Annotated in this window: 48 protein-coding genes, 2 pseudogenes, 1 CRISPR repeat array and 1 riboswitch (1 of these 52 running past the window's edge); of the genes and pseudogenes, 17 read left to right on the plus strand and 33 right to left on the minus strand. The window is 48.3% G+C overall.

Going from position 1 to position 57,671, the window contains the following annotated elements:
• Positions 1 to 53: 53 nt before the first annotated feature.
• Positions 54 to 380: a CRISPR direct-repeat array (repeat unit 37 nt; unit sequence CTTTCCAACCACTAAATCCCGACCACGGGACTGAAAC).
• A 256-nt stretch (positions 381 to 636) separates the two neighbouring features.
• The 5 genes and pseudogenes from AWQ22_RS15085 to AWQ22_RS15100 all read right to left on the minus strand — a co-directional run.
• The gene (locus tag AWQ22_RS15085; RefSeq protein ID WP_030008170.1) at positions 637 to 978 is read right to left on the minus strand and encodes a DUF86 domain-containing protein; all 342 of its coding nucleotides are present in this window, start codon (positions 976 to 978) and stop codon (positions 637 to 639) included.
• Positions 971 to 1,291 (minus strand): nucleotidyltransferase family protein, encoded by a 321-nt coding sequence (locus AWQ22_RS15090; protein ID WP_065711831.1) that lies wholly within the window; start codon positions 1,289 to 1,291, stop codon positions 971 to 973. Before AWQ22_RS15090 ends, AWQ22_RS15085 begins: the two co-directional genes overlap by 8 nt.
• Positions 1,292 to 1,564: 273 nt before the next feature.
• Positions 1,565 to 1,753: pseudogene (locus tag AWQ22_RS16850) on the minus strand (Fic family protein); the annotation flags it as partial.
• A gap of 964 nt (positions 1,754 to 2,717) precedes the next feature.
• Positions 2,718 to 3,427 (minus strand): IS1 family transposase gene (locus tag AWQ22_RS16595; protein WP_397428282.1). Its coding sequence is split into 2 segments (ribosomal slippage): positions 2,718 to 3,142 and positions 3,142 to 3,427, totalling 711 coding nucleotides; the frame shifts between segments, so codons are not numbered across the junction.
• Between the two features lie 106 nt (positions 3,428 to 3,533).
• Positions 3,534 to 3,821, minus strand: a pseudogene (locus tag AWQ22_RS15100) (IS4 family transposase); the annotation flags it as partial.
• A 197-nt stretch (positions 3,822 to 4,018) separates the two neighbouring features.
• On the opposite strand from AWQ22_RS15100, the gene AWQ22_RS15105 reads away from it, so the two are divergent.
• Positions 4,019 to 5,635: an alpha/beta hydrolase gene (locus AWQ22_RS15105; RefSeq protein ID WP_257784306.1), complete on the plus strand. Its 1,617-nt coding sequence runs from the start codon at positions 4,019 to 4,021 to the stop codon at positions 5,633 to 5,635.
• On the opposite strand, the gene AWQ22_RS15110 is transcribed toward AWQ22_RS15105, so the two are convergent.
• Entirely contained in the window at positions 5,632 to 7,248 is a 1,617-nt protein-coding gene (locus AWQ22_RS15110; protein WP_065711834.1) for a sodium:proton antiporter, read from the minus strand. The genes AWQ22_RS15105 and AWQ22_RS15110 overlap by 4 nt on opposite strands.
• A gap of 99 nt (positions 7,249 to 7,347) precedes the next feature.
• Positions 7,348 to 7,427: riboswitch (Fluoride riboswitch) on the minus strand.
• 361 nt (positions 7,428 to 7,788) lie between these two features.
• Between AWQ22_RS15110 and AWQ22_RS15115 the strand changes: the two genes are divergently transcribed.
• Positions 7,789 to 9,069 carry an NAD(P)/FAD-dependent oxidoreductase gene (locus AWQ22_RS15115; protein WP_065711835.1) on the plus strand — a complete coding sequence of 427 codons (1,281 nt, stop codon included), beginning with the start codon at positions 7,789 to 7,791 and terminating at the stop codon, positions 9,067 to 9,069.
• Between the two features lie 315 nt (positions 9,070 to 9,384).
• Here AWQ22_RS15115 and petC read toward each other — a convergent pair whose 3' ends face one another.
• Entirely contained in the window at positions 9,385 to 9,918 is a 534-nt protein-coding gene (gene petC, locus AWQ22_RS15120) for a cytochrome b6-f complex iron-sulfur subunit (RefSeq protein ID WP_065711836.1), read from the minus strand.
• 54 nt (positions 9,919 to 9,972) lie between these two features.
• Positions 9,973 to 10,170, minus strand: a complete 198-nt coding sequence (locus AWQ22_RS15125) for a DUF2892 domain-containing protein (RefSeq protein WP_065711837.1) — start codon at positions 10,168 to 10,170, stop codon at positions 9,973 to 9,975.
• 514 nt (positions 10,171 to 10,684) lie between these two features.
• Here AWQ22_RS15125 and AWQ22_RS15130 point away from each other — a divergent pair.
• The 6 genes from AWQ22_RS15130 (at position 10,685) to AWQ22_RS15155 (ending at position 17,333) form a co-directional block, all read left to right on the plus strand.
• The gene (locus AWQ22_RS15130; protein ID WP_065711838.1) at positions 10,685 to 11,707 is read left to right on the plus strand and encodes an iron ABC transporter permease; all 1,023 of its coding nucleotides are present in this window, start codon (positions 10,685 to 10,687) and stop codon (positions 11,705 to 11,707) included.
• Complete coding sequence (locus tag AWQ22_RS15135) at positions 11,704 to 12,540, plus strand: ABC transporter ATP-binding protein (RefSeq protein ID WP_084449061.1); 837 nt, start codon at positions 11,704 to 11,706, stop codon at positions 12,538 to 12,540. Before AWQ22_RS15130 ends, AWQ22_RS15135 begins: the two co-directional genes overlap by 4 nt.
• Positions 12,541 to 12,639: 99 nt before the next feature.
• Positions 12,640 to 15,288, plus strand: coding sequence for a TonB-dependent hemoglobin/transferrin/lactoferrin family receptor (locus tag AWQ22_RS15140; protein WP_232321578.1), 2,649 nt, complete (start codon positions 12,640 to 12,642; stop codon positions 15,286 to 15,288).
• Positions 15,289 to 15,401: 113 nt separating this feature from the next.
• Complete coding sequence (locus tag AWQ22_RS15145) at positions 15,402 to 15,779, plus strand: VOC family protein (protein ID WP_084449062.1); 378 nt, start codon at positions 15,402 to 15,404, stop codon at positions 15,777 to 15,779.
• A gap of 59 nt (positions 15,780 to 15,838) precedes the next feature.
• Positions 15,839 to 16,732 carry an ABC transporter substrate-binding protein gene (locus AWQ22_RS15150; protein ID WP_062436973.1) on the plus strand — a complete coding sequence of 298 codons (894 nt, stop codon included), beginning with the start codon at positions 15,839 to 15,841 and terminating at the stop codon, positions 16,730 to 16,732.
• A gap of 64 nt (positions 16,733 to 16,796) precedes the next feature.
• Positions 16,797 to 17,333 carry a hypothetical protein gene (locus tag AWQ22_RS15155; RefSeq protein ID WP_065711839.1) on the plus strand — a complete coding sequence of 179 codons (537 nt, stop codon included), beginning with the start codon at positions 16,797 to 16,799 and terminating at the stop codon, positions 17,331 to 17,333.
• A gap of 62 nt (positions 17,334 to 17,395) precedes the next feature.
• Here AWQ22_RS15155 and AWQ22_RS15160 read toward each other — a convergent pair whose 3' ends face one another.
• Positions 17,396 to 17,722, minus strand: a complete 327-nt coding sequence (locus tag AWQ22_RS15160; RefSeq protein WP_157094663.1) for a type II toxin-antitoxin system PemK/MazF family toxin — start codon at positions 17,720 to 17,722, stop codon at positions 17,396 to 17,398.
• 11 nt (positions 17,723 to 17,733) lie between these two features.
• Entirely contained in the window at positions 17,734 to 17,976 is a 243-nt protein-coding gene (locus tag AWQ22_RS15165; protein ID WP_030008115.1) for an AbrB/MazE/SpoVT family DNA-binding domain-containing protein, read from the minus strand.
• Positions 17,977 to 18,140: 164 nt separating this feature from the next.
• Between AWQ22_RS15165 and AWQ22_RS16465 the strand changes: the two genes are divergently transcribed.
• Positions 18,141 to 18,311: a hypothetical protein gene (locus AWQ22_RS16465; protein ID WP_198166563.1), complete on the plus strand. Its 171-nt coding sequence runs from the start codon at positions 18,141 to 18,143 to the stop codon at positions 18,309 to 18,311.
• A 42-nt stretch (positions 18,312 to 18,353) separates the two neighbouring features.
• On the opposite strand, the gene AWQ22_RS15170 is transcribed toward AWQ22_RS16465, so the two are convergent.
• The 19 genes from AWQ22_RS15170 to AWQ22_RS15255 all read right to left on the minus strand — a co-directional run bounded on the left by AWQ22_RS15170 (position 18,354) and on the right by AWQ22_RS15255 (position 43,495).
• Positions 18,354 to 18,842 (minus strand): hypothetical protein, encoded by a 489-nt coding sequence (locus AWQ22_RS15170; protein WP_065711841.1) that lies wholly within the window; start codon positions 18,840 to 18,842, stop codon positions 18,354 to 18,356.
• Between the two features lie 263 nt (positions 18,843 to 19,105).
• The gene (locus AWQ22_RS15175) at positions 19,106 to 19,921 is read right to left on the minus strand and encodes an ABC transporter ATP-binding protein (RefSeq protein WP_065711842.1); all 816 of its coding nucleotides are present in this window, start codon (positions 19,919 to 19,921) and stop codon (positions 19,106 to 19,108) included.
• A 3-nt stretch (positions 19,922 to 19,924) separates the two neighbouring features.
• Complete coding sequence (locus AWQ22_RS15180; protein WP_065711843.1) at positions 19,925 to 20,962, minus strand: iron ABC transporter permease; 1,038 nt, start codon at positions 20,960 to 20,962, stop codon at positions 19,925 to 19,927.
• Positions 20,959 to 21,933 carry an iron ABC transporter permease gene (locus AWQ22_RS15185; RefSeq protein ID WP_065712018.1) on the minus strand — a complete coding sequence of 325 codons (975 nt, stop codon included), beginning with the start codon at positions 21,931 to 21,933 and terminating at the stop codon, positions 20,959 to 20,961. The genes AWQ22_RS15180 and AWQ22_RS15185 overlap by 4 nt, the downstream gene beginning before the upstream one ends.
• A gap of 117 nt (positions 21,934 to 22,050) precedes the next feature.
• Entirely contained in the window at positions 22,051 to 22,956 is a 906-nt protein-coding gene (locus tag AWQ22_RS15190) for an MORN repeat-containing protein (protein ID WP_065711844.1), read from the minus strand.
• A 65-nt stretch (positions 22,957 to 23,021) separates the two neighbouring features.
• Positions 23,022 to 24,482, minus strand: a complete 1,461-nt coding sequence (locus tag AWQ22_RS15195) for an energy transducer TonB (RefSeq protein ID WP_232321579.1) — start codon at positions 24,480 to 24,482, stop codon at positions 23,022 to 23,024.
• 399 nt (positions 24,483 to 24,881) lie between these two features.
• Positions 24,882 to 25,796 carry an iron-siderophore ABC transporter substrate-binding protein gene (locus AWQ22_RS15200; RefSeq protein WP_181445701.1) on the minus strand — a complete coding sequence of 305 codons (915 nt, stop codon included), beginning with the start codon at positions 25,794 to 25,796 and terminating at the stop codon, positions 24,882 to 24,884.
• A 96-nt stretch (positions 25,797 to 25,892) separates the two neighbouring features.
• Positions 25,893 to 28,412 carry a TonB-dependent receptor domain-containing protein gene (locus AWQ22_RS15205; RefSeq protein ID WP_065711847.1) on the minus strand — a complete coding sequence of 840 codons (2,520 nt, stop codon included), beginning with the start codon at positions 28,410 to 28,412 and terminating at the stop codon, positions 25,893 to 25,895.
• Between the two features lie 156 nt (positions 28,413 to 28,568).
• Positions 28,569 to 29,549: an AraC family transcriptional regulator gene (locus AWQ22_RS15210; protein WP_065711848.1), complete on the minus strand. Its 981-nt coding sequence runs from the start codon at positions 29,547 to 29,549 to the stop codon at positions 28,569 to 28,571.
• Between the two features lie 178 nt (positions 29,550 to 29,727).
• Positions 29,728 to 30,774 carry an iron-siderophore ABC transporter substrate-binding protein gene (locus AWQ22_RS15215; protein ID WP_065711849.1) on the minus strand — a complete coding sequence of 349 codons (1,047 nt, stop codon included), beginning with the start codon at positions 30,772 to 30,774 and terminating at the stop codon, positions 29,728 to 29,730.
• A gap of 49 nt (positions 30,775 to 30,823) precedes the next feature.
• Positions 30,824 to 33,331 (minus strand): TonB-dependent receptor, encoded by a 2,508-nt coding sequence (locus tag AWQ22_RS15220; protein WP_065711850.1) that lies wholly within the window; start codon positions 33,329 to 33,331, stop codon positions 30,824 to 30,826.
• Between the two features lie 189 nt (positions 33,332 to 33,520).
• Positions 33,521 to 34,609, minus strand: a complete 1,089-nt coding sequence (locus AWQ22_RS15225) for an AraC family transcriptional regulator (RefSeq protein WP_065711851.1) — start codon at positions 34,607 to 34,609, stop codon at positions 33,521 to 33,523.
• A gap of 210 nt (positions 34,610 to 34,819) precedes the next feature.
• The gene (locus AWQ22_RS15230) at positions 34,820 to 36,595 is read right to left on the minus strand and encodes an ABC transporter ATP-binding protein (protein ID WP_065711852.1); all 1,776 of its coding nucleotides are present in this window, start codon (positions 36,593 to 36,595) and stop codon (positions 34,820 to 34,822) included.
• A 27-nt stretch (positions 36,596 to 36,622) separates the two neighbouring features.
• Positions 36,623 to 37,021 (minus strand): DUF1636 family protein, encoded by a 399-nt coding sequence (locus AWQ22_RS15235; protein ID WP_065711853.1) that lies wholly within the window; start codon positions 37,019 to 37,021, stop codon positions 36,623 to 36,625.
• Positions 37,018 to 38,043 carry an ABC transporter substrate-binding protein gene (locus AWQ22_RS15240; protein WP_084449064.1) on the minus strand — a complete coding sequence of 342 codons (1,026 nt, stop codon included), beginning with the start codon at positions 38,041 to 38,043 and terminating at the stop codon, positions 37,018 to 37,020. The genes AWQ22_RS15235 and AWQ22_RS15240 overlap by 4 nt, the downstream gene beginning before the upstream one ends.
• 24 nt (positions 38,044 to 38,067) lie before the next feature.
• A complete protein-coding gene (locus AWQ22_RS15245; protein WP_065711854.1) occupies positions 38,068 to 40,545 on the minus strand; it encodes a TonB-dependent siderophore receptor in 2,478 nt (825 codons plus the stop codon).
• Between the two features lie 231 nt (positions 40,546 to 40,776).
• Positions 40,777 to 41,730 (minus strand): AraC family transcriptional regulator, encoded by a 954-nt coding sequence (locus tag AWQ22_RS15250; RefSeq protein WP_065711855.1) that lies wholly within the window; start codon positions 41,728 to 41,730, stop codon positions 40,777 to 40,779.
• 167 nt (positions 41,731 to 41,897) lie between these two features.
• Positions 41,898 to 42,032 (minus strand): hypothetical protein, encoded by a 135-nt coding sequence (locus AWQ22_RS17450; protein WP_397428296.1) that lies wholly within the window; start codon positions 42,030 to 42,032, stop codon positions 41,898 to 41,900.
• Between the two features lie 110 nt (positions 42,033 to 42,142).
• On the minus strand, positions 42,143 to 43,495 hold the full coding sequence (locus AWQ22_RS15255) for a cytochrome P450 (RefSeq protein ID WP_065711856.1): 1,353 nt from the start codon (positions 43,493 to 43,495) through the stop codon (positions 42,143 to 42,145).
• A 249-nt stretch (positions 43,496 to 43,744) separates the two neighbouring features.
• On the opposite strand from AWQ22_RS15255, the gene AWQ22_RS15260 reads away from it, so the two are divergent.
• A complete protein-coding gene (locus tag AWQ22_RS15260) occupies positions 43,745 to 45,343 on the plus strand; it encodes a hypothetical protein (protein ID WP_065711857.1) in 1,599 nt (532 codons plus the stop codon).
• Positions 45,344 to 45,491: 148 nt separating this feature from the next.
• Here the strand turns inward: AWQ22_RS15260 and AWQ22_RS15265 are convergent, their stop codons facing one another.
• The 3 genes from AWQ22_RS15265 to AWQ22_RS15275 form a co-directional block, all read right to left on the minus strand.
• Positions 45,492 to 47,222 (minus strand): ABC transporter ATP-binding protein, encoded by a 1,731-nt coding sequence (locus AWQ22_RS15265; RefSeq protein WP_065711858.1) that lies wholly within the window; start codon positions 47,220 to 47,222, stop codon positions 45,492 to 45,494.
• A gap of 145 nt (positions 47,223 to 47,367) precedes the next feature.
• A complete protein-coding gene (locus AWQ22_RS15270; protein WP_084449082.1) occupies positions 47,368 to 48,108 on the minus strand; it encodes an SH3 domain-containing protein in 741 nt (246 codons plus the stop codon).
• A 250-nt stretch (positions 48,109 to 48,358) separates the two neighbouring features.
• Positions 48,359 to 48,634 (minus strand): hypothetical protein, encoded by a 276-nt coding sequence (locus AWQ22_RS15275; protein ID WP_030008123.1) that lies wholly within the window; start codon positions 48,632 to 48,634, stop codon positions 48,359 to 48,361.
• A gap of 376 nt (positions 48,635 to 49,010) precedes the next feature.
• Between AWQ22_RS15275 and AWQ22_RS15280 the strand changes: the two genes are divergently transcribed.
• The gene (locus tag AWQ22_RS15280; protein WP_065711860.1) at positions 49,011 to 49,772 is read left to right on the plus strand and encodes a hypothetical protein; all 762 of its coding nucleotides are present in this window, start codon (positions 49,011 to 49,013) and stop codon (positions 49,770 to 49,772) included.
• A gap of 3 nt (positions 49,773 to 49,775) precedes the next feature.
• Here AWQ22_RS15280 and AWQ22_RS15285 read toward each other — a convergent pair whose 3' ends face one another.
• Complete coding sequence (locus tag AWQ22_RS15285) at positions 49,776 to 50,684, minus strand: zinc ribbon domain-containing protein (protein WP_065711861.1); 909 nt, start codon at positions 50,682 to 50,684, stop codon at positions 49,776 to 49,778.
• 546 nt (positions 50,685 to 51,230) lie between these two features.
• Between AWQ22_RS15285 and AWQ22_RS15290 the strand changes: the two genes are divergently transcribed.
• The 6 genes from AWQ22_RS15290 to AWQ22_RS15315 form a co-directional block, all read left to right on the plus strand.
• The gene (locus AWQ22_RS15290) at positions 51,231 to 53,057 is read left to right on the plus strand and encodes a hypothetical protein (protein WP_065711862.1); all 1,827 of its coding nucleotides are present in this window, start codon (positions 51,231 to 51,233) and stop codon (positions 53,055 to 53,057) included.
• Between the two features lie 237 nt (positions 53,058 to 53,294).
• Positions 53,295 to 54,299, plus strand: coding sequence for an extracellular solute-binding protein (locus AWQ22_RS15295; RefSeq protein ID WP_232321580.1), 1,005 nt, complete (start codon positions 53,295 to 53,297; stop codon positions 54,297 to 54,299).
• On the plus strand, positions 54,299 to 55,891 hold the full coding sequence (locus tag AWQ22_RS15300; protein WP_065711864.1) for an iron ABC transporter permease: 1,593 nt from the start codon (positions 54,299 to 54,301) through the stop codon (positions 55,889 to 55,891). The genes AWQ22_RS15295 and AWQ22_RS15300 overlap by 1 nt, the downstream gene beginning before the upstream one ends.
• Entirely contained in the window at positions 55,888 to 56,544 is a 657-nt protein-coding gene (locus AWQ22_RS15305) for an ABC transporter ATP-binding protein (protein WP_065711865.1), read from the plus strand. The genes AWQ22_RS15300 and AWQ22_RS15305 overlap by 4 nt, the downstream gene beginning before the upstream one ends.
• Positions 56,531 to 57,583, plus strand: a complete 1,053-nt coding sequence (locus tag AWQ22_RS15310; RefSeq protein ID WP_065711866.1) for a two-component regulator propeller domain-containing protein — start codon at positions 56,531 to 56,533, stop codon at positions 57,581 to 57,583. The genes AWQ22_RS15305 and AWQ22_RS15310 overlap by 14 nt, the downstream gene beginning before the upstream one ends.
• 2 nt (positions 57,584 to 57,585) lie before the next feature.
• On the plus strand, positions 57,586 to 57,671 hold the start of the coding sequence (locus AWQ22_RS15315; RefSeq protein ID WP_065711867.1) for a hypothetical protein. It continues 2,272 nt past the right edge of the window; the window shows 86 of its 2,358 coding nt (coding positions 1–86); it begins with the start codon at positions 57,586 to 57,588; its stop codon lies beyond the right edge, outside the window.

Consider the following 57,671-nt stretch of genomic DNA (forward strand, 5'->3'; position numbering starts at 1 on the left):
ACACGACGACTGAAACGACAATTTAACCCGCCAAGGAACCAGGAATTCTAACACTTTCCAACCACTAAATCCCGACCACGGGACTGAAACTGTTCATTGAAGCGCGGATTTATCTTCACCCTTCTGCTTTCCAACCACTAAATCCCGACCACGGGACTGAAACAAGTACAGGGGAAAGGGATCGAATATCTCGAAGCTTTCCAACCACTAAATCCCGACCACGGGACTGAAACCCTAGAGCTAGAACGGGCTAAATTTGGCTGCAATGACTTTCCAACCACTAAATCCCGACCACGGGACTGAAACCTCGATGATCGTTTCATCTTCGTCCCCTACCGCAAAGCTTTCCAACCACTAAATCCCGACCACGGGACTGAAACATATTTCTTAAAACTTGTTTCGTTTCTTTACCTTATTCTTTCTGGCCTCTACTATCTTTTGGAGTTACTGGGTTTACCGTGACTACATGGAACTCATTAAGGCATATAACGCCAATGAGTCTGAGGCTGAATTCCGCCATCGAATTAACGTAGGCTTTGATGGTACTTGGACATTGATGTCGATGATGACTATGGTTTACTGCATCGGGAAGTTGGAGGACAAAGGTTAAACTGTTTTCTGTTTTGCCTTGGTTAGTTATGCTTCTTTATCCCAGAGTTCCTGGATGCACTTTTGTAGTGGTTCCAGTTCATGCTGGATAGTGTGCCAAAGAATGTCTTCGTCCAAGTAAAAGTATGTGTGGGCAATAATGTTTCTCAGGCCAATGATGTTTCGCCATGGAATATGTGGATACTGATTTCGGATTTGTTCTGGGATTTTCTTGCTGGCTTCTCCAATGATTTGTAGGTTAAGGGTCACTGCATCAAAGATAAGTGAGTGCTTTAAGAATGCTTCTTTTTCCAGACCCTCACTATATTCCTGGATTTTGTCAATGCTTGTTAGAATATCATTGAGGTAAAGCTTAAGGCTCCTAGACATATTTAGCCTCATTCAATACTTGTTCACGAATGATTTCTTTTAAAGACTTTTTGGTTGCTAAGTCAACCGGTTTATTAAATAATTCTTCCAGGAAAAACTTTAAGTCCATGTACAAGCTAAGGGTTGTTTCATTTTGAAATTCAACAACAAAGTCTAAGTCACTGGTCGCTGTGGCTTGATTATGAGCAGTTGACCCAAATAATGCCAGAGTTTTAATACTAAACTCTTCAAAGAGATTGGGATAGTTCCTCAGCGTTTCAAGAACTTGTTCTGATGTTATTACTGAAGAACAGGCTGTCTGTTGTTTAGTCATAGTTAGAGTATGGGTAGTAGCGGATAAAATACAATTACGATTCATGAATGTTAAATTGTAATGCTCCTGGGAACTCAACTTTCCAACCACTAAATCCCGACTACGGGACTGAAACGTCCCACTGTTAGCGATCCATCCTTACAATTGGGTACACTTTTCAACCACTCGCATCTTGCACCAGGGGCAAAGAGATACGCTGCGTCTAGCGCCAGGAGTTCGATTGATGCTTGTAATTTCGTTGGAGGTGATGCTATTCCTGGCATAGCGACAAACTTACCCATCTACCTTTTTGTACTTTCGCTGGGGATGACGGGGATTATCCGGATATTTCATCACCACTAGCCCAGCCTGGATCGCGGGATAGAGATAGTTTTTGCGGAAGGTGGGTTTACGGGTGAGAGAAAAAGATTCCATTAGAGCATTAGTGCTCCAAAATTGGTCATCCATAATGGCAAGGAGTTGTTTTACTTGATCGGCTTGATCATTTACTTAATCGCCTGGGTTATTTTTTGTTGTTGATAGTGGACTGGAGAATGTCAGGTTTTGGCGCAGGGTTGTATTAATGATATCCAGCATAAAGCAAATGAATGGGGTGCTATTTGATCAGGCTTTCGCTGGGGAGGAGGTAAGAGGCGAATGGTCGAGTGCCCCGATCTGCTGAGAGATAATACTGATCTGGTTAATGATTTGGGGGGTAATGGTGAAGGGCGGCTGATAGGACATTAGATGGCCTCGCTGGTGAACGACCCGATGCCCATGGCAAGGATATAGAATACGGGCCTCCTATTTCAATAGGAATTACGACTGAAACGAACAAAATATCTGTTTTGATTACTCACTTTTTTCAAAGTTGTATGGGCGATCGCCAACACATTCAAAAATTTCTGCCATTTTCCGACCCAAGGAAATCAGTTTCTGGTGCCAGCGATTTTGCCTCCGCCAGAAAAAACCTCCAGAGGTGCGTCAGGTGTGGGGAAATTTCCTTGGTTTGACTAGAGGATAAACGGCAGAGCGTGCTTCTGATTCCGTGGCTAGACAGTCAGAAGTTGATGGCGCTTTGCCCATGGCTAGGTGGCTCATTGCCTGTTGTTTGCTGATGATTCTCAAGAAACCGGGATTATTCAACAACTATTGCGAATAGAACCTGCATTGACCTATCCAGATGTTAGCAAAATACCACCCAACCCCCAGTGGATAACCAGCAATTAACCATCAGAGTAAACAGTAATACAAGTTTACTTTTCAGCCTAAGCATCAACAAGAGAAAATTCTCAGCAAAAATTCGCCCTCCCCGAACCAAGACCAGCCCAAGACAATCACAGCTTCTACAGACGAACCATTATGAAGTTGTGTAACAAATAAATCACTTCTATCCGTGCTGTTCAGGGCAATTTCTCTTCATCAGTAGGAGGAAAAAATGGTAGTACTAAAGGGGTAATGAGGAATTGTAGTGATGGATGAAATTCCACAATAGTCCAATGTGATTAAATACACACTTGGAGAAGGCTAGACTGCGTCTCACAAACCGTGACATCCTTTGCCTCACAGTACAATTAAAGCGCTCAATATAACTGGTTTTACCACTCTGTTTGCTAACCACCCGATGACGCTTTGAAGGGAATACGCCACGGTAGGCTTCCCACTCATCCGTGTAGAAGACTCCACATTGCCGATATACCCCAGGCAATGACGCCCACAGTGCTTTTGCACTCTCTCGACCACGGCAACCAACGTGCAGACCAATAATTTCCCGGGTTTGAACGTCAAGGGCCAGCCAGACCCACTGTTTATTGCCTTTGTGGTCAACAAAAGACCAGAGTTCGTCACACTGCACCTTTAAAGACCCCTTTTTTTGGGGACAACTTTGGCCCTTCTTGGTACTTGTGCTGCTTTCATATTGACGTAATTTTGCAGCCATTGTTCAGAAACTTGAACAGCTCTGGCGATGCCGGCCATCGAAATACGTTCGAAAAGCAGACGGTCAATCAGAGCGCGGGTTTCAGCATCAATGAGTTTATTGGTGGGATGTTCCACGAATTGACGACCGCATTGCTTGCAGAGAAAGCGCTGTTTACCGTTGTGGATGTGCCCATTTTTGACTGTATGTTGGGATTGACAGCTGGGACATTGAGGCATGGGTCGGAGTCAATGACTTCCGTTCTACCTTAACAAAACCGTCATTACCCTTTTAGTACCACCAACAAAGCATCAAGATATTGAAATCCGTTGCTCCAAAGGATCAGTTAGTGCGGTTGATGCTTAAAACTCAAGATTGCGGGATAGCTGCAATGTTCATCACCATCCTGGTGATTGTGTCCATGTTGACGTCAAAGGACTGAAAGAATCCCTGCATGCGTTTGTCGTTAAATTCTTCTGCTGCATTGCCTCCCCAAACGGTGGCAAGTTCAGCGAGATTGACGATTTTGGCCCGGAACAGTGCTATCAGGAAGAGGGCGATAAATGACAGTCTGGCTCCATGGCATCCGAGATGAGGTCGCAATTGGCGGCGAATTTCGCTAATCTGATTCATGAAGGGTTAATTAATTTGCGCTTATTTCGATCAAACCCTCTCTCTTAATTCTTTTCAAGCTTTTTGTCCCGTATTGAGATATCGATATTTATAATCGGTAGTTTATCTAAATAATCAACAGGGTGATAATTGTGGGAAAAAAGGCAAATAAAATTACATCTTGGATCTTTAGTCTAGGTTTGGGATTGATTCCCATTATGGCTTTGGGCGCGTCATCACAGGCTGCTGAAAAGATTTATTTTATCTACAGCCCACTGATGGAATCTTTAAAGATTGACTCCCTGAAAAGTTTTGCTGCAACGGGGAATGTTCCCCTCGACCTGAAATTTTACTTGGATATTGTGGGGGCAGATGCAGAAGAACGTCAATTACTGCAAACGGCTCTCACCCGAAAAATTGACATTGATCCGGTGCTATTGGCTCGCAGTTTAAAAACCGATGAAGGGGAAAGGTTATTAGAATCTTTTGGTCAAGTGGTCAATATTCGTGGAGGACGTAATGGCAAGTACGCGCTGCGGGGGGCAATTATTAAATCTGCCTTTGAGGAAAATGGCCTGACGTTATTAAATGTTCTGGATAATTTGGGGGTTGATGTTCAGGTTGATTTAGAACAATTATTTGGTTTTGCGGAAAATGTCTCCACGATTCTAGCGGGAACAGAACGGTTTATTGAGGAAGTTGAACAATTGGCTAAGCAGGAGGCAAAATTTGCGGCGGTGGCTGATTATGGGCAACGCTCTGATTTGAGAAAGCTGGGAATGTTCGCTGTGGAGATGGAGACGTGGCAGTTGGCTGATCAAAAACGCGATCGCCAATTTTATGCCCAGATCTATCGTCCTCAAAAACCTTTGGGGGAGAAAGTGCCTGTTATTTTGATTTCCCATGGATTAGCCTCTGCCCCCGAAAAGCATCGTAATTTGGCGCAACACTTGGCCAGTTATGGGTTTGTGGTGGTGGTACCGCAACATCCGGGGAGCGATTTGGCCTATCTGGAGGAATTTGCGGTGGGTTACCAGCGCCAGGTGTCTGATTTGCAGGAATTTGTGAATCGCCCCCTCGATATTAGTTTTACGTTGGACGAGTTGGAACGGCGCAATGACACTGAGTTTGGGGGACGGTTGGATTTAGAAAATGTGGGAATTTACGGTCACTCCTACGGCGGTTATACAGCTTTAGCGGTAGCTGGAGACTTTCCGACGCCAAATTTTGAGCAGTTGAATGAGGATTGTGCGGCGGAATGGGGCATTTTTAATAATGCGTTGTTGTTGCAATGTCGGGCGTTGCAGCTTTCTCCGGAGAATTATAATTTTCGGGATCAACGGATCCAGGCGGTGATTGCAGCAAATCCGGTTAATGCCAGTATTTTTGGGGAAGCGGCGTTAAGTCAAATCGAGATTCCCATTGCGGTGGTGGCAGGGAGCTATGATCCGGCGACGCCCTTTATTTTTGAGCAGGTGCGTTCGTTTCCGTGGATTCGCAGTGAGCAAAAATATTTAATCCTGGAGGAGGGTCAAGCCCATGTGGATATTTCTCGCCTCGATCTAGGGATTACGGGTTTGCTTGATCGCATTCCCCGTTTGAATCTACCGAGCCCCCAACTGTTGAATGATTATAGTGAGGCGATCGCCCTTGCATTTTTCCAGGTTTACACGGCCGAGGATGACCAGTACCGCACCTATTTAGATCCGGCCTATGGGCAGTACCTCAGCCAAAATGAAGAATTTAAAACGTTCATGATTACCCAAGATTCGTTGCCGGAGTTAGAAGCGGCGATCGCCGAATTCAAACAAGAAAATCAGATCGATATTAATTAGGCTTCAATAATCACCACAGGTAAAGGGCTTTTTTCTAAAATGGCCTGGGATACCGAACCGATCAGCAAGTTATTGGGCGGGTGATGGTTGCGTTTACCCATAATAATTTCGCTCACTTGATGGGTATGGGCAATGTCCATAATCGTTGCGGGGACTGGCCCTGGGGTTGCGATAAACTGATAGCGGATGTCTGCAAGGTTACGGCGGGTCTGTTGTCGCAGCCGTTGCAACTCAGCCGGGTTATCGGTGCGAATCACATGGAGAACAATCACCTCCGCATCGCTACGACGGGCCAATTCAGCGGTTTTGATTAAAATTTGCTGGGCCAGGGGCGATGTGTCTACGGCAGCCAGGAGGACAGTGCGGCGATTTACGGAAACTTTAGTCGGGTCAATGTCGCCCCGTTCGAGGAGTTTGGGGGCAAAGGTGGGAATTGCCCAGGCACCGAGGGGAGCTGTCACCAAAATAGAGAGGGCCGATAAAGCGAGGATAATTTCACCACCAGCAACGCCTTGGCTGAGGGGAATCGCCCCAATGGCCGCTTGCACCGTCGCTTTGGCAGAGTTACCAGGCAGCAAAAAAAGTCGCTCTCGCCCAGTCCAGTTACTCCCCAGGGTCGAGAGATACCAGCCGAGCGATCGCCCCCCTAACGTACCGACCGCCAACACCAAGAGACCCAGCCAGAACGTATCACCGAGGACATCCAATTGGATACTGGCCCCTAGCAAAACAAAGAGAATAATCTGGGCGATCGCCCACAAACTATCAAAACTTCCCCGCAGGCGACGGGCCAAAGGTGCATCTAACTCAATTAAGAAAAAACCCGTCCCCATCACCGCCAGATAACCAGAGAAAATCGGTAAATATTCCGCCCCAATGACCAACAGTAGCGCCACACCAGCGGCGATCAACCCATCTTGCACCGCATTATCTGTCCAATTTTGTCGCGCTAACAGGGAAACCAACAGGCGCGCCGTCACCCAACCGAGGACAACACCAAGGCTAATTTGAGTCACGATTTGCAGTGGCAGCAATTGCCAGGGACTCAAACTTAAACTCCCGATTAATGTCACCCCTGTCGCCGTGGTTTGGGTGAGAAAGGCCAGCAGCAGACTAAACACTAATAGCAACAGCACATCAGACAGGGCACTCCCCGTTAAAATTGCGTCGGGAATCCCTTTTTTGACGCCCCAACCGAGACTCTTTAGCCGCAGCATTCCTGGGACGATCACCGCCGGTGATTCGGCCCCCAGCACACATCCCAACAACAGCCCCGTCGCCCAATCAAATTGGAAAAGTTGCACCGCAATCAACATAATGGCGATCGCCTCACAGGTCGCAGGTAAAAAACCGAGGCGGAGGGCAACACTACCCTGTTGGGCTAATTTCTCCCGGTCGAGGCCCAGACCCGCTTTCATCAAGATCACCATCACCGCCATTGTCCGCAGATCAGCGGCGATCGCTAAAACTTCTGGGGCGATCGCATTCCCCACCTGGGGGCCGAGGACAATACCAACAAGCACCATTCCTACCAGGGCCGGAATCCTGAGCCGTTGGGCGATTTGCCCCCCAAAAAAACCGAGTAAAAGAATCCAAATAATACTCTCTAACATGGGATCACGTTGTCGTTAGGGTGGTTAATCAACGTGACTTGTAGCGAAAAAAATTAGTGCAGCCTAGATCAAAACAGCCCTACTGCTTCACCACAAGTCGGAAGCGTAGGAGCCATTAGCCGAGGTGCAATAAAAAAAAATCCTAGGCGGTTTCGGTGAGCTCCATCACCATCGCTAAATTTATATCACAAAAACTGACTGATTGACCCTAAGGAAGTCTGCTGCACCAAAATCCTCGAAAAACTTAGAGATTAATCTTATTGCAGTGGGTTACGGCATTGGTGAGATTAATTTTTAGGCGAACAAAATCCGCACCGTCCGTCCAGTCGTTTTTGTCTGTCCATTACTGTTTAACAAACTTAGAATTCCATTAACCAGACAGCGAGAGAGCCTACAATGTAAGTGGTAAGTAGCCCATTCTATACATACTGAACTCATTGGCTTGGCCCTGGGTATTGCCCCCCGCAAATTAAGCTTGGACAAACACCTAGTTTCTACCTGATTTGTCCTCGCCAAACTCACTGCATCCTCCTAAATTGCATGGCTCATATTGTTGTAATCGGTGCTGGTATTGGTGGTCTGCCGACGGCCTATGAACTGAGGCACCTGTTGACTACCGACCACACTGTTACCCTCATTGCTGATACACCCCACTTTACGTTTATTCCCTCTTTACCTTGGGTGGCCCTTGGTCTAAAAAGATTAGATCAGGTGCAATTACCCTTGCCAGCGTTGGCCCGTCGCCATGGTCTGCATTGGGTACAGGGGGCTGTGCAGCAGATTAATCCCCAGGAAAGGTATGTTTTGATTGGGTCAGACGCAAAACGAATTGACTATGACTATGTGGTGATTGCGCCGGGCGCAGCTTTAAATCTCGATGCTTTACCGGGTCTCGGCCCAGAGACAGGCTTTACCCAGTCAGTTTGTAATCCTCACCATGCGCTGCTTGCCCACCAAGCTTGGGAAAAATTTATCCAAAATCCAGGCCCATTGGTCGTGGGGGCAGCACCGGGGGCAAGTTGTTTTGGCCCGGCCTATGAGTTTGCGCTGTTGGCAGATTGGCAACTGCGACGGTTGGGTTTGCGGGAGCAGGTACCGATCACATTGGTCACCCCAGAACCCTATTTGGGTCATTTGGGGATTGGGGGCATGGCCCACTCGCAGGAATTGGTCGAGCAGGTTCTCCAGCAACAGGATATTGCGACCCGTGCCAATGCTGAGATTACCGCCATTAAACCGGATATGATTTGTTTGGCGGATGGGGAACAGCTACCCTTTGCCTACAGTATGGTTTTGCCGTCGTTCCAGGGGCCTACTTTTTTGCGGGACTGTCCGGCGATCGCCAATTCCCAGGGGTTTATTCCCGTCTTGCCCACCTATCAACATCCAGAGTTCGATTCCGTGTATGCGGCGGGGGTGATTGTTGAACTAACGCCCCATGAAGCCACGCCGATCCCCACGGGTCTACCGAAAACGGGACAAATGACGGAGGCGATGGGGATGGCCGCCGCCCACAATATTGCCCGACAGCTTAACTCCAATCTGGGTGCTCCGGTCACGGCGACCCTCGCCGCAATTTGCATGAGTGATTTTGGCGATCGCGGCATTATCTTCATCGCCGATCCGGTACAGCGAGAACCAGGCATGGTCAAACGTCGCCGCTGTGTCGCCCTCGAAGGACGGTGGGTGAGTTGGAGCAAAACCCTTTTTGAACTGTTTTTCCTGACGAAAATGCGTTGGGGTCTAACGATACCTTGGTTTGAGAAACTGGGCTTAAAGGCATTGGGATTGCAGCTTGTGCGTCCCCTTCCTCTAGACTAAGTGCAGTGAAAATTGTGTCTTTTTAATACTGGGAAAATCGAGATCTAGGATAATATTCTTAGAGGCTAAAATTTTCATTAATAGAGCCTTAAAAAAAAGACAAAATTAGTGTTTTAGATTCAGTTTTAATAATGCAGTTAGTGGATTATATTTACTTAATAAATGTGTGTTTAAATTCGTACTTGATTGCTTCACTGAAATTATTTTGAGAAATAAGAAGGGCACAGTTTTAGTTAAGATGCAAAATTTAACTTTTTGAGCATCTTTTAACTGTGCTGAATTGCACGCAGGAAAGTTTTTAAAAACCGAAAGTCATTAAACCCACCAGGGTTTTTTGCCAGTACGTGGATCAAGTTCTACCCAAGGGGCAATGCGGACATAATCTCCCTCTAAATAGATGTGGGTAAGCCGTAGGGGAAGCGGTGCTGGGCCGCGAACCACACGACCTTCGGCATCATAGCGGGAACCATGGCAGGGACATTGAAACTGATCGTCATTTTCATTCCACGGAAAGGTACAACCCAGGTGAGTGCAGTTATCGACAATACCCCAGGGATGAAGGGTACCGTCCTCTTGGATTGTGAGATAAGTGGGTTCCCCGGCTAACCCGGCGACTAGGGCTCTTGTGCCTGGTGCTTCGGCCAATAACTGGCTTGCTGGAATTAAATTACCATTAATATCTTTGGCAAGAATTGATCCATCTGCTCCCACTTCTTTAGGGGGACTAAAAAATTTTGCGACGGGATAAAGGGCGGGGCCAATGGTACTGGCAACCACTGCACCTGTGAGAAAGTTTAATAATTGCCGCCGGGAAAGGGAAGGGCTATCGATGGGCAAACTATTTTCCATGAATCATGCTCCTTGCTTCAATAAAATTTGCTGAATTGCTAAACAAAATAGAGGCTACTGACGGGTATTGATCTTGAGTAAACCGTAGAGCATACAAAAACCCAACACTGCACTTATCGTCAGCACTGCGGCAACGGCCACCAAAGCAGTGCCGAGGACAGAGCCACTGTAGATAAACAAGCCCAAGTAAGCCAGGACGCTTGCGAATAAAAGGCGAATGAGGCGATCGCCAGTGCCAACATTGTTAAACATTTTGTTGATCTCCGACCGAAAGGTTGAGCAATAGAGCCGATGGAGCCAAGTCTCTTGCGAACATATTGAGATTGTTTTTGGCTGACATCTGACCTATTTATCAATATAAAGCTAATTAGTTATGTAGTCAATATTTTTAGCTTGTTTTGGTTTGTCCACTTGCCCAAGCAGAATTCAGCGCAAAACGCCTTAAATCTTGTTCTGACCTGACTTGGGCAGCTAGTGATGTCGATCCAGCTTTAATTGAAAAAGATTTCTAGTAGTTTGCTTGACAGGACAAGAATGATCCACTAAAGTCTCTAAGTTAATGCCAATTAATTGCAACTTCAGGGAGATGTCATCAACCCCATGACATTAGTCAATCGCGGTTAATGGGCCATGGGGTTTTTATTTCAGTTAAGTCATCGACGGTTATTTTTCTAAGGTTTTAAAACGTCCTAGGCCCAGTCAATATTTCTGGGCTGTTTATCAGTGGACTTTAATTTTTGCTATTAAATTTCAACTATTTAGATCGATGCTTAGGTGTTTTCAGTTTTCAATTCAGGATTATTCTCAACAGCGGATTGCGTGGACATCTGTGCTACTTGCTGTCTTAGTGGTAATTACGAGTATTGTTGCCCTATGTCAGGGGGCCGTCTCCATGGGGCCAGATCAAGTTTGGCAAGCGTTGCGACATCAGGGAGACCCGATGTTTCAAACGATTATTTGGGACTTGCGGTTACCTCGTATTGTGGTGGCCTTGGTAGTGGGGGCTGCTTTGGGGTTATCCGGTGCGCTCCTCCAAGGGTTACTCCGCAATAGTCTCGCCGATCCGTTTATCCTCGGTATTTCAGCGGGGGCTGGTTTAGTGGCGATCGCCTTTATTACCCTCAATGTCTTGGCGATTTGGATTCCCCTGGGGGCTTGGCTGGGGGCTTTGGTCACCGCGGCGGTAGTCTATGGACTCGGCTATGTGGGCGGCGGCCTGTCGGTAGAACGTCTGGTACTGGCGGGGGTGGCGGTAAGTTCTCTGTTTGGAGCAGTGCAAACCACCCTCATTCTTTTGGCGGATGATAGTCGCATCCAGGCGGCCCTCAATTGGCTAATCGGTAGCCTCAATGGTCGTGGTTGGCAGGATTTGAGCCTAGTTGCGCCCTATCTGAGTGTGGCCTTAATTATCGGCTGTCTATTAGGGCGGTCTTTAAATTTGCTTAATCTCGGTGATGATGCGGCGGTGGGCCTGGGGGTTTCCCTAGGGCGATCGCGGTTACTGATTGGCGGCATTGCCAGCTTATTGGCGGCTAGTGCGGTCAGTATTTCCGGTCTCATTGGCTTTGTGGGTCTGGTGGTGCCCCATGGTGTACGGCTCTTAGTAGGAGCAGACTACCGCTGGATTTTGCCCCTCTCGGCCCTGGCTGGGGCATGGGTTCTAACCTTGGCGGATCTCCTATCTCGCTCTGGGGCGGTAGAGTTGCCTGTGGGGGCCGTAACGGCACTGTTGGGATCGCCTTTATTTATTGCCTTACTGTACCAAAGAGGAAAAGGAGCAAAGGCATGACCCTATCACCAGAATTGGCAGAGCAAGCTTCTGATATTCCTGTCGTTTCAATTCCCCTGGAGGCGAAACACTTAGCTGGGGGCTATGGCCAGCGGGCTGTGGTGCAGGATGTAAATTTAACGATCTACCAAGGGGAATGGTTGAGTTTAGTCGGGGGCAATGGTTCCGGCAAATCAACGTTATTGCGGCTCCTCAGTCGGATTCTAAAACCTCAAGGGGGCGTTGTGCGGCTCGATGGCAAGGCCATTCAGCGGCGATCACCCCAGGAAGTGGCCCGCAGTCTGGCGATTTTACCCCAACAATCTCGGGTTCCCGCAGGATTAACAGTGCGGCAATTGGTCGGCTTAGGGAGAGCGCCTCACCAGAACTGGTGGCAGTGGGAATACAGCGAGGCGGATCAAGCTCAGATCGACCAAGCCTTAGCCCAGACCCAACTGAGTCAGTTTGCTCACCGCCCTGTAATGCAACTGTCTGGCGGAGAACGTCAACGGGCTTTTCTCGCCCTGGCCCTAGCCCAAAAGCCAAAAATTCTCATCTTGGATGAACCCACGACGTTTCTGGACATTCATTATCAACTGGAGCTGTTGGAACTGCTCAAGCAGTTAAACCGCCAGCAAAATTTGACTATTGTCACCGTTCTCCATGAACTCAATTTAGCGACCCGTTACAGCGATCGCCTCGCCATGATTAAGGACGGTAAACTCTTTGCCCTAGGGACACCCGCTGCGGTGATGACCCCGAAAAATCTCCGGTTTGGCTTTGGGGTGGAAGCAGTGACGATACCGACCCCCGTGGGCTTACAAATCTGCGTTTTGGGGCCAACCTCGGTTTAATTACACCGCTAATTCCGCTCGAATTTTGTCTTTGTTTACATCAGATCGTGCTCTACCCATTGAAATTACATCTATTTATACTTATTAACTGATTTATCTATGAAGCGTTATCCTCTGCGTTATGGTCTAGCTTTATGTGGCTTGGTGCCGTTGATGTTTTGGATGTCCCCAGACAAGGCGATCGCCCAAACAAATCCTGAAACGAACCAGTTGGCCCAAGCCCAACCCGTGACTATCATCGGCATCCGCCTCGATACCCGGCCCAATCGTGTCAATATCATTCTCGAAACGGTGGCGGGACAACCCTTAACCTTGCCTGGTCAACCTTTCATTCAGCGGGGAATAGATCTGGTTGCAACCATCGAACCCGCTATCCTTGCCCTCCCCGATGGTCAAACTTGGCAATTTACCGCACCAACCGCCGATATTGCCGCCATTACAGTGGCACAGCAAGAGAGCGATCGCCTGGAAATTATTGTCCAGGGTCAAGGGGAATTACCCACAACCGCTGTCTCCCTCGAAACCATGGCTACCATTGCAACCAAGGACAACATGGCAGATTTGACGGAAATGCCCTTGGATCTAGATGCGATGCCCGTCGAAGAACTCGAAATTACGGTATTGGGCACGCGATCGCCGCGCCTGGTGAGTCGTACCCCCGGCTCGATTAGTGTCATTGATGCCGAAGAAATTGATGATAATCTCGTGCAAGATTTGCGAGATCTTGTCCGCTACGAACCCAATGTTTCTGTGGGAAATGACCGACGCTATGGCCTGCAAGATGTCAACATTCGCGGTCTAGGCGGCAATCGGGTGCTGATTCTCAATGACGGTATTCGCATCCCAACTCAATTTACCTTTGGCACTCCGGCCCTGGGGCGAGATTATGTGGATCTTGATAGCTTGCAACGGGTAGAAATTATTCGTGGCCCGGCCTCTGCTCTCTATGGCAGTGATGCCCTCGGTGGGGTAGTTAGTTTCCAAACCATTGATCCCAGCGATCTCCTCGCTTTAACCGATAAAAATAACTTTACGCGCATCTCCACCGGCTTTGAAACCACCGACAAAAGCCTCAATTATGGCGCAGTGACCGCCTTCCGGGCCGATTCCCTTGAAGCATTAATTGGCTATACCGGACGCAGTGGATTTGAGGCCCACCTCCCCGAAGGAAATGAATTTGTCGATGACCGCTATGGCGATCGCGATAATTTCCTTGGGAAGTTAAATTTCAAGCTCAGTGAAAATTCTACCCTGGCCTTCACCACCGAAATTTTCCGCAGTACCAATGAATTCCAAGTCGCCCCGATTACTGCGGCCCTGCTCCAAGGCCCCCGGGGGTTCCAAGGTCAAAACGAAACCCTAGAAGCCGATTCCTACCGCGAACGATACAGCCTTGCCTATCTCTACGACAACCCCGACGGAGAGGGTTTCATTGATAATGCCAAGGCGCAAGTTTATTACCAAAATGCTGGTGTTGATGAATTGCGCACCCAGGACTTTTTAAATTTTGCCGGGACAGAACGACGTTTCCGTAATCTCAGCAATACCTTTACCGACGAACTGTTTGGCGGTGAAGTACAGCTCCAAAGTAATTTCCGTTGGGGCAATATTGATAACCGTTTGACCTATGGCTTCGATTTATCAAAGACAAATAATGAGCGAACCAGAGACGGCCTAGAAACTCGCTTTGATAGTGCTGGCAATGTCACCCTCACGACCAACCAAGTAGGTAGCGATAATTTCCCGGTAAAAGATTTCCCAGATTCGGAAACCACCCGCTTTGGCGTCTATCTGCAAAATGAAATGGCCCTTTCGGATACCTTTACTCTCTTGCCTGGTCTGCGCTATGACACCTATCGCCTCGATACTACTATTGACGAGCTTTACCAACGCAACAGTCTCGATGCCGAAGCTGCTGACTTTAGTGATTCTGCCCTTTCCCCTAACCTAGGGTTTGTTTGGCAAACTTCCCCAGAAATTGCCCTAGTTGGTCGTTACGCCCGGGGCTTCCGATCACCTTTGTACAGTGAAATCAATGCCGGTTTTACAAATTTAACCAGTCCTTTCTTCCGCTATAAAACCCTATCAAATCCGAATCTCAAACCGGAAACCAGCGACACCTTTGAATTAGGAATTCGTGGTGATTTTCCCCGGGGGAATTTTAGTGTGACGGGTTTCTATAGCTATTACGAAAATTTTATTGAAACCTTTGCCAATGCAGGTACAACACTCATCAACGGCAATTTGGTGAATTTGTTCCAATCCCAAAATGTCGGTGCTGCCCGCACCTACGGTGTCGAACTGGCCGGGGAATATCGCTTTAGCGAGCAACCCCATGGGTTTAGTCTGATCGGTAGTTTGGGCCTCACGGTGGGGGATGACCTAGAAGATGATGAACCCCTTGAAAGCGTAGAACCCCTCAAAGCGGTATTGGGACTACGTTATCGAGCAAAGGAAGATCGGTGGGGTACAGATCTCATTGCCACTTTGGTCGGTGAGCCTCGACTCCGGGGCGATCGCCCGGCGGGTTCCTACAGTCCAGAGGGCTATGCCGTGGTGGATCTGTTGGGCTATTACAACATCAATTCAAACCTCAAGCTGAATGCGGGGATTTTTAATCTATTTAACAACCAATATTTCCTCTATTCCGACGTCCGGCCCCTCTTGAATTCGCCAGAACCCGTTGATATTGCCCGCTATGCCCAACCGGGAATTAGTCTGCGGGCTGGGTTGACGTGGCAATTCTAAGCTTGGTTTCACCCTAATTTTCCAGGGATCAATCGCTATGTTTTTGCTGTATCGCTCGCTCTTCGTTTCGCTGTTTTTACTCAATTTTGTTGTTTACCTATTGGAGACAATCCATGTCTGAAATGATTACTGCTCAATTTCGTCACGTCATGTTGATGGTTGAAGATGTGGCCGCTGCTATTGACTTTTTCCATCGGGGGTTAGGGCTACCGATCAAGGCCCAAAGTCCCACCTGGGGGGAAGTGGAAGCCAATGGCACCACTATTGCTTTTCACAGTGTTGCGGAACCGCCAAAAACGGGCGGCACTCCCATTCTCAGTTTTTGTGTAGAGGATGTGTACGGGGCGATCGCCCAACTCGAAGCCCTCGGTGGCAGCCTCGAAGGTCGTGTGCGGGAACCTTCCTTTGGCAAAGTGGCCGCAGTGCGCAGTCCCCAGGGGCAGTTAATTAGTCTCCTGCAACCGGTTGCTGTCTCTACCGTTTCAAAATAACTCCTTTCTTTCGCCGCCTCACACCCCACGTTTTTTTTAGTTCTCCTAATTGAATTACGATGCAAATGCCCTATTTTAAACGTTGCCTAAGCCTGTCCTTGTTGCTGTTAATGGTCGGTTGCAGCCAAAGTCCGTCGAATGTTGCGGATATCGCCCCAACTGCCCCGGAGATTAGCAATGCAGCAACCACCGAACCGGAAACGATCACCAAAATTGTCGCCCTCACTTCCCTGTCAGCGGATATTATTGCCCGTCTCGATGCAGAAAAATTAGTGGGAATTCCGGGAAGCCGTTTATTGGCAAACAACCCCACCTTTGCGGGACTGCCCACGGTCAGCGAAGGGCAAACGCCCCCCAGCCTCGAAAAAATTGTTGCCTTGAAACCAGATTTAGTCGTTGGTGCAACGGGATTCCATGATCAAGTGTTAGCAAGATTGGAGGAGTTGGGCATTCAAACCCTCGCCACTGCTGTCCCCGATTGGCGATCGCTTGAAGCATTAACCCAAACCCTCGCCGAGAAAACCCAAACTGACCCGACGCCCCTACTCCAAAGCTACGCTCAATGCGTGCCCCAAGGTGCTTCTCCAGACGATCCGACTCTGGTTTTAGTCAGTAATCAGCCGATGCTTGCTCCTAATAAGGAGAGTTGGGCCGGAGATCTTTTGCAACGGTTCCAGTTAAATAATCTCGTCGCTGATCTCCAGGGCGATAGTCCCCAGCAGGGTTACGTCACCCTTTCCCCCGAAAAAGTCTTGGCCGCTAACCCTGAAATGTTAATCATGGTGGATGTGGGGGACGATTCGATCAATCAGCTCAAATCGGCTCCTTTTTGGCAGGACTTAGCAGCCGTGAAAAATGATCGCATTTATACTTTTGATTATTATGGCTTGGTAAATCCGGGGGGCCTTGAGGCAATTCAAAGCACCTGCGAAAAGCTCCAAAGTATCACCTAGGCACTGCCCCCACTCGGCCTTGTTCGTCTTGTAAAAATTCCACAATTTTGGACAAATTTATCCCATGACTGCTTTAAATGTCACAGATCTCAACGCCCTTTCTTTCCCGGAGGCGATCGCCTTTACCCAAACCTGGCTCGAACAGGTTGAATCCCAAAAATTAACGGATGCGAAAATTCTGGCGCAGATGCAGGCGTTATTGAGTTACCGGGATGGGGTGCGGGGCTTTTTTGTGAGTTATTTAACGGGCAATAGCCCCCTTGCGGATCAACCGCCAGCGATTTTTCTGGACGGGTTCACCCAGGTGGCTGAACACATCTACGAGATTTTGGTGAAAAATGTGGCGATGTCTACGGCCATGGCGATCGCCCACCGACGCAACGGTGACTTTAACCAGCAGCAGGGTTCGGAACGGGTCAAAATACGCTCTCTAAATCTCCTCAAACAACTGGAACAGCGCAATGTCATTTTTAAAAATGAGCGATTACGCCTGCTGCAAACCCTCGAAGCTGGCTCAGGAGATTACCAAGATTTTTTACAACGTTGGCAATATGACCCAGAGCAATGTGATGCGATTCGGCGATCGCTGCAACTCATTTAGGGGATTACAGCTAGCGAGGTCAGGTGAATTTTGATTGAAAACTTTGGTAGAACAGGACAGACCTAAATCAAAAGAGGCTCTAACCTCGCGAGTACGTCATTAAGAGTGTCAAGGGGAAGTTGTTCCACAATTTTTGCTTTCCTGGCTCGACAGTCCACCGCCCGGATTTGATCGACCAGGATGACGCCTTGGGTTTTGATATTAGGCGGAAGTTTCACCTCAAACACCCAGCCTTTTTCTTTACTCGTGATTGGACAGATTAGGGTCAGATTAGAAATACGGTTATATTCCTCAGGAGAAATCACGATCGCCGGACGATAACCTGATTGTTCACTACCTGTGCGGGGATTCAGTTCGAGAAAAATAATATCCCCCCGCTTAGGAACCATACCGTTAATTTTTACCAAGACTCTTCTCCTTGGGCTTCCCCCCAATCCACTTCAGAATGCTGTGCTTCAGGTTTTGCATCCTTGAGTAATTCCGCAAGGCTATATTTTGGTCGAGCAAGGCTCAAAATAATTTGGTTGTTTTCCATTGATATCGTCACCTGTTCCCCTTCCTGCCAACCGCATTGCTGGAGCATGGATTGAGGCAAACGAATACCAAAAGAGTTGCCCCATTTCGTGATTTTTTGGGTGATCATGTGGGGGATCTCCAAATACAGTGTTTATACATTGAGTATACAACACGATCATTATCAAAGTCGTTAGTGCTAAAGCTGACCTGTTTTCTATAGAGGCGATCGCCCACCGACGCAACGGTGACTATAACCAGCAGCAGGGTTCGGAACGGGTCAAAACACGCTCTTTGAATCTTCTCAAGCAACTGGAACAGCGCAATGTCATTTTTAGAAATGAGCGATTACGCCTGCTGCAAACCCTCGAAGCTGGCTCAGGAGATTACCAAGATTTTTTACAACGTTGGCAATATGATCCAGAGCAGTGCGAAGCGATTCGGCGATCGCTACAATCAATTTAGAAGATTTTATAATTGGTGATCATTTTGAGAATCTGCATTTTTTTAACTATGATGAGAAAACAGATTATGTTTCAAATTCCCATTAATTGATTCATGTTTTACTTTTTCCCATTCTTCTTTTAAAAGTTTTTGAGAAACAATTATTAATTCCTCCATTATTTTTTGTCGCTCATCAATTTTAGAATCATGTGTTAGTTTAGTTATTTTTTCGATCAGATTTACAATTTCACGATCATTTTTTCCGTCTGGGTTAAGTCTCAATTGAATCAAATATTTTAATTGATCAAGCTCACTTAATATTTCTACTTTTTTAGCTGTATCGTCAATTGGAGTCATACACCAAGTATGAGTATAGCCTAGAAATAATCCTATTTCCTTCCTAAGTAACTCAATCCATTTAATCCGCTGATTTGTGACAGTATTGATAAACGTCGTTTTTTTATTATTATAGTAGTTGTAGATTAAATTTCCAACACCAAGAAGAAATGTCAACAAAATCCAAACAGAATACCAAGTATCTTTGTCTATCATTATTTATTTAACGCTTACTTTATTTTTTTACATGAAGCAAGAAGCCTATATATAAATCAACTCCATAATCTTTCGTAAAAAAATATTAGCGTATACTTTTAAATCTTAGTTGACAAAGATCACTTTTCTTTACACTAAGTATAAAAGGATGAATCATCACGTTACCTTTCATTTTTCAGACTTTGCTCCTAATATCTGCACCGAATGACTTCAACAGCAGATTAAAGACTCACAATCTTAATCTCCTCACCAGTGGCGATCGCCTAATATTTCTGATGATCTTTGACGAGTTGGCGATCGCCTTGGGAAATGGGAATACACATCGGCGTGTGGGTGATCGGGTCGGGGATAATTTCCGCTTGCAACCGAAACACATCCGCCACCATCGTTTGGGTCATTACCTCGCTGGGGTGGCCCTGGCTGTAGAGTTTGCCGTTTTTAATCGTGACGAGGTGATCTGCATAGCGACAGGCCAGATTTAGCTCATGGAGCACCATCACAATGGTTTTACCCTCCGTGCGGTTGAGGTGAAACAGCAGATCTAAAACTTCAATTTGATGAGCCAAATCTAAGAAAGTTGTCGGTTCATCCAGTAATAAAATGTCAGTGTTTTGCGCCAAGGCGATCGCAATCCAAGCCCGCTGCCGTTGGCCACCAGACAGAGTATCCAGATCCCGGTCTGCAAATTCTTGCATTCCCGTAATTTGCAACGCTTTTTCGACGTAATATTCATCTTCCTTTGACCACTGCTGCCACCAAGTTTGGTGGGGATAGCGGCCCTGGGCAACAAGATCCCGCACCGTTAGCCCTTCCGGGGCCGTGGGATTTTGGGGGAGAATGCCCAGCCGTTTGGCGATCGCCTGATTAGAATACTTTTGAATTGCCTTACCATCGAGGTAAATATTGCCCTGTTTTGGGGGAAGTAGTCGCGCTAAACCCCGCAACAGCGTTGATTTGCCTGAGCCATTCGCCCCTACTAAAATCGTAATTTTTTCAGCAGGAATCGCCAGATTAAACTGCTCGACAATTGTCTTCTTGCCGTAATTTAAGGTGAGTTGCTTCGCGCTCAGTTGGCTCATGGTTTAACGTTGTTTGATCAATAAATAGAGAAAATAGGGGGCACCAAGGATCGCGGTAATAATGCCACAGGGCAATTCCAAGGGCGCAAATAAAACGCGACCAATCAAGTCCGCCACCACCACCAAGCAGCCGCCCATCAAAGCCGCAGTCGGCAATAATCCTTGGTGAACATTGCCGACCCACTGGCGCGCAATGTGGGGTGCAACTAAGCCGACAAACCCAATGGCCCCCGCCGTTGCCACCGATGCCCCGGCCAAGGCCGTACTGACCAAGATTAATAATCCCCGTCGCACCTCGATGGAAACCCCTAAACCTTGGGCGAGGTCATCACCGAGATGAAAGCCGTTTAATTCTTTACTCATGAACCAAGCCACACTACTGCCGATCACGATCCACGGCACGAGGGCGATCGCCTGCTCCCAACTGCGCCCATAGACACTGCCCGCCAGCCACACCAACGCCTGGGAAACTTGATTGATGTTGCCGAAGGTGACGAGTAAATTGGTCAGGGCCGCCGCAATCAAATTGAAACCAATGCCCACCAAAATGAGTCGCAAGGGTGAACTGCCTCCCTGCCAAGCGATCAGATAAATCAACACCGTCACCGCCAGGGCACCACCAAAGGCCGCGAGGGGTAATACCGCCACAGACACGCCCGGAAAGATCACAATTAAACTCACCGCTGCCAAGGCTGCACCGCTATTGATGCCGATAATGCCCGGTTCCGCTAAGGGATTGCGGGTTAAGCTCTGGATAATTGTCCCGGCGATCGCCAAGCCCACTCCCACCAGCCAGGCCACTAAAATTCGGGGCAAACGCAGGGTCAACAAGACAAAGCTGGCATCACTATCGCCGTTAAAACCCAGTAATGTTTGGAGAATTTCAAGGGGCGGAATAAAAAATTCCCCCACGCCCAAGCTGATGATCATCGCCGCGAGGGTACTTAGGAATAAAAAGGCGATCGCCAAGGGCACCCGTCGGTCTAACTGCAACGAAACGGGCAAAAAATGAGGCCGCACAGTAAGGGGCGTTTTATTCATCGTTTCACCTTGGCACGAATCAGGTAAATAAAGAATGGCGCACCAAGGAGGGGCATCACCAAACCAACGGGCAATTCCTGGGGTTGAATGAGCAACCGCGCCAGAATATCCGCCCACAGCAGCAAAATTCCGCCCATTGCCGCTGCATAGGGCAAGATCCAGCGGTATTCCGTCCCCACCAAAAATCGGGTCATGTGCGGCACAATCAGTCCCACAAAGCCAATCGGCCCGGCGATCGCCACACTCCCCCCAGCCAACAGCAGCACACAAACCGCCGCCAAAACCTTAATCACGAGGGTATTTTGTCCCAATCCCTGGGCCATATCCTGCCCCAAACTGAGCAGGGTGATTTGTTTACCAAGGCTCAAAGAAAGCAATAAACCCACCACTAAATAGGGCAAAACCTGGAGAAGCAAATCAAGATCTCGACCGGCCACCGAACCCGCTAACCAAAAACGAATTTGATCTAGGGTTTGTTGACTGACGATTAAAATGCCGCTGGTCATGGACGCGAGAAAAGCGGTAAAAGAAGCTCCCACCAAGGTCAAATTGAGCGGCGAAGCCCCACCCCGACCCAGGGACGCAAAGCCATAGACTAAAACCGCCGTTAAACCCGCACCTAATAAAGCAAAACCCGCATAAAGATTCATAGAAGCCCCCCCACCGATTAACGTCGCTAACACCACCGCAAAGGCCGCCCCCGCATTTACCCCCAAAATCGCCGGAGAAGCTAAAGGATTTCCGGTAATCCCCTGCATCAGGCTCCCCGCAACGGCCAGAGCCGAACCGACCACCAAGGCAATGAGCGATCGCGGTAAACGGACTGTCCGAATCACAAGCTGTTCCGTTGACCCATCAAATTGAAAAATTGACCCATAAATTTCTGCCACAGAAATATCAGCCGCCCCAAAATTCAGACTAGCTAAAAAACTCACCAGAAGTAGGGCAAAGCTGATCAATAAACCTCCCATGAGACGTATTGATCGGGGTAAAAATAAAGCGGAAAAAAAATTGGTTTGGGTCACAACAATTGAAAAATCAACCGAAACGGCATAGGGCAAGCTTAAAAAAAATCAGAAATAGGAATATTATTCAACTAATTCCCCTTCATCCCAGGTGCCTTCGATGCGGGTGCCATCGCTGAAAATATAAACCCCGGCCCCCTGGTAAAGATCATTTTGAAAATTGCCTTCGTAGCGATCACCATCGGCATATTCACAGACCCCTTGGCCGTTGAGCAGATTATCGGCAAACTCCCCTTCACAGCGATCGCCATTTTGGTAAGTAAAAGTGCCTTGGCCCACAAAGTTACCACCCACAAATTCGCCAGCATATTCATTGCCATTGGCGAGGGTATAAACCCCTTGGCCGGTAATTGCGCCGAGGGCCACTGCTCCGGTGTACTGGCTGCCATCGCTAAAGGTAAATGTTCCTTCCCCATCTGGGAGATCGTTTTTTAGCTCGCCTTCATAGCGATCGCCATTGCTATATTCACAGGAACCCGGCCCCGTAAGATTTCCCTCTACAACTGTACCCGTACAGCGATCGCCATTTTGGTAGGTGAAAGTCCCCTCACCGCTGGGTACCCCGGCAACAAATTCGCCAGTATAGCTGCCGCCATCGGTAGTGGTAAAAGTGCCTTGGCCATGGGGTTGTCCTGCTGCAAATTCGCCTTCGTAGCGATCGCCATTGGCATATTCTCGGATACCTTCGCCTTGGATCTGTCCACCTTGGAATTCCCCTTCATAGCGGCCATCCGTCGCAAAAGTGTAGATTCCTTCCCCTTCTTTTTGCCCCGCGACAAATTCGCCTTCATAGCGATCGCCATTGCCATATTCACAAGTAACCTGGCCCTGAAGTTGACCTTCCACCAGTTCCCCTTCGCATTGGCCACCATTCGGTAAAGAGATAGTCACTGCATTGGCGATCGCCCCTGTAGAGAGAGTGCCTAAAGCTGCTAAACCCAAAGAAAAAAATGTCTTGTAAATGACCATAATCTAATTGCAATCTTCAAATATTCAAATAAAGTAATGACTCAAAACATACGAACCAATCAGACCTAACCACCCGTTTCCGATGTGGGTACCGCCTGTTGCTGTTGTTGCTGTTGACGCTGCCGTTCTAGTTCGACTTGGCGTTGACGTTCAGCTTCCGCCTGTCTCTGACGCTCAAGCTCAGCCTGGCGTTGTCTTTCCTGTTCAGCTTGTCTTTGACGCTGCCGTTCTAGTTCGACTTGGCGTTGACGTTCAGCTTCCGCCTGTCTCTGCCTTTCCGCTTCTGCTTGTTGCTGTCGTTCGGCCTCGGCCTGTCTTTGTTGCTCGGCTTCCGCCTGGCGTTGCTGTTCTTGGGCTTGATTTTCCTGTTGTTCTTGTTGTTGGCGCGCTAATTCCGCCTGGCGTTGACGTTCGGCCTCGGCTTGTCGCTGCCATTCCAGTTCAGCTTGGCGTTGCTCCTCTGCTTCCGTTTGGCGCTGTTTAGCCTCCCGTTCAAAGTCAGTGCCCGGTTGCGCAAAGTTAATCGCTAAACGTACCCGCCGCTGTTCACCACTGGGACAACGAATGCCCCGGGCAGCGGAGAGGGCCGCCTGATCAAGGGCTGAGTAATTACTAGAGCGCAGGATTCTTGCTTGGGCCACACTGCCATTTGTACTTGTAATCACCTCAACCACAGGTCTTGCCTCAATTCCCCTAGAGGCAAGGGAAGCAGGAAACTGCGGTTGGCTGGGGGCAGAACAACCGGCTCCAGATGCGACAGGGGCCGCAGGGGGATTATTGCTTGGGCGAGTTGGGGCAGACCGTTGGGCTGCTGTTTGATTGCCGGGCCTACCGCTACTGTTTGTGTTGGGATTACCTTGGCGATTTTCGTTCTGCAGGCTGCCACGGAGACCTGCATTATTGGCTGCACTAAGGGGGGCGGAGGAAACACCAGGACTTGTTGGCTTAGAACGGTTCGCTCCGGTTGCCGTGCTCCCAGGCTTTGTGGTGGCATTGCGCTCGGCTCCTGATGCGGCGGCCTGTAGTTGACCCCGCAATGGGTTTGAATTTTCAGGCGATAGGGGAGCAGGGGCATCCTCGGACACCGGAGGTTCCGGTTCGGACGCAGATTCCTGGGATTCTGGCTCAGAGGTCGTTTCCTGAACCTGGGGTTCTGGCGGTGCTTCCTGGGGGCGAACTGTAGGAGCCGCAGCCGTTACCGTTGGCTGGGGGATTGGCACAGGGCTATTGGTCACTGCACTTGGAGCAGGCACACTCGGAGTTGCCGCAGATGTTGGCAGAGTGTCCAGGGGTTCTGGAGGTGTTTCTTCCGTGACTTCCGGCTCTTCAACAGGCGGCGTTTCAGTGACGATAAATTCTAAGGGCGGTTGTTCCGTAGAGACCGTTTCTACCGGGGGTAACCAGCGCAACCCTAACAAAGCCCCTGCGTGGAGGACAACAGAGCCTGTCAACCCGCAGGCCAACCATTTTTTCAGGACTTCTTGTTCATTTTGCCGCTCTTGCTGACAAAGGTCAGACATACTCATGGGGCTTTCCTTACCATCAGTTGCAAAGTTACTGTAAAGCAACCTACAGCTTATCAGTAATAAGAATTTATTTCAATAAAAATTCTTCAACAAAATAAAGTTATTCAAGGATGCTTTAGAAAAATAAAGCTAAAATCAATTGTTAATGGGTTTATTGGTAAATTTCTGGCAAAAATACGGCAATTCTTACAAATTATGTCTTACGTACTAGATTTTTGGATAACTTTAAGTGATTCCATACCTGGAGACTTTCCAAAAAGTTTCCTAACCTGCTACAACTGCAAGACATTACCAGACAAAATAATGCCTCCCTTTCTCAAAGAGAAACATTCTAGAGAGCAAAAGCATAATTTCTGATACTGCTTAAGTCTCCTTCCGTGGGTCAAGGTTTGGTACGAGTTAGTTTTCAAGAAATTCCAAAGATAATAAGTCATCAATGACTGCCTGGGCAGCAAGGGGGCCACTAACAAGCCAATGACCGCCTACCAGATAGACTTGATCTTGTTTGACTGCTCCTAAACGAGACCAGAGTGGAGTATCTGCTAATTTTTTGAGCTGCGCTTGGGACTCTTTTTCAATGCGAGGCTGGTAATCATAAACTACGACAAAAATAATATCCCCATCGGCATCTTGTAAGCGTTCTTGACTAAGAGACATCTGAATTGGGTTTCCTACGATGGCTAAGGCTTGGTTTTGATCTAAATTTTGGGCTGCAGGTCGCCCCAAACCAATATCTGCCAAAATTTGGCCAATAAACGAATCTTTGAGATAAACGCTAATTTTGTCTGGATAGAGACGGATTACTGATACTTCTATTTCTGAACGTTGCTCACCTAGTTGTTGTTTTAGATTGGTAATCTGCCCTTGATAATCTGTGATGACCCGGTTCGCCATTTCGGGTTCCTGGAAGACCTCACCCATAAACCGAACAATTTCTTGCCAATGGCCACTATTTTGATTGTTGGCGAGAACCGTGGGGGCAATTTGGCTCAGTAAGTCATAGGTCGTTTGTTCTTGGCCATCGGCCAACCCGATAATCAGATCAGGCTTCAGGGCGACAATCTTTTCTAAGTTGAGGGGCCAACCGAGAATTTCGATGTCTGCTAGCTGTGTTTCTAGGTGTAGTAGGACATCCGTTTGGGCAGCTAGGGGCTGGATGTCCATGGCCAAGGCAGATTCTAGGGTTGTTCCTCCTAAGGTTACAATCCGCTGAGGCTCTAGGGGAACGCAGGTTTCTCCCAGGGCGTGTTGCATCAGATGACAGTCTGGGCGCAGATTGGTCTCAACTGAGCGATCGCCAGTGCAACTGGTCATCAACCAGAAGGTTAAAAGTGTAAAAATAATGAATCGCCTTGGTTTGAACATGCAGCCTTATCCACCAAAATTAGAACATTTTCTTTGTTCTACCCATTACCAACTCAGGCGATAACTTGCCGTGAGGGTTCTCCCGGATTCAGCTAAGTTAGATGCTCTTAGAGCCTGTGAGTAGACAGAAGAATATTGATGATCAAATAAATTTTGGACACCAATTTGTAGAGTGCCGCCGCCGAGACTCACACTGCTGATGTAATCCACAACGACATAACCTTCAATTGCCTTAGGATCGACTGGTCTACCACGATCATCAAGGGTTTCAAAGGCGCGATCGCGATCACCGACATATAACAGTTGCAGACGATTATTCCAGCCTGGCAAAGTTTCATGTTGCACATAGGCGGTTAGTTTGAGTGGCTGAATGCTGAAACTATTGAGAGCTTGGAAATTACCATCGTCGTTGGGATCAGATTCCCCCTCGTTCCAACCAACGACGGCCCCAAGTTGCCAGCGATCACTCGGTTGCCAGTCTACACTCGCTTCTAGCCCGTAGATTCTCTCTGGAGCCCGTTGTAGCGTGAGAATACCTCGGTCGTTTTCCACTAATCTGGCACCCAAATCTGAAGTATTGTAAAAACCAGCTAGAGAAAACTGCACCGTATTCCAACGACCACGAAGGCCTAGTTCATACTGATTAACTTTCTGGGGTTGTAGATCATCGATAGAGCCATCAATAGTAAAAGTAGAAGGCGTAGGCGGAAAGCCCAAAAAACTTAAAAAGCGAGGCACAGAAAAACCTTGGGAAAAGTTGGCAAACGCACTCAACTCAGGTGTCATTTGATATACAGTCCCAACATTGAAAACCGTTGCATCAAAGGTGCGCTCTCCTCCCTCGATAGTCGCTTCAGCCTCATCAAAGCCCGGATCAAAAAAGCGATTAAAATCATCATCGTAGAAAGTTACGTAGTCATCAACGCTGAACCCAAAACGGTCATAGCGTACCCCACCACTCAACAGAAATTTATCGGTTACATCCCATTGCAACTGTCCAAACAAACCTAAGTTATCAAGATCATAGGCCGGAGCGAGGTTGTCATATTCATTGATCGTGCGAAAAATGCCGTCTTGATCAAATGCAACGGGATCTGCTTCTTCCGTAACGCTAGCGCCGTTTTTCTGAAATTCAAAATCAGCTCCCCACAATAAATTGGCATTCTCTGCTAGAGGAGTATCAATTTGCAGTTGTCCACCAAATGCCTCTTCCTCGGCCCGAGTTAAAACAATGGCATCAAAGAAGAAATCATTTCTTGCGTCACTGGGAATGCCACTCTGGAAGCTATTACGATAATAGGCCTGAACATCAACTTGGCTATCTAAAAAAAGATTGTCGTGGGTGTAGGTGAGATAGGTACTTAAACTCCGGATTTCGGGATCCGTAGCACCTGAAAAACCAATAGGGCGGCGGGTTGCGAGGGTTTTGCCATCGGGGTCACTGTTGGGAACAGGGAGAATTTCAATGTCGCGATCATCGGAATTATAGGTAAAGTTAAATTCCAACCGTTGCGCTTCATCAATATCTATCCCCAACTTCGCCAAAAGACCAAGGCTCTCTGTGTTATCCAGAGTACGGTTATCTGTCGGAATTAAATCTCCTTCTGCATCGTAAAAATCTCCCGTTGTTGTCCGACTTAGGGAGAGCCGATAGTCAACATTGCCTTCCTTGCCGGAAATGTCATAGCGTAAATCTGTACCAACACTTTCTTCTTCGCCAAAGGCAAGATTATTAAATCCAACTTCAGCTGTAGAAAGAAACTGTTCTTCTTGGGGCTGACGGGTAATGATATTAATCACCCCCCCTAGGGCTTCTGCACCATAAATGGCTGTGGGGCCACTGACCACCTCAATGCGTTCGATCTGATCGGGGTCAATATACTCCAATTGAATATTCGGGCTACGATTGGAGCGTTGGGGAATGCCGTCAATTAAAACAGAAAAATCCCGGCCTCGTAGGGTTTGTGCGTTGGCACGATTTGATAGGTTAGGAGCGCCCAGGCCAGGCACGAAGCGAGAGATAATATCAGCAGTGTTGTTACTCACAGCACTTTGTGCTTCGATCTGTTGGCGATTAATAACCGTAATTGAGCGGGGAATATCAAGGGGGTCTTCCTCTGTCCGGGTGGCAGTGACCACTAACTCAATGACCTCTAAGTCTTCAGTTTCTGCCATGGCAGTCACCACATTGAGGCTTAACCCTTGGGGACTTTGGACAATCTCGGCTTGAGGAGCGTTTATGTCTCCGGTAATCGTTACTTGAAGGGTGTTGGGATCGAGATTGAGAGCTGTTATTTCCGTTATTCCCAGAATAGGATCAACTTCACGAAATGTACTTCTCGATAATTGAGCATTGGGAATAGTCGCAATAATACTATTGCCTTCTTTTACAATGGCAGCTTCTAAGGGGACATTATCTGAAGTATCTAAAATAACTTCTAGTCCGAAATCCGTTGTCAAAACTCGAATATCAGTGACGATGCTCACCTGGGCAAAAACAGGTGCAGTGGCAATGACTGAAGTGATTCCAGCCACGAGCATATGGCTCAGTAAAGTTCTTTTCATGTCTGTCCTCACACAAAACTAAATTGCTCAATCGTGATCTTGGGAAATATCCCCAAGCAACTGTTGCTAAAGATATCCAATAAGCCTACAGGGTGAAAAAGTAATTTTGGAGGGGTTGACCTCTTTGAAACGGACCCTCGACCTCTTTGAGGCGGACTAAATTTGTTTTTGGGTGCAGTATAAACTTGGTGCAATCCCAAATTTCTTGCGGAAAGCGGTGTTAAAGGAGGTGGGACTGGCATAACCCACGGTCTTTGCGGCGTCTTTAACTTGCATTTGTCCGCTCAAAAGTAATTCCTGTGCTTGCTCAAGACGACGATCGCGCAAATATCCAAATACTGTAGTGCCAAAGACTTCGCGAAAGCCTTGCTTCAGTTTGCGGTCATTGATGCCGACTAATTTTGCGAGCTCTGTCAGGGAAGGGGGCGTCGATAATCGTTGCAGGAGAATTTCACTCGCTTCATAAATACAGTCAATGTCCTTATTTGGTAACTTGGGAGAAGATTTTCTATGGGTTTGATCAAGTTGATCAATTTGCAGCGAAATTAATTCTAAAATTTTCCCTTCTAAATAGAGTTGTTTTGTTACACCTTGATATTGACAGTTAAGAATTTGCTGAAGCACCAGTTGAATGACTGGGTTGATAGGCAAAGATTTTCGGTAAACCCAATCTTCTGTGGGTGAGCTTAGTCGGTATGCAATTGAATTTTTGGTTGACAAAAAAGGAGAGATTAATCGATTAAAATAATCCACGCCCATATGAATGCTAATGATTAATCGTTTCTCCCGTTCTGGATGTTGCAGGCAGTCTTGGGGAGCAATTCCACCGCTAAAGACAAAACTTTCTCCTGCCTTAACTTCGCCTAATGATGAAATTTGACAACTACCTTGCAGATAAAAACAAAATTCTAAACAATGCTTTCGTTCTGGCAATTTGAGTACCAGAGCATTTTTGGAACGGTAGTTCGTAATTGAGAGGGAAATGTGGGGATTAATCCAAATTTCTTTCTCGATGCCATGACCCAATTGAAAACTATATTGCCAGCTTTTTTCAAAGTTACTATTAATTGAATGCTGCAGGACTGCTGCTTCTTGCATTAATTCCCAATATTGATCTAGTGAGATAACAATAGCCATTAATCAGCAATAGCTCGCATAAATAGTAACTCTTGCCCAAGATTATACAGGAGATGGATATTTATTGCTATACACTTGCAATAAACTGCGTAGATCATAGTCCCTGAGTTTCTGATTAGCGATCTGGTCTATTGGCAAGTGGCGATCGCCGGAAGAAAAAGACCAATAATCAAAACAACTACTGAGCCAACAAAAATTGACGTAACTCTTCTAGGATCAGTTCTGTGCCGAGGGGTCCATTGAGACCATTCCACATCCAGTAAGTTGCGAAATAAACTTGATCTGCTTGGCTGGCAGGTAGGGCTTGGGCGATCGCATTCTCTGCCCAATCTTTCTCAATGCCTGCCGTCTGTGCCGCCAATAATTCATCGGTATTGGCTGTTGAGATATCTTGGTTATTGCCCACATCATAGCCCAAAACAAAAATACGGTCTGCTTCATCCATTGTCGGTAACACTTCCAGGGAAAGAGGTGCATAGTTCAGGGTCGTAGGCGGCGCAATCACTTGAAAGCCCAAACTTTCCATCAATTCACCAAGGTAGCTTTTTGGAGTAATCGCAATAATTTCACCACTGTTAAGACGACTAGCACCCAGGAGCAGGGCTTTGGGTGCGGCTTCGATGGCAACACTTAGATCACTACGGGCTTCGGCAACGAGGTCATCATAACGGGAGATCGCCGCTGTCTCTTTTTCTGGACTACCAAGGGCTAAGGCCAAGGCTTGGATATTTTTTTGCCACTGTCCTTCCTTGGTGCGAATGTCCCAGAGCAACGTCGGCGCAATTTGGGAAAGCAGTTTATAGTTGTCCTGATTACGCCCCCCTTCGCCAACGATGAGATCCGGTTTTAACTGGGTTAAGACTTCTAGGGAGGGTTGACTAGAATCACCAACATTAACGGGCTGAGTCGTTACAAATTGGCCAAGGTAGGGGATCTGGGCCTCAGGGTTATCAAAGGTTTCTAGGTGAGCAAAGGCATTGACACTCCCAAGTCCCGCTGGTTGACGTCCCAGGGAAAGCAACAAATCGAGCGAATGGTCCCCCAGTACCACTACTTTTTGCGGTGTGCCACAGATCGTTGTGGAGCCCATCAGATGGGGCACTTCCCGACAATCGGTAGTAACGGGAGTCTCCGGCATTTCGCCAGCACAAGCCCCCAGCAAAATCGCAATTAAGAAGCCGCACACACTCAGCAGCCAATAGGGTAAGTGAAAAAATCGCAGCATAAATCGATTGTTGCGCCCCCAGCGCGGATAAAATTTACCGAAAATGTTTTTAGAACTCAACCGCGAGGGTACCCAGAAGCGTAAAGCCTTCGCCAGGATACACCTCAAAGCGATTATTGCGGGTACCTGTGATGTGCTCGACATCAAAGAGATTGCGGAAATTTAAAGCCGCCCGCCAGTTGTCCTGTCGGTAGGCGATCGCCGCATTAGTGAGGAAATAATCCCCTAGGCTAAAGCTGTTGTTGAGATCCCCAAAGCGATCGCCGACATAATTCACGCCGACCCCAAAACTCAGCCCCTTAAGCGACCCCGTTTGTAACTCGTAGGTCGTCCAAAGATTAGCGCTATGGTAAGGGGAATTGATCAGACGATTTCCCGCTTGACCATCATTGTTCGCCGTCACCCGGGCGTCGGTATAGGCATAGTTCGCCACAATTTTCCAGCCGGGGAGAATTTCCCCCATTACATCCAGTTCAATCCCTTGGCTGCGTTGCTGACCCGCATTAATCGAAAAACCAATATTGTCTGGATCCGAGGTGGCAACATTATTTTTACGGATATCAAAATAAGCAAGATTGGTAACTAAGGCTCCTTCTAGTGCCTCAGCCCGCACTCCAACTTCAAACTGCTCTCCCGCTTCGGGCGGTAATGTGTCCCCATCGACATTTGTGCCACTGTTGGGTGCAAAAGACTGACTATAACTGGTATAGAGAGAAATCGGTTCGATGGGACGGTAAACCACTCCTAGACGAGGCACAAAAGCATCATCATTCTGGGTTGTTTCAGCTAGTGAGGTAGGATTCACAACACGTTGGGAAACGGTGTCATAGCGCAGCCCGGCCAAAAGATGGAGGCGATCGCCGATATCCATCTGATCCTGGAGGTAAATGCCAACCGCATTAATATAAGTATCTCCAAAACGGATGATGGGTTGAGTCTCAAAGTCTGGTCGCGGCACTGTACCGTAGACTGGATTAAAAATATTTTGAGTAAAGGATGAATTTGGCCCAAAACCACGAAGGTTGTTCCCTGACTGATTCCGATGAATGTAATCAACGCCCATCAGTACAGTATGGTCAACTGCTCCTGTGGAAAATTCCCCAACGACATTCGTTTGCACAGCGTAGGTACTACTGGGTTGATCCAGTTGAATATAGCTCCGGTCTAGATCGCCAGTGGTTGGATCAAAGCCTAACGTGAATGAAGACTCAAAAATGGTGTTGTAAGCAATGTAGTTAAACCCATTCCGCACTTTCCAGTTGTCACTAAAGCGATGCTCAAACTCATACCCTGTGCGCCAGTAAGTTGCTTCGTTAATATCATCAAGCTGACTCAAGTTTCGATCAAAGGGGATGTCTGCCACGCTATCCCCAATTGCCACCAGGCCTGTATCATAGGGCCGCTGGTCAGCGGAATATTCCACAAACAGATCTAAATCCGTGCGATCGCCAATCTGCCAAGCCAGTGTTGGGGCGATAAAAGTCCGTTCTAGATCAACATTAAAATTTCGATAGTAATCGCTGTTCCGGTAGAGGGCATTTAGTCGGTAGAGCAAGTTACCATCCTCATTTAGGGGACCTGACAGATCCACCCCCACCGCAACCTGATTTCGATTACCCAACTCCAGGGTTGCCTCATAGAACGGTTCAGACAGAGGTTTTTCACTGACTAGGTTAATGACCCCACCCGGCTCCGAGACCCCATAGAGAATTGCGGCTGGCCCCTTCAATACCTCAACTTGTTCGATATTTGCCAGCTCAGGATAACCAATGTTGCCACTGAAACCGAAGGTCGGCCGAAAACCATCCCGTAATACCGAAGCACTATCAAAACCTCGCACGACGAACCGTTGTCCCCGCGCATCCGCCGAATTTTGTAGAACACCACTGGTATTACGCAAGGCATCATCGAGGCTACTTACCCCTTGATCTGCCAAAATAGCTTTGGGAATGACCTGAATTGATTGGGGAATTTCTGCGAGGGGGGTATCAGTACGGGTTGCTGTTGTCGCTTCACTGACAGTGTAGCTGTTCGTCGTCGCATCTGCCGTGGCATCTGCCGTGACCACAAGCTCTAGATTTTCTGCAATTGATTCATCCGGCGTTACTTCAACAATCAATTGTTCGCCTGTTAATTGTGGCGCGGCCATCGGCGGCGCTGTTAAACCAGTAATAACAATTCGTCCACCACCATTTTCTCCTGGAGATATCTGCACAGATTCAATCTCTGCCGTTGGTTGAAGCACCTCAACGATATTTTCTCCTGGCAAACTCAGGATCACATCAGGAATCTCGATAATTAGGCGATCGCCGACCGTTGTCGTTGTTACGGCTGGTAATGCTTCTGCCGTCGTCTCAAACGTGATCACCAGTCCGCTTTCTGTAGCCTGAACTTGCACATCGGTAAGCACATCAGCATTTTCTGAGCTTATTTCGATAGTGGGTGGCAGCACCTCAAAATCCTGGGTCTCGGCTATGACAGGCGCGGCGTTCAGGATTGCAATTCCTGTTACTCCTAGAATGGTTAACGCACTCCAATGACATAGATGATTATTCATTTGATTCCTCACGACCTTCGATTACAGGCTTTCCCTGCAACTCCTTTATTGACTACGCGGATTCGTAAATTACGACAGCCCATTGATTGAGCTTGGAACAAAATATTCTCAATAAAGATAGAAGAAGGACTAATCCTTGCCTAGATATTTTTCGCCCTAAACGCATTTTTTTTGGCATGTATGTCAGGATTAGCTTGCTAATTGCCAAGCTTGCAACTGAAAGGCTTTGGGGTTGAGGCCAAATTGCTGGCGAAAGGCTGTGGTAAAACGACTGGGACTGCCATAGCCGACCTGACAGGCGACATCACTAACCGATAGTTCCGTGGTCATCAGCAATTTACGGGCCTGCCTCACCCGACAATCCCGTAGGTAGCGAAAGGGGGTAGTGCCGTACATTTGATGGAACCCTTGGTTCAGTTTGAGGCGATTTGTCCCTACCTGGCGAGCAAGGGCTTCAATAGAAGGAGGATTTGACAGTTCTTTCCTGAGAATGGCAGCAGATTCATGGATATAGTCAAACTGCTTTTCGAGGCGGGCATAGGCGGCGATCGCCTGGAGATAGAGAGAGACCAAGGTGAAGGCCTGTTCTTGTAGATAACGACGGCGATTTGCACCGTGGTAAGGACAACTTAGAATATGTCCAAGGGTCTCCTGCATTGCTGCTGTAATTGGTGCCTGGGCAGCATAATCTAAGACCATTGCATCGGTATATAAACTATCTTGCAAAACTTCTTCTAGCCGCACTGGCAAGCAGCGATCGCCCTGTGTTGCCCTGGGGTACAGATGTCGTTTATGGCCAACGGTTGAGACATTGGTTTGTAATTGATAAATAGCTTGGAGTAATTGCTCTGCAACCTTTTGACTCCGGCTAGATAAATGGTCTAAACAGGCTTGAAAGTAAGCGTTGAGGGTTGGTTGACGAAAAAACAGTTCTACTTTAAAAAACCGTTGACCAGCGGGCTTGATGTAGAGACTGTTAAACCCAAAATAAGGTAGAAAAAAACTATAGCCTGCTTGGGAACCGCTCAACTGAAATTCAAATTCTAAACAATCTCGATCTTCTATCCCATCGATAATGACATCTTGCTCAAGGGTATAGTCTAGTACCCAAAGACTCAGATCTTCCTGTAGCGGAATCTCTTGCCTATATCCCCGTCCTAAAGCCGAGGGACAAACCCAGACTCGATCTGAAGGATCCCCATGGAGCAGAGCTGGATTATCTGGGCTACCCGGCACAAACCAGTTTGTTTCTTCGTTTAATGACAGCCGGATAGCCATAGTTAAGTCTTTGATGTTGTTTGTTGCTTAAGCTTCGATTTTAGTTAATGAAAAAGTCTAGCATGTATTTTGCACATTTATATTAATAAGAAATACACCACTCCCTAATTCTCGCTTGATAGGTTTAGGCGAATGGTCGTTGACTTTGAACACCAGATTGATTTTGCAGGTAAATTTCGAGGCAAGGGTAGCAAATTCTCCTGATAAGGCCTAAGTTTGGGTGATTATTTTTTCCAGCCGTCCTGCCTGAAGATAAAGGATTTGATCAGCCTGGGCGAGGATCTGGGGTCGATGGGAAACAATCAGATACGTTTGAGAAGATTTAGCCTCTTGGGAATGGCCTTTGGTGCTGAGAAGACGCCGCCAAAGCCGTTGTTCTGTTTCGATATCCAAGGCGCTAGCAAGGTCGTCACAGATCAGAAGTTGGGGTTGACGGAGGAGCATCCGGGCGATCGCCACCCGTTGTTTTTGCCCTCCGGAGAGGCGTAAACCCCTAGTCCCAATCGGCGTTTCGAGGCCTTCTGGGAAAGTTTTGAGATCAGTGTCTAGGCTAGCGGTGGCGATCGCCCACTCCAATTCGGCGGTGGTATTGGGCCAATTGAGGCAAATATTTTCCCCCAGGGAGGAGCTAAACAATTGGGGGATTTGTGGCAAATAGGCCACCTGGGGCGGAATCAGCCAATGCTGGGGATTGGCGATCGCCTGCCCATTCCAAAACCAAGCCCCTCGCTCACAGGGCAATAGCCCCAAAAAGACTTGCAATAAGGTTGTTTTACCCGCACCAATTGGCCCCGTAATCACCGTTAAACTGCCCTGGCGGAGAGTAAAACTGATATCCTCAATGCCCCGCCGTTGATCTGGGTAATAGTAGGTCAAACCTTCGATCCGTAGCGTTTTGAGGGGAGAAATCTGGGAACAACGCTGGGCAGGTGGTAGCGGGGGAGCGGCCTTTAGGGGAGAAGGAAGATAAAGGGGGGCGGCAAGGGTCAGGGGGTGAATATCGGGGGGAGCCGGGGGCGCATCGAGGATCTCGCCCATCCGCTGGCAGGATACGTCGCTTTGTTTCGCGGAAGCAAGGAAGCTCCCCAAAAAGCTGAAGAAATGGGTAATCAGGTTTAGGTAATACACAAACAGAGCAAAATCACCCACCGTTAAACCTTGGCTTAATTTTGGTGCAGTCAGGAGGAGGACTAAACCCGTGCCGAAATTGGTCATTTGCGCAAAGCCCGCTTCCAGTAAGGCGGTAAAAACGCGATCTTGAACCATCAATTTTTGGCGGCGATCGCCCCGGCTGCGGAGTTCTGCTAAAACATAAGTTTCTGAGCCCGTCACCTTGACCGCTTGCACGGCAGTAAACAGTTCGTTAATTAAAGCGGTAACCCGTTGGGTGGCCTGGCGACTGGCCTGACGATAGCGTTTGAGACGGCGTTCTGACCATTGCACCAGGGCAATAATGATGGCGAGGGGCAAAAAGAGAAATAAGGTAATCGATACATTGACCGTGAGTAACAAACCCAAGGCGGCGATCGCCGTAATCCCAGCGGCCATAATTTCATTTGTACCAACGACGAGGTCCTCTAGTTGCAAGACATCTTCCCGGAAGTGGTTGACCACGCTGCCGATGGAGTGAGTTTGACCCTGGGCATTGGTTTGGGTAAGGGTGGCCGCCGGACGTTGGAGGAGAGCTTGCAAAAGATTGTGGCGCAGTAGGGTACTAATGAGAAAACGATGTTCGGTTTTGGTCAGTCGTCCGGCAAAAATCGCCACCACCCGCGCTAGGCCCGTCGCTAATACCAAACTAATCCAGAGCCAAGGAGAATAATTAGCAGGCGATCGCCCCGTGAGTTGGTCGAAAAAATTCCGAATAAAAATCCCCGGTAACGCCCCCAAAGCAGCCATCAAAAACCAAAGCGCCGCATCCAGCCAATACAACCGTTGGGCATAGCCAATTAAATGCCAAAGAATGCGCCAGATGGAATTCGCCATGATTTGTCTGATTTGAGGTTAAAAACTTTAGGGAGCCGGAGGAAGGCGGGCGATCCGGTGGGGTCGCAAGGATTTAAGGAGTTGATAGAGGGGCACCATACCATCTTCGCTTTCCACATACAACGCCGCTGCAGTGAGGAGATCTGCCGCTGTGGTTTCTGGATCGAGATCGCCAAAGAGAAAACTGGGTTTCTGTCGCCCCACAAAGGCGATCGCACAGGGGTTATCACAGATACACAGGCAACTGGTGGTTTTGAGACTGAGCTGATCCCGGTAAGGCCACCGTTGATGCAGTGCTTGAAGTGCGGCCAAAAGGTCGGCCCCTGTGAGACAGTTCGTTTTTTCATCTGCGGGGTGATCGGTTGCAGCGGTTGGCCAAGTGCAGGCTTCACAGACAATTAATTGATGGAGAGCAGCGGCAGTCATAATTCAGTGGTTTCCGTTGTTGTTTCTGTAAAAAAATCAGTTAAGTGGGTAAATAAATCATCCAAAATTGCCTCTGCAGCCACTGGCCCACTCCCAATCCAATAACTTGGCACTTGATAGACTTGCCCTTTTTGTACCGCTTGCAGTTGGTTCCAGAGGGGATTTTTTTGGAGGTCGGCTAATTTTTCCTGGGCTTCAGCGTTGGCAGTGGCGGTATTTTCCCCTGTCCAAACAAAGATCACATCGCCATCTACCTCGGACAGTAGCTCTTCGCTTAAGACGGCTTGGATTGGGTTACCAAACTGGGCTTGGGCTGTTTCGGCATCGACGGCCTGGGCTGGGGAGCGGCTTAACCCCACATCCTGGAGGATCGTGCCACAAAACGAATCTTGTAAATACATGGTGATGCTGTCGGGATAAAGACGGATCACGGAAATCTGGAGATCCTGGCGGCGATCGCCCAAACGATTTTGTAACTCTTGGACACGCTGGTTGTAAGCAGCGAGTTTTTCGGCGACCACATCGGTTTTTCCCAGAGCTTCTCCAAAATTCTGAAAGATCGGCTTCCAAAGGCCACTATGCTCAAAATTCAATAAAAAAGTCGGCGCAATTTGACTGAGTTGGGGATAGATCGCCCCGTGGAAATCTAAACCAATCAATAAATCTGGATCGAGCTTGAGAATTTCCTCTAAACTCGGTTCGCCGCTTTGACCAATATTGGCCACGTCGGTTTGGAGGGCAGGCAACGCTGTCTGAAAATTGCTCAGGGTCGTGCCGACGGGTTGGAGATCGGCGGCGATCGCATATTCAAATGACACGGAATCTAACGTCACCAATCGCTCGAAAGTTTTGGGGATGCAAGTTTCCCCCGCACTGTGGCTCACCGTCACACAGTCAGCAGTTACGTCCTGGGATGGGGGAGGCGAAGGTTGACAGGCCACCACCAGGCAAAGGCTTACCAGTCCAATCAGCCAGAGTTTTAGCCAACCTTGTATCCTACGCCCCAAGTACCATCCTTGCATGTCCCAAACCTCCTAATTGATGTTTTAAAAATCCACCGCGAATTTAGCCGTCACCGCAAAGGGCGCACCGGGAGTCGCAAATTGGAATTCATCGGCAGCGGTGAAGTATTCCGTGTCAAACAAATTTTCAAAGTTCAACTGAGCGCGCCAATTGTCCCGCCGGTAATAGATCGCGGCATCGGTGCGGAAATAACTGGGCAAGGTGAATTCATTGTCGATGTTGCCGGGGCGATCGCCGACGTAGAAAAAGCCCAGACCAAAGCCCAAACCCTCTAGGGCTCCCTGTTGGATATCGTAGGTCGTCCAGAGGCTGAACTGATTTTGGGGCACATTCGGCAGCTGGTTACCTTCAAGATTAGGGTTAATATCCTCCTTACTGACAAAAGCATCTAGCAATGTGTAGGCCGCCGTCACATTCCAACCAGGGGTTAAGGCTCCATTGAGGTTAAACTCTAAACCGCGACTGGTTTGTTCCCCCGTCTGGAAGCCATTGAAAGCACCATCCCGGACGATGACATTCTGTTTGCGGATATCAAAGGCGGCGGCGGTAAAACTAAGGCGATCGCTTAAGTCTGCTTTAACCCCCACTTCCCATTGGCGGCCCCGTTCCGGCTCAAAATTCATTCCATCAGGATCACGGGAAGTGCCAAAGGTTGGTTCAAAGGATTTGCTGTAGGAAGCATATAGAGAAATAGGTTCGATGGGCTGGTACACCACACCCAAACGAGGGGATAGGGCCTCATCGCTTTGGAAAAATTCATTACGGGGGCCGCCCAGGTCTTGGGTTGACCGGAGCTGCTCCACAAAATCGTAGCGCAGACCCGCTAGGGCTTTAAATTGGGGCGAAAATTCAATCTGATCTTGGATATAAACCCCGACCGTGTTGATGGTGTCATCCCGGAAAAATTCTGGGGCGATCGCATAGGGAATCCCCGTATATACCGGATCAAAAACATTAATCGGTGTGTAGTCATTACTAAACTGAAACTCCGGCTGTTCTAAGGTGTTGCGATATTCAACGCCCCCTAAAACCTGGTGTTTAATGCCGCCCGTTTCAAACTTGGCGATCGCCTCGATATTCGTAAAAAAGCGTTGGTAAGATCCCCCCGCAAAATATTCTAGTCGATCAACATTGCCAGTTGTTTCATCAAAAAAGGTATAGAGAGGCGCATAGCGGCGCGGTCGGTACTGCAAAAACTGGAGCTGATGTTTTAATGAGAAATTCTCGTTGACCTCGTGGTTAAGGTCATAGCCGAGATTAAATCGTTTCTCAGAAAACTCCCCAAAATCTTCTCCCACAAAACGACTACGAGGTACATCCACTGGCCCAGATGCCGTAAAAGGAATCCCTTCATCAATGGTTTCGCGGGTATAGGCATACTGACCATAGACATCCAGGGAAGTGGCTTCACTCAGATCAAAACTCAATCGAGGCGAGACCACCACCCGTTCCCCATCAACTAAATCCCGGAAACTGCCGAAATTGCTATAACTAAAATTCAAACGATACCGGGCTGCACCGTCTTCTGTGAGGGCATCGGACAGATCAAGATTGCCCCGATAATTCGCAAAGCTACCGATGGCTGCATCAATGCCAAAGAAAGGTTCTGCGAGGGGTTCTTTTGAAACGAGGTTGATTACCCCACCGGGATCTCCCTGGCCAAAGAGAACGGAGGCTGGCCCCTTGAGCACTTCTACCCGTTCAATGTCATTCGTATCCAGGGCCGCCAGGGAAAAGGTTTCAATACCATCGCGGAAAACGGATTCTTCCGCCGCAAAACCACGAATCAAAAAACCAGGCCCAAAAACACTGGTTCCTCGGCCACCACTAGAAACAATACTCCCACTGGTTTCGAGGGCTTCGCCTAATTCGGTGACGTTACGATCCTGGAGCACCGCCTGGGGAATCACCTCGACGGATTGGGGAATATCCCGTAAGTCTGTTTCTAAACCGGTGGCGGTGGTGGCACTGCGGGGATTGTAAGGTTGTTCCGCATCGGTGACCACCAGTTCAAAGGCTTCAATGTTATCTTCGTCAGTGCTCACAAGAACGGGTTCAATATTTAGGGTCAAACCTGTAGCTGTAGTAATCAGTTGGGTTTGGATTTGGCGATCGCCATTGCGGATCAAAATTTGGACACTATTGTCAGCTTGATTGCGAATTTCAATCTGTTCCAAACCGGATTCCGGCGCAAATTCCTGGAGTATCTCTGCTTGGGTCACACTGGCATTGGGAATCGTAATTTCCGTTGTTGCCGCCCTTTGGATCACTGTGGCATTTTCTAGGGGAGCCGTTGCCGTAAACTGTAGTTCAACCTGGTCGCCTTCGGTGGCGATCGCCACATCCGTAATGATCGTCGTCGCCTGGGCCAATGTCATGGAAGTAGGAACTGCCGTTGCGTCAGAGGGTTGAGGCGATGCCGCCACAGCGGACAATTCTTGGGCGGCCCAGAAAAGGGCAACACCGCCCGTCAAACCTAATAATCGATACCAATAGTGCATAAACTCACTCCCACAACACGAACACTTACTTCAAAAAGTTCTTAATAACGTACTGAATTATTTCGCCTTACACTGCCGAAAATGATCCAAAGCCGGAGTTTTTGCGATCGCCTGCGGGAGTTTTTTGGGATCATGGGCTACAAATCCATGGGTTTTGTCTAGAATTTAAGGCTGACTACAACAAGAATTTGGCCGAAAAACCCCATTCAATACACCTTAATAAATTGATTGCTATAGTTTTCTTTGGCGGGCATAAAGACTCGGATTTATGCCAAATTTACGCCGAAAAGCAGCGGCAAAATGACCCCGATTTGCAAACCCGACCGCCGATGCTGCTCCCGTCACCGTCATCTCACCAGATTCTAAAAGTTGTCGCGATCGCTCAATTCGTTGATCATGGAGATAGCCAAATACCGTCGTTTTAAAAACCTGCCGAAAACCCACTTTTAATTTGTGATCATTAATCCCAATTTCCCGCGCCAACTCCATCAGGGAAGGGGGATTTACCAACCGTTCCTGGAGGATTTTTCCGGCGTAGTGAATCCGCTCTAGATCATCTGCCTTTAACGAGTAGTCGGCAAAAGGAATCGCCGTTGCGACCTGGGTGAGATCTTCCAAAATAAGGGCAGTCAACTCCCAAATCTTGCTTTCTAAATACAGGCGTTGGGTTAGACCTTCAAATGGACATTGGGTAATTTGTTGGATGACCATTTGCATCGCTGCGGTTTGTTTACGGGAAACTTCATAATATTTTTCTTCCGGCGATCGCAGTATTTTTTTTAGACAAGGACAATCCCCTTCTACATCCCCTGACCAAGCACGAAGTAACGGTGCTTCCATATGAATATTAATACTCGAAATAGTTGTATCCCGATGATGGGTATAGGTTTCCACTGGCGCTAAACCAGTGCCATATAAAGCATAGCGATGTTCAGTTTTGCCAGAATGGTGAATTGTTTCAAAATTATATTCAATGGGATGGAATCGTTCGTTATGTTTTAAGGCAATTGTTTCGGTTAAAGCAACATTTTCAACTGCCAAATCTAATTCTTCTCGCAAATGATATTCTCGCAATAATCCTTGACCCCATAGGCTGGGAAATGCATAACTGGCTGTAGCTCCCTGGGAGTTTGGTATGCGCTGAAACAAATCCCAATATTCTGCTTGAGAAAGGGTAATGGTCATTAGGATGAAGAATAAACAAGTTAAACCGAGGCAGAATCAGTCTACCTCAATTACTAATTATTCTCAATTGTTTGTTTTTTTAGGACTGCTCTAGGGTCTGGTTCAAGCCCAATAAATGAGCATAGTGGGAATCGGGATTGACGATGAGATCTTGGCGATCGCCTTAGTCAGATCTTGCAAAAGTAGCTCCGTACCACAATTGTCATCGTTCTTTGCTCCCGATCAGCAGCAGGGCTAAGACAAGCAGGAATATCTTGTTCTGTTAGATGGGGGAAATCGTAAAGGATTTCTTTTTGAGTCATGCCAGATGCCAAAGACAGTAATATCCATGCTCCGGACACGGGCTTTACCACTGTATTTACCTAGCTCTAGGGGATGATGTCTTGGTCGTGCGTTTCTGTTGAGAATGGCACTATGCCGTTGTTGATGACGATTCTTTCCGTCGATAAAAGCGTATCTGTAAACCATCTTTCGGCAATGGCGTCGGAATCACTTGCATCGATAAGTCTTGGTCAGGTAATAACTCCCAGTCATAATCACGGGCAAGCATCGATGCCAAAATTTTTGCTTCTAGACGGGCAAACTCTTTGCCAATGCATTCCCGCATACCGCCGCCGAAGGGAATAAAGCCAAACTTTTTCTGTTTATCTGCCAGACGTTCCGGTGAAAAACGCTCCGGGTCAAATTTTTCGTGGTCAGGATATAGGGCTTCGTCCTTATGGGTTTGGGCAATTTGATACTGAACCGCCCAACCTTGAGGAATTTGGAAATTTTTGTACTCAAAGGTGTTGATTACTTCCCGGAAACCACCGCCCACTGGAGGGACAAGTCGTAAAACCTCTTTAAAAACTTGATCCAGGTAAGTCATTTGTTGAAGCGTCGCCATATCTAACCCATCGCCAATGTCCAATGCGTCTTGTTCTGCACGAATTTTTTCAAAAACGTCGCGATGCTGTCCGACCAATAATCCAAAAGACACCAGAGACGAAGTAAGGGTTTCGTGACCAGCAAACAATAGGAGCAAGATTTGATCCTTCAGTTCATCGATGGAAAGGGAATTACCGTCTTCATCCTTCGCCCGAATCAGTAGGTCAAGGGCATCGGTGGGTTCTGCATTGGCATCGTAGGTTTTCAGGCGATCGCCAATAATCATTTCTAACTCACGCAGCAGTTTTCGCCGACACTTCATCGCCTTACCGAAGGCCGTCCAGGGAAGATTAATCGGCAGGGAAAATAATCCTTTAACCCATTCCTCAAATAGATTCGCTAAGGGCGTTTCCGCACCGCCATCTTTGCCGATAAATAGGGTACTGGCGACGTCAAATGTGTATTTGCGGAGTTCATCATACCAAGCAAATTCCTGTTTTTGCTCCCATTGAGTGAGATAACGCTGGGTAATTTTTTCGATGGTGGGAATATAACTTTCTAGGGCGCGGGGCTGAAATGCTTGAAAGATAATGCGCCGCCGGGAACTATGAATACCGCCTTCCTGGGTAGCGAGGGAATCGGCACCGAGGAGAATCCGGGTACTTTTTGGCCAGGTTGCCTTGACATATTTATTTTCGTTGCGGAATAACACCTCATTAGCTTCTGCCCCAACCATTACCACCGTGGGTTTGGTAAAAATATTTGTTTTGAAAACGTCACCATACTTCTCCAATCGCTTTTTTTGAAAATTACGGTCTGTGAAAAATTCAATGGTTTCGCCAATTACAGGCAAACCGAATTTTCCGGGAGGTAAGGGCAGTTTACTGGGGGAAGTCATGGGCGATCGCCAAAGAGTCGTATATTTATCAAGCCATTAGGTAAGGTAACAAATTGCCCTATGATTGTAAATTTTCAGATAAGACAGCAGATCTGCCACCCAGAAAGACCTTGTGTTTCCCTAAAGCCACATCCGAAATTTCTTTATAGGGTCACGGCTGAAAATTTATTGCGATCAGCAATTTAACGCTAGAGCGCACAGTAGCCTATAACTAAGCACACTCTCCAAATGTGATATGAGGTATTCGCCATGACATTTCTGATTGGTCAACTAGATAATCTGGACTACGATGCAGCCGAATCTATCCTGGAAGAGTACATCATTGAAGCAATTCAGAATTTTGTTAACTCTGAAACTGGGCAAGAGTACCTCGACAACCATCCCATAGGAGGCTTCTGGACGGGCACATTTATCGAGATGGCTTACATTTATGGCGGCTATACCCTTTCAAAGATGACCAAGGGTAACGCTCAGGAAATAATGGAGTATATCTTGCCCCGTAAACTCACCCTGTTCGATCCCAGTGATACGGATGATGCCATTGACGAACTAATAGCATTTTGGACTTATCTCCACAAAGCATATAAGTTGCGCAGCGCTAAGGCCATCATCAAATACCTACACTCTATCAAAGACCAATTTCCCCGATGGATGTTTGATCCGGAGCGGGGCGGCATGGCCAAAAACTTCATGATACAGGGTATGGAAGCCGGCTATGACATGACTACCCAACAAGGTTTACAGGCATTTCAAGCAGAGTACAACCAGAACCTGTCAAAACGACCTCCATCTACCTCAGCAGATATAAAGGCTGTCCTTGAGGAACTGGATCAGGCAATGTTGCTAGAGGGAGAACAGATCGATATGGAAGAACTGGTCACTCGGTTTTTGGGAGCCTTGACAGAATTGGAACCCGAGGCGATTGAGGACATAATATCCATGCTAGAAGCGGAAATTGGAGTAGAACCAGTGTCCTCAGCATCCCCAAGTGAAGCCCTGGGTAATATGCGGCGCAGCTTGATACGAGAAAGCTTAGAAACTGAGTTTTCTCCCCTTTCGGCAGAAGAAAAGAATATTCTCCAGAACCAAGCCATTAGCGCAACGGAACCCGGCACGATTCTGAAGGACTTCCAGACCACACTAGATTTTATTAGCGAGGGAGTTCCTGTCAGCAGCAAACTCAAACAGCTATCGGCAAAATTTGTGATCGACTTGAATAGCCGTTTGAGCCATCCTATTGATTCGGATCTGAAGCGCCCCGTGCAGAAGTCTTATCCCAATATTCACGGGCTTTATCTGTTGCTGCGGACTACCGGCATTGCCAAGATCGACGCTAGGGGCAAGAAGCTACAGATGGTTTTAAATCCTGATGTGTATGCTTCATGGCAAAAACTCAACGCCACAGAAAAATATTTCACCTTACTGGAAGCTTGGCTCATCCGAAGTCATCCCAAAATGCTGGGAAATGAACGTTCAGGCCCCTTGACCATGGGTGATCGCCTGATCAGTAGCTGGTCAAAATTAGCTCAACAAGAATCGGTTACGTTTAAAGAGGCAAAAGACTATGACTTTCTCAGTTACTACCCAGGCTTCGAGAATATATTTCTGATGGAAATGTTTGGTCTGCTTAACCTCACCCTTAGCAAGCCAGCAAAAGGTGAAGGCTGGCAGATGAAAAAGTTGCAGCCCAACCCCTTAGGTTATGCCCTGGTGAAAGTGTTCTGTAGTGCTTGCATAAACGCGGATTTGCAATGGGACTCCCAGAATGATGCAACTCTGCCTTTTGGAGAACTACAGCCCGCACTGCAGAGGTATTTCCCGGAATGGCAGCAAACTTTATCCTGGTAACGATCGCCAAAATTCCCTAACAAAGCATCTTTCCTTAAGCAGAAATATCTGAGACCAGCATTTCTGCTTACATGACCCGTTTAATGCTGAGGCGTTTGACCACCTAAGTATTTACTCCAGGCAAAAGCTCTGATTCTTTTTAGGGCCGCTATAGAGTCTGGTTCAAGCCCAATAGACGGGCATAGTGGGAATCGGGATTGGTGGCGAGATTTTGGCGATCGCCATATTCGAGACATTGACCCTGGTTCAGGATCAAAATTTTGTCCACTTGGGCCACGGTTTCGAGACGATGGGCAATGATAATGCCGGTACGACCTTTTAACAAACGTCGAATTGCCCGTTCCAAGAGCTTCTCCGTCATCGGATCAAGACGGGAGGAGACTTCATCTAAAATGACCAAGCGCGGATCCCGCAGAAATACCCTTGCCAAGGCCAAGAGTTGTGCCTCACCAGCAGAAAGGGTGCTGCTATCGGCCCCAAGTTCTGTGTCTAGACCCTGGGGTAACTTCGCGAACCAAGGGCCGAGGCCCAACTCCTCAAGGGTAGTAAAAATGTCTTGATCGTCGATGTGGGGATTAAAGAAGGTTAAATTTTGACGCACCGTTGCCTGAAAAAGCTGGACATCCTGGGTGACAAAACCGATCTGTTGGGTGAGCTGTTGGGCACAGAGGTGGTTAAGATCAACCTCACCGAGACAAATTTGGCCCCGTTCGATGGTGTGAAGCCGCAACAGCAGGCGCATTAGGGTACTTTTACCGCTCCCGGTGTGGCCCAAAAGACCGAGCACCTGGCCTGGGGGTAACTGAAACGATAAATCTCGCAGGGCATAATCCCCCGTGGAATAACGGAACCAAACCCCCTGGAATTCGACGCTAGGGGCCGCATTGGATAGGGCAATGATGGTGCTGGGTGGCTTGGGTTGGGGCTGTTGCAGTAGAGTTTGGATGCGCTGGAGACTGGCGATCGCCTGTTGAAATTGCTCTAATTCTTCCCGAATCCGTTCAATAGGTTCCTGGAGGAGCGACGCATAGTAATAGAGGAGGTAAATGGTACCGATGGTGATCGCCTGCTGTGACCAAAGATAAGTGCCAATGCCCAAAGCGAGAACATTGCCCCCGGTAAACAGGCCCACTGTACCGCCCCAAAGGAGGGTACTTGTCCAGCGGGCGCGGTGATAGGTGCGTCGCCACCGACGAATGAAACGATAAAAACGTTGGCGCACATAATCCGTCGCCCCATTTGCTTGGAGGTCGGCTAATCCCCCTAAATATTCTGCGACCATGCCATAAAATTCGGCGCTGGCTTGGCGATATTGACCCCAGGGGCCAATGGCCACCCGTTGCAGAAAACCTAAAATTCCCAATACCCCCAGGGAAAACAAACTCAGACTTATCCCAGCTAAAGCGTTTTCCCACCACACAACACTGAGAATTCCAACCACCAACAGACCATTGCCCAGCACTTGCAACACAAATTGCGAGAAAAAATGGGAGAGTTGTTCAACATCACCATCGACTTGTTCGACGAGGCTACCGGGGGAATAGCGACGGTGGAAATCGAGATCGAGCTTGAGGCAATGTTCCACCAAGTTCAGGCGCAGACGATTTGTCACCTTCCAGGCAATGGTTTCACTGTAATAGGTAGAGGCGATCGCCAAAAGTTGTTGCACCACCGTAAAACCAATAAAAGTCAGGGCGGCCCCCAAAAGAAGTCGTTGGGAACCCCCATCCACTGCCGTATCAATGAAAAAGCGAATAATTTGTGGGTTCACAACCTGTAAACCAATGCTCCCCAATAGGGCGATCGCCAAGACGAACAGGGGCGTTTGCTGGGATTTGAGATAGGTTCTGAGAAATTGGTAACTGGTGGCGGTGTTCATTGTTTAAGTCGATCCAGGCAACGCAAATCGTTTCGAGTTCATCGCAGCATCATTCTGTGGCGATCGCCCCAAAGTGTAAATAGTTTCTCCAAAATTGTCCAATGGCAACACCCTCACAAGATACAGTGTTGAGAAAACTGTCCTTCTATCGGGTGCAATCAAGCAGTGAAGCATGAATATAACCTGCCTGGGGGCCGCCGAGGGTAAAGGTAACAAAATACCAATCCGTTGAATTATTGACGTTGTCACCCATCACCTTCTCCTCAACCCTTACCTTCGCATCTCGCGTGAGTTCTTGGACAATCGTAGAATCGGTAGACGGTTCTACTCGAACGCGGCCTAGACCTCCATCTGCGGAAACATTAATTGCACACCAGGTTGGCAGATTAGCGGGTAGGAGAGATCGGATCGTTGACGGTACAACCGCGTCAGTGTCGATGAAGACGGAATAATCGACCAAAATAGGTAGACCCTGGCCATAGGCCAAATAGCCCTCTAGGCTTTTCGCTAAATCATAGAGACGTTGGTGTTCTGTCACACGAACACAGCCATGGCCATTGGGATCAATGAAGCCGTTATGTTGCAGAGGGCCTTCTCCCCAGATGGGTGCATGGAGCGCAAAGCCACGATGGATCTGCATAAAGTTCTGGATTCCCAAGGATGTCCTTTTTTGTAGACCATGGATGTTAAAGTGAGCCCCCATCACATCACCAAATTGCTGCTTGGTTTGCCTTGCAAGCTGTACTGTTTCTGGTGCCCAGGAAATGAGTCCCAGTTCAAAAACCACCTCGCTGCCCCCATAATCTCTGGTCACTTTGCCATGCATTCGACCAGCGGCATCCTTATAAAATTTGATGTAGTAAATATCTTCTGCTTTTGCACCCATTTTTTGCAGACGGGTTTGCCAATCAGCTTGACCCCTAATAATTTCCTTAGAAGACGTTTCGGTTGTTTCTGAGAGCTTTAAATTTGGGTACGCGTTTTCCTGGGGCAATCTATGATGACAACTCGCTAAAACATATAGACAGCCGCATAGAAAAATCAATCTAGACAACCGATGGTTTGTGGCACTCATAACTCTATTTTAAATGCCATCTATGGGATCCAAAATATCGCTTTGGACTTCGGGATTCGCTTTAGGATAATTGTGTCGTTGAAATGACCCAGCCATAGGCAACAACGACAACTAGGAGCAATCCGTAAACGAATTCCTTTTGATCACGAAACCACCCTTGCAGCATATTTTTAAAACTACGTAGACTGCGGCGTCGTTCATCGCCTAACTCTCGCATTAGTCTGGCTACTTCTGCATCAACTTCTTGTAGCGAAATTTCTCCCTGTTGATACCGTGCTTCCAGGGCATCTAGTTTGCGCCAGTATTCTTGGGTGGCATTGAGGAGGTTAGGAAACATGAGTCGGTAAACCAGTAGCTATCAGTAAAGGCGATCGCCGTAAATGTTGAGTCAGTTGCAATTCTCGTAGCGAGGATTGTGATTCTCGATTTTTATGGGGTATTGATATTTTCGCCTTGGCCACATTGTAACGCAATGTTAATTTTGCTGCGTTAGAGCTTGACAATCTGGCAGACATACAAACTTTGTAAGCGTAGATAACATCGTTGCTCCATCCAACGATTGGATCCCTTCAACCCTTGAGCTTATCTACATTCTGTAGATTTCAGTAGAATAGGATTAGCATCAGGGGTTAAGTTACAGGCCAAAATACTCTATTCAAAAAAACTTTTGGTCTACAAAAATACAAAACTTCTTTGGGTTGATAGGCGGCCTAATGAAATCACAACCGATTCCCAATCCCCTCTATCCCGTGGTGGTCAGCGCTGGTGTTGTTTTGGCTGGGGCGATCGCCTTAATGTTTTTGCCCGCCCTGATTCAGCTTGATGGGATGGATGGGGGCTTTGCCATTACTTTCGGCGCTCTGTTTCTCGCCATCTCTGCTTTGGTCACGCTCTTGATATTTTGGCGCAATGCGGTGCTTCTGGATCGGGTAATTGCCGGGACAAATCTCCTGGCCCACTGGACCTACGAACCGCAAGAATGGGCCCAGTACCTCGACAGGGAACGTCAAGAACAAATTGACGAAAAATTGCCCTTAGTCTTCATCGTCGCGTGTTGGGCATTGCTCATCGGCGGCGGCTTTTGGCTGTTTGATCCGGAGGCAGGTTTTATTGTGTTTCTCGTCATGGTGGGGCTGATTATCTTGGTGAGTTTGCTGGCCTATGGTTTGCCTTGGTTGCGGTTTAAACGCGATCGCCATCGCCTGGGTGAGGTGTGGATCGCCAGTAGTGCCATTTATTTTCGCGGTAACTTTGTCCATTGGGGAGAGTTGGGCTTGCAATTGGAACAGGTGAGCCTCCGTCCGGCGAGCGAAAACCAGGCCCCTTGTCTGTGTTTTGAACTGAGCTATCCTTCCCAGGCGGGGATGCAGTATTACAACCTACGCATTCCCATTCCTCGGCGTTATCGGGCCGCCGCCTACGATTTATTTGAGCATTTCAGCCAAACTACAATTCAGGACTCTCCCCCAGGGTAAGCTTTAAGGCAACATCTCGAAGACCATCCCTGTTTGACGATCCACTTCGTACCAGCCGTAGGTCGCAGTGTGGCTGGGTTCACCAGGATTATTAACGGTTTCGTAAACGTGTATCAAATAATTGGTGGGCGTTTGTTCGACGACTTCGATGTAGGTGCTATTTTGGGGGGCAACGGTACGCACCAGTGCTTGCCATTCGCTGACAGCCGCTAAATTCGCCACCTGTTCAATGGCGATCGCCTCGGTGATTTCTGGGGTAGAAGGTGTGGTGATTGGTGCTGTGGTAGAGTTCCTGGAGCCAGGTTGTACTCGTTGGGCAACGGCCACTATTGGCTCGCTATTGGGGGGACTGACCGTGAAAGTAATGCGCTGTTTATCTTCGTTGAGTTCGGCATCCACGGGCGTCGGCACGTCTTCATAGACACTCCACACATAACCCGATAATGTCCGACTGGTGAGATTAGAAAGTTCGAGGCGATCGCCTTCAATGTCCGCCACAATTTTGTCACCTTCTCGGTAGAGCACGAGGGTATCTGTCTCTTCCCCCGGATTGCCTTCTGCCGGAATCCAAGCCCCCACAAAATCATCGAGGGTCACGGCCGCTTGGGTTGTGGGTGATGGCGGTGGATTTTCCCCAACGGGTTGGGTTTGGGGTGTACTGGCTTCGGGTTGTCCTAAAAATTTCAGTAACTGAGCCGGATCCTTCAGGAAGAAGATGCCTAGCCCAGTGAGCACGACAATTCCTAAACCCAAAATCCAGTTCCCGTTTGACCGATTGGGTGGGGGTGCCTGGGGTCTTGGGGGAGGGGCCGCTGGATAAGCTGGCGTTGTTGCACTGCCACACACCTCACAAAAGCGATCGCCTGGGTTGAGGGCAGCACCACATTGCATACAAAAATGGGGAGTAGTCATGGCAGTTAGACCAAACGCAGCAAAAAAAGCACAACTAACCTTAATTGATCAAAATTCCTGTAAGGGATGATATTCAGATAAATAGCCTGGAGCTGAGGAAAAAGAGTTTCTTTAGAAAGATTTTAGTTTTTTGATGGCTAACCGATCTAGCCTTGCTTTTAACAACAAAATAGTTTCTTTTCTTCAGGAAATCCCCTTTATTTATATTGTATCAAAAGGCTTTAAGAGACATGATTAAGCATTGATTTTTTTTATTTAACAAACTCATTCTTTAGGCAATATAAAATTCAACTTTATTTAATAGTTCTCAACAAAGGATTGAATCGCAAAATAATGTGAAGAGGATTCAATATTTAATTCATTTAGCAATTATTAATACCTATAATTGATGTGGAGCCAGAAAAAATTTTAAGCGTTATCAATTGCTTAGATACTGACTCAAATTTGGTTTGCTGGTTTTCTCGACGATAACTTCAGGCCTGCGCTACTGGACTTAGCTGTTTCCCTCACCCGCAGGGGAACTTTCTCGCGACGGAGGTCGGCTCCATGAAAAAGCAACATCGAGCGGCAGGTATTTGCGTGCAGTTATTAGCCGTTACCTGCCCAGTACTGTTTATCAATAATTTGGCGATCGCCCAAAGCTTGAGCGAATCCCCCCAGGATGTCCTCAATAACTATCTGCTGGAACGTCCCCCCTTAAGAACTATCCAGTTTCAAAATCTCCAGGATATCCAGGCCCGCCGCCACGAATTACAGTTCCAGGCCAGTGATGGGGTGACCCTTGATTTTTTACCTTATCTTCAATCCCCCGGTGCCCTGCCCCAATTGGCCAACATCATCAGAACCCAAGGCATTGACCCCAATCCCCAGCTCACCGTCGCCGCCTACGATTTTGCAGATCGGCTGATCATTTTGCAGCGGCTGGAATATCAAGGTAGTGCCCTTGCCTGTGACCAACGGGGCGAAGCATTAACCGACCTCGGCATTCTTTGTTTCAATCGCCAAACCAAACCCAGAACCCTACAGCAGCCTGCACCAACCCAGAACAACATCAGCAGCAAAATTACAGAAATTCGAGGCAAGCTCAATCAACTGAACACTAGCCCCATTAACGGCTACACCCTCAGCCAACTGCGGGCTCTCCCAGACGACGAACTGCTCCAGGTGGCCCTCAACAATGGTCGGATTACCGAGGAAACCTATCTCATGGTGCCCAAGGTTCAATACAAAACCTTACTGGATGTGCCTTTTGTTCAAGCGAATACCGACTTCACAAAACCTAACTTTAGCTTCCTGGAAACCAGCAATCTCTATCAACCCATTCCCCGAAGGTCAATCACCTTAAACCGGAATTTGCCCCTTGAAATTCGTGACAATAATCAACGGCCGAATTTTTCCCTCGTCCGCCCCCAACTGGATTTATCGCAACTGGCCCGTGGCGATCGCCACACAGAAACCCATTACCTAGTGAATGGTTTTACTTGGGGCAGTGGGCGGGAATGGCGACACCGCATTGGCGACTGCATCGATTTATTCTTTGGTGATGTTTGTGTCTATGCAGAACCCTATGCCAGCCTTGGTTATGGCTTGGGTTTAAGGATTCCCCTCCAGCTAGACCTCACCGTTGACCGGACAATTCAGGTGGCGAATAATCAACTAACGGCTTTTTCCCCCACCGTTGATCTCACGCCCATCGATGGCAATGCCAACACCTACCAAGCAGCGGGTATCCCCAGTGATCAGATCTTTGGCGGACAGGAAATCGTTGCAGAAGTTCAAGGTACCGTCGGCGTTAGGTGTGACCTAGAAGTGTGGAGCTGTGGCAACAATAGAAAGCTAGGTATTGGAGTAGACCTAACGGACTATCTGAGTTCCGGTGGCAACATGACACCCCCTGCCCCAGGACAAAGTTTCTCCATCGGCGAAGTGTGGTCCCCTGATGTAACTGGAGGAACTTTAAACTACGGCATCGTCGGCGCGACTTTCCACCTTGGTTCTCAGCTGAATATGGTCGGTCAAGATCTGGAGATGTTGGCCCAGTTTCCCCCCGTGGTTGGCCCCAACAATGGCACCCACACCGTTGAACAATTTCCGGCAACCTATCAACCCCTCGTTTTTAACAACAATTCCTTTTTCAGAATTTATGAGCCGACCTACCAAGCCAATTGGAATATCATCCCCGGCATGAAGGTCAAAGCCTGGTTAGGGGTAGATATTGGCGTGGCCTATTTAGGAGCAAAAACAGACCGGACTTGGTGGTTTGAAGATCTCAGTATCGAATCTCCCAATTTTACTTTTACGTCCCATGCGGGCACAACAACAGGCTATGACATTCAAGTGGATCACGATAATTTAAACATCACTGCCTTCTAGTTTCAAAAAATTAAAAATAATTTCTGTCCAGGATTCTCTGTTGGTTGTAAAGCAGTTGTACCTGGACAGATTACCTCTGCTTTAAAGGCATTGAGTATTTCTAAGGATTGGGGTTGAGATTTGTTGCCAAATTAATTTGTCAAATTGGACATGGTGCTAGCCTAAAAATATTAAAAGACTTTCATTTTTGGTGGTGTTAATACAGTGTTGATATCCATTAAAAAGTATTGCAAAATATTGGTTTTTTCTACATTTTTTGCTGGAGCAATTATTGCTTGTCAACCCGAAAATCAGCAGCAAAAAGTTGTCGTTTATATCTCTGTTGATCGCACCTATGCAGAACCAATTTTGACGGAATTTACAGCGGCAACGGGCATTGATGTGTTGCCCGTCTATGACGTGGAAGCAACAAAAACCACGGGTTTAGCCCAGCGTCTCTTGCGGGAAAAGGAACGACCCCAGGCGGATGTGTTTTGGAGTGGAGAATTCGCCCAAACCTTACTGTTGCAAGAAGAGGGAGTTTTAGCACCCTATGAATCGCTAGTCGCTGCGGCGCTACCACCCCAGTACCGAGATCCCGAAGGTTATTGGACGGGAATGGGCGGACGGGCAAGGGTATTGCTGATTAATACGGATCGTTTAGCAATTGATGAAGCGCCCCAGTCTTTAACCGATCTCACCAGCGATCAATGGCCTGGGTCAGAAATGGCGATCGCCTATCCTTTTTTCGGCACCACAGCGACCCATGCAGCCGCCCTCTATGCAGTTTGGGGGCCAGAGCCAGCCCGGGCGTTTTTTACTGATCTCCAACGCAAAAATGTCCAGGTCGTCGATGGAAATTCGGTGGTGCGGGATCTGGTGGTCGATGGTCAGGTGAGCATTGGCCTGACGGATACCGATGATGCCTGTAGCGCCGTGGCAAAGGGGGCACCGGTGGCCCTGGTATTTCCGGATCAGGGGCCTGGGGAGATGGGGACGTTTGTCTTGACGGGAACAGTGGCCGTAATTGCGGATGGGCCGAATCCTGACCAGGGGCAAGCACTGGTGGATTTTCTCGTCAGTCCAGAAACGGAACAACGGTTGATGGCCGTGGGGGGTAGCCAATTGCCTTTATATCCTGGAGTGGCGGTGTCCGGTTGTCTGACAGGACAAAGTATCCAAGGAATGACGGTGGGTTTAGATGCCATTTATGGGCAGTTAGAACCGTCAAAGCAAGACCTGAGTGAAATTTTTATTCGCTAATGAAAGGCGATCGCCACAGATTAAATCCATGGACAACCCTGGGGTTGGGGGGGTTTCTGATGATGGTCTTTGGGCCGCTGTTGAGCTTGATGGCCAGCGTGATCGTTGAACTGGGCCAAGGGAATGGCGCTTGGTTATCTCTACTGGTGCCGACGGGGCGACGCTGGCAACTGTTAGGAAATAGTCTGCAATTGGCGATCGCCGTAGGGACAGTGAGCACGGTATTGGGGGGTCTGATTGCCTGTTACCTGTGGCAGACGGCCTGGGCTTGGCGCTGGCGGTGGGGGTTGTTGCCGCTCCTATTTGTGCCGAGCTATATCCATTCCTTCGGTTGGTCAGCGTTGGGTCTGGGGTTGAATGGGGGTTTACGCAGCCTTGGTTTTGGGACAATCCCCCTCCAGGGATGGTGGAGTTGCGGTTGGGTGGAAGTGATGGCGTTTTTACCCTTGGCGGTGGGTTTGAGCTGGTTGGGTTTGGCGGCGGTGGGTCGAGAAGCAATTGAGGCGGCGCGGCTCCTGGTGCCGGATCTACAGGTGTTGGGACAAATTATTTTGTCCCTGGCGTTACCGAGTTTTGTGGCCAGTTTTGGCTTGATTTTTCTGTTGAGCTTAATGGACTATAGCCTCCCTTCCCTGTTTGGCATTGGCACCTATGCCCTAGAAATTTTCGCGGAATACAGCACCAGCAATGAACCAGCCCGGGCGTTTCTTTTAGCAGTACCCCTCTTGGCGATCGCCTGGGGGGTGATTTTGATCTTGCAACTGCCCCTCCAGCAAATGATGCAACTTTCACCCCAGGAAAATCTCTGGGAAATTCCCCCCCGTTGGCCTTGGTGGTTCGTCTGGCTCCAGTACCTGGCCCTTGGTCTTTTTACCTTGCAAATTTTGGTGCCCCTCGTTAATTTGCTGGTCGTAGCGGCCCAGGAATCCCAGTGGTTTCCCCCGATCCAAGCTGCTGCCGGGGAAATAACTTTTACCGTTGGCCTGGGTTTGACGGTGGCGATCGCCGCTTTACCCCTAGCCTTGGCGATCGCCCAGCTTCTCAACCGTGATGACCGTTGGGGGAGAGTGACTTGGGGGCTAGTCATTTGGGCCTTGGCTTTACCCGCCCCCCTAGTGGGGATTGGCCTGATTGATCTGTGGAATCGCCCGCTTCCCCTGGAAATTTACGGCACACCATTGATGCCATTTTTAGCCCACCTCGCTCGCTTTACCCCCTTCGCCAGTTTGGTGCTCCTAGCGCAATTACAGCAATTGAACCAACCCCTCTGGGAGGCGACCCGCTTGGAAGTTGGCCCCCGGTGGCGGATTTGGCTCTGGTTGCGTTTACCACTGCTCCTACCGGGGTTGTTGGCGGCGGCGGGCCTGGTCTTTGCCCTCAGTGTCGGTGAATTGGGCGCGACTTTGATCGTGATTCCCCCTGGATATTCCACCCTCACCCTCCGGATTTATAACTACTTGCATTACGGAGCGGCGGCATCGGTGGCGGTGTTATGTCTGGTGTTGGTGGCGATCGCCTTTGGGGTTGGTGGGCTGATGGCTTGGGGATTGCAGGGTTGGGGCACCATTTACCGAGGGGGAGATAGACCATGATCCAAGTCGAAAATCTTAGTAAAACCTATCAAACAACTAAAATTCTGGATAATTTAGCTCTGACAGTGGAACCAGGGCAAACTGTGGCGATTTTAGGGCCATCCGGGAGCGGCAAAACCACCCTGTTACGCCTAATTGCTGGCCTTGAACAACCCGATGGCGGTACCATTTCCCTCGCCGGTCAGTTGGTCAGTTCTCCAACGCAAATCCTCGCTCCCCACCAACGGCACATTGGGTTTGTCTTTCAAACGCCGATTCTCTGGCCCCACATGACCATCTCCCAAAATATTGCCTTTGGTCTGGGCCACCTCACAGCCCCGGTGAAAAAACAACGCATTCAACAACTCCTCGAACGGTTGGCGATCGCCCCCTTGGCCCACCGTTATCCCTACCAACTTTCCGGGGGGGAGGCGAAACGGGCTTCCTTGGCCAGGGTTTTAGCACCCCATCCCCCCTATGTCCTTTTCGATGAACCCCTGACGAACTTGGATATTGCCCTTAAACAGACTCTGCTCTATTACATCCGCGAATATCTTGAGCTAACTGCTGCCTGTGCCCTTTATGTCACCCATAACCCGACCGAAGCCCAATATCTCAGCGAGAAAATTTTCTGGCTAAAGGAAGGAAAGCTGCAATCCGATGAAATCCCCTGAACCATACAGCTTAAAACTCTGGAAATACCTGCTTTTTGGCGCAATTGTCAGCACCTTGGGCCTATTTATCTGGGAGCTTTTGTCTCTCTTTCAAAGCTGGCAGGGACAACCCAAACAACCAGGCTGGGAAATTATTCGTCCTCCCCAGGAAGTTTCTGCGCTTGTTATTCAAGGTGATCATCTCTGGGCCGGGGGTCAGGCAGGGGTCTTTCAAACTGCTTTACAACCTCCCCATACCGTTGAACCCCTCCAATGCGATCGCCCGTTGCAATTCGTCCGTGCCCTAGCCATCGATCCCGACGGTGTGCTCTGGATTGGCCATGGCAACGGTTTAAATTATGTCGATGCCCAAGGATGCCACCCCTATCAATCCGATGAGCCGTTTTTTCAGGGTCAAATTAATGCCCTCTATGTGGATCGGGCGGGTCAGCTTTGGGTCGGCACCTGGGAGGGAGCAGCCGTCAAGGAAAATAATGATTGGCGCTTTTTAACCCCGGCGGATGGACTACCGGATCGGATGGTAAATGTCATCCATCAAGATGCCGAGGGGGGAATGTGGTTTGGCTCGGCGGTGGCTCCTAAAGGCGGGTTAAGCCACTGTATTAAGAAATCCTGCCAACTTTTTTCGACGGCCAATGGGCTGGCCCATAATAACATTACAAGCCTATTTAGCGATGATACAGGGCATCTCTGGGTAGGCATGGGCCTTTTTGATCGTGGTGGCCTCGCTCGCCTGGAACGACGCACGACTGGCTGGGCGATCGCCCAAATTTTCACCAAAGCAGATGGCCTTGCTGGAGAAAAAGTCCGCTCCATCTACCAAGATCAAACCGGGGTGCTGTGGTTTGGCTCTGAATATGACGGTTTAGCTCGCTTAGATTCCCAGGGACGATGGCTCATTCTCACGGAAGCCGATGGTCTGGCGGATCAGGAGGTAAAGGCAATGGTACAGGATCGATTTGGTAATCTCTGGCTCGGTACCCGTAACGGCATTACGCGACTCGATGCCCAATATTTACGCAATTTAGAGGAGCAATAACCATGGCGGCTTCTTCTAATGGGCAAAGCCAACAGGCACCGAAAACTCTGGTGCAATTACTGGGCTGGCTTTTAAAGGCTTTTCTGCA

The sequence above is a fragment of the Picosynechococcus sp. PCC 7117 genome, from assembly GCF_001693275.1.
Classification (GTDB): domain Bacteria; phylum Cyanobacteriota; class Cyanobacteriia; order Cyanobacteriales; family MRBY01; genus MRBY01.

Coding starts and splice junctions, on each gene's coding strand:
- AWQ22_RS15145 (WP_084449062.1), top strand. CDS start 15,402: ATGTCTGAAATGATTACTGCTCAATTTCGTCACGTCATGTTGATGGTT.
- AWQ22_RS15270 (WP_084449082.1), bottom strand. CDS start 48,108: ATGGGTGCAAAAGCAGAAGATATTTACTACATCAAATTTTATAAGGAT.
- AWQ22_RS15155 (WP_065711839.1), top strand. CDS start 16,797: ATGACTGCTTTAAATGTCACAGATCTCAACGCCCTTTCTTTCCCGGAG.
- AWQ22_RS15200 (WP_181445701.1), bottom strand. CDS start 25,796: ATGACCAGTTGCACTGGCGATCGCTCAGTTGAGACCAATCTGCGCCCA.
- AWQ22_RS15240 (WP_084449064.1), bottom strand. CDS start 38,043: ATGCAAGGATGGTACTTGGGGCGTAGGATACAAGGTTGGCTAAAACTC.
- AWQ22_RS15170 (WP_065711841.1), bottom strand. CDS start 18,842: ATGATAGACAAAGATACTTGGTATTCTGTTTGGATTTTGTTGACATTT.
- AWQ22_RS15105 (WP_257784306.1), top strand. CDS start 4,019: ATGGCTTTGGGCGCGTCATCACAGGCTGCTGAAAAGATTTATTTTATC.
- AWQ22_RS15090 (WP_065711831.1), bottom strand. CDS start 1,291: ATGACTAAACAACAGACAGCCTGTTCTTCAGTAATAACATCAGAACAA.
- AWQ22_RS15225 (WP_065711851.1), bottom strand. CDS start 34,609: ATGGCTATCCGGCTGTCATTAAACGAAGAAACAAACTGGTTTGTGCCG.
- AWQ22_RS15300 (WP_065711864.1), top strand. CDS start 54,299: ATGAAAGGCGATCGCCACAGATTAAATCCATGGACAACCCTGGGGTTG.
- AWQ22_RS15180 (WP_065711843.1), bottom strand. CDS start 20,962: ATGAATAAAACGCCCCTTACTGTGCGGCCTCATTTTTTGCCCGTTTCG.
- AWQ22_RS15230 (WP_065711852.1), bottom strand. CDS start 36,595: ATGGCGAATTCCATCTGGCGCATTCTTTGGCATTTAATTGGCTATGCC.
- AWQ22_RS15125 (WP_065711837.1), bottom strand. CDS start 10,170: ATGTTTAACAATGTTGGCACTGGCGATCGCCTCATTCGCCTTTTATTC.
- AWQ22_RS15220 (WP_065711850.1), bottom strand. CDS start 33,331: ATGAATAATCATCTATGTCATTGGAGTGCGTTAACCATTCTAGGAGTA.
- AWQ22_RS15165 (WP_030008115.1), bottom strand. CDS start 17,976: ATGATCACCCAAAAAATCACGAAATGGGGCAACTCTTTTGGTATTCGT.
- petC (WP_065711836.1), bottom strand. CDS start 9,918: ATGGAAAATAGTTTGCCCATCGATAGCCCTTCCCTTTCCCGGCGGCAA.
- AWQ22_RS15205 (WP_065711847.1), bottom strand. CDS start 28,412: ATGAAAAGAACTTTACTGAGCCATATGCTCGTGGCTGGAATCACTTCA.
- AWQ22_RS15265 (WP_065711858.1), bottom strand. CDS start 47,222: ATGAACACCGCCACCAGTTACCAATTTCTCAGAACCTATCTCAAATCC.
- AWQ22_RS15210 (WP_065711848.1), bottom strand. CDS start 29,549: ATGGCTATTGTTATCTCACTAGATCAATATTGGGAATTAATGCAAGAA.
- AWQ22_RS15085 (WP_030008170.1), bottom strand. CDS start 978: ATGTCTAGGAGCCTTAAGCTTTACCTCAATGATATTCTAACAAGCATT.
- AWQ22_RS15130 (WP_065711838.1), top strand. CDS start 10,685: ATGCTTAGGTGTTTTCAGTTTTCAATTCAGGATTATTCTCAACAGCGG.
- AWQ22_RS15260 (WP_065711857.1), top strand. CDS start 43,745: ATGACATTTCTGATTGGTCAACTAGATAATCTGGACTACGATGCAGCC.
- AWQ22_RS15190 (WP_065711844.1), bottom strand. CDS start 22,956: ATGGTCATTTACAAGACATTTTTTTCTTTGGGTTTAGCAGCTTTAGGC.
- AWQ22_RS15235 (WP_065711853.1), bottom strand. CDS start 37,021: ATGACTGCCGCTGCTCTCCATCAATTAATTGTCTGTGAAGCCTGCACT.
- AWQ22_RS15245 (WP_065711854.1), bottom strand. CDS start 40,545: ATGCACTATTGGTATCGATTATTAGGTTTGACGGGCGGTGTTGCCCTT.
- AWQ22_RS15275 (WP_030008123.1), bottom strand. CDS start 48,634: ATGTTTCCTAACCTCCTCAATGCCACCCAAGAATACTGGCGCAAACTA.
- AWQ22_RS15175 (WP_065711842.1), bottom strand. CDS start 19,921: ATGAGCCAACTGAGCGCGAAGCAACTCACCTTAAATTACGGCAAGAAG.
- AWQ22_RS15110 (WP_065711834.1), bottom strand. CDS start 7,248: ATGTTAGAGAGTATTATTTGGATTCTTTTACTCGGTTTTTTTGGGGGG.
- AWQ22_RS15160 (WP_157094663.1), bottom strand. CDS start 17,722: ATGGTTCCTAAGCGGGGGGATATTATTTTTCTCGAACTGAATCCCCGC.
- AWQ22_RS17450 (WP_397428296.1), bottom strand. CDS start 42,032: ATGACTCAAAAAGAAATCCTTTACGATTTCCCCCATCTAACAGAACAA.
- AWQ22_RS15285 (WP_065711861.1), bottom strand. CDS start 50,684: ATGACTACTCCCCATTTTTGTATGCAATGTGGTGCTGCCCTCAACCCA.
- AWQ22_RS15135 (WP_084449061.1), top strand. CDS start 11,704: ATGACCCTATCACCAGAATTGGCAGAGCAAGCTTCTGATATTCCTGTC.
- AWQ22_RS15250 (WP_065711855.1), bottom strand. CDS start 41,730: ATGACCATTACCCTTTCTCAAGCAGAATATTGGGATTTGTTTCAGCGC.
- AWQ22_RS15195 (WP_232321579.1), bottom strand. CDS start 24,482: ATGAGTATGTCTGACCTTTGTCAGCAAGAGCGGCAAAATGAACAAGAA.
- AWQ22_RS15185 (WP_065712018.1), bottom strand. CDS start 21,933: ATGGGAGGTTTATTGATCAGCTTTGCCCTACTTCTGGTGAGTTTTTTA.
- AWQ22_RS15310 (WP_065711866.1), top strand. CDS start 56,531: ATGAAATCCCCTGAACCATACAGCTTAAAACTCTGGAAATACCTGCTT.
- AWQ22_RS15150 (WP_062436973.1), top strand. CDS start 15,839: ATGCAAATGCCCTATTTTAAACGTTGCCTAAGCCTGTCCTTGTTGCTG.
- AWQ22_RS15140 (WP_232321578.1), top strand. CDS start 12,640: ATGAAGCGTTATCCTCTGCGTTATGGTCTAGCTTTATGTGGCTTGGTG.
- AWQ22_RS15255 (WP_065711856.1), bottom strand. CDS start 43,495: ATGACTTCCCCCAGTAAACTGCCCTTACCTCCCGGAAAATTCGGTTTG.
- AWQ22_RS15280 (WP_065711860.1), top strand. CDS start 49,011: ATGAAATCACAACCGATTCCCAATCCCCTCTATCCCGTGGTGGTCAGC.
- AWQ22_RS15305 (WP_065711865.1), top strand. CDS start 55,888: ATGATCCAAGTCGAAAATCTTAGTAAAACCTATCAAACAACTAAAATT.
- AWQ22_RS15115 (WP_065711835.1), top strand. CDS start 7,789: ATGGCTCATATTGTTGTAATCGGTGCTGGTATTGGTGGTCTGCCGACG.
- AWQ22_RS15290 (WP_065711862.1), top strand. CDS start 51,231: ATGAAAAAGCAACATCGAGCGGCAGGTATTTGCGTGCAGTTATTAGCC.
- AWQ22_RS15215 (WP_065711849.1), bottom strand. CDS start 30,774: ATGCTGCGATTTTTTCACTTACCCTATTGGCTGCTGAGTGTGTGCGGC.